Origin of the sequence: Massiliimicrobium timonense (assembly GCF_002160865.1) — a bacterium.
Taxonomy (GTDB): Bacteria; Bacillota_I; Bacilli_A; order Erysipelotrichales; family Coprobacillaceae; genus Allocoprobacillus.
On the sequence record NZ_NFLJ01000026.1, the window covers coordinates 1 to 43,565 of the forward strand.

42 protein-coding genes are annotated in these 43,565 nt (G+C 31.8%); 38 read left to right on the plus strand and 4 right to left on the minus strand.

The window, feature by feature from the left end; all coding sequences use genetic code 11:
* From B5E75_RS09180 to B5E75_RS09255, 15 genes are all read left to right on the plus strand, one after another.
* A partial coding sequence (locus B5E75_RS09180; protein ID WP_087358589.1) for a DUF4351 domain-containing protein occupies positions 1 to 417 on the plus strand: 417 nt, incomplete at its 5' end.
* 611 nt (positions 418 to 1,028) lie between these two features.
* Positions 1,029 to 2,231 carry a threonine ammonia-lyase gene (gene ilvA, locus B5E75_RS09185; protein ID WP_087358591.1) on the plus strand — a complete coding sequence of 401 codons (1,203 nt, stop codon included), beginning with the start codon at positions 1,029 to 1,031 and terminating at the stop codon, positions 2,229 to 2,231.
* A gap of 230 nt (positions 2,232 to 2,461) precedes the next feature.
* Positions 2,462 to 5,680, plus strand: a complete 3,219-nt coding sequence (gene carB / locus B5E75_RS09190) for a carbamoyl-phosphate synthase large subunit (RefSeq protein WP_087358593.1) — start codon at positions 2,462 to 2,464, stop codon at positions 5,678 to 5,680.
* A 146-nt stretch (positions 5,681 to 5,826) separates the two neighbouring features.
* A complete protein-coding gene (locus B5E75_RS09195; RefSeq protein WP_087358595.1) occupies positions 5,827 to 6,105 on the plus strand; it encodes a hypothetical protein in 279 nt (92 codons plus the stop codon).
* A gap of 397 nt (positions 6,106 to 6,502) precedes the next feature.
* Positions 6,503 to 6,715 carry a nucleic acid-binding protein gene (locus tag B5E75_RS09205; RefSeq protein WP_087358599.1) on the plus strand — a complete coding sequence of 71 codons (213 nt, stop codon included), beginning with the start codon at positions 6,503 to 6,505 and terminating at the stop codon, positions 6,713 to 6,715.
* Between the two features lie 51 nt (positions 6,716 to 6,766).
* Entirely contained in the window at positions 6,767 to 7,246 is a 480-nt protein-coding gene (locus tag B5E75_RS09210; protein WP_162607669.1) for a hypothetical protein, read from the plus strand.
* Between the two features lie 156 nt (positions 7,247 to 7,402).
* Positions 7,403 to 8,020 carry a nucleotidyltransferase family protein gene (locus B5E75_RS09215; RefSeq protein ID WP_087358601.1) on the plus strand — a complete coding sequence of 206 codons (618 nt, stop codon included), beginning with the start codon at positions 7,403 to 7,405 and terminating at the stop codon, positions 8,018 to 8,020.
* Positions 7,992 to 8,213 carry a DUF6718 family protein gene (locus B5E75_RS09220; RefSeq protein ID WP_087358603.1) on the plus strand — a complete coding sequence of 74 codons (222 nt, stop codon included), beginning with the start codon at positions 7,992 to 7,994 and terminating at the stop codon, positions 8,211 to 8,213. The genes B5E75_RS09215 and B5E75_RS09220 overlap by 29 nt, the downstream gene beginning before the upstream one ends.
* A 161-nt stretch (positions 8,214 to 8,374) precedes the next feature.
* Positions 8,375 to 8,566, plus strand: coding sequence for a hypothetical protein (locus B5E75_RS09225; RefSeq protein ID WP_087297377.1), 192 nt, complete (start codon positions 8,375 to 8,377; stop codon positions 8,564 to 8,566).
* Positions 8,567 to 8,607: 41 nt separating this feature from the next.
* Complete coding sequence (locus tag B5E75_RS09230) at positions 8,608 to 9,423, plus strand: AAA family ATPase (protein WP_087358605.1); 816 nt, start codon at positions 8,608 to 8,610, stop codon at positions 9,421 to 9,423.
* A 65-nt stretch (positions 9,424 to 9,488) separates the two neighbouring features.
* Positions 9,489 to 9,971 carry a GNAT family N-acetyltransferase gene (locus B5E75_RS09235; RefSeq protein ID WP_087297378.1) on the plus strand — a complete coding sequence of 161 codons (483 nt, stop codon included), beginning with the start codon at positions 9,489 to 9,491 and terminating at the stop codon, positions 9,969 to 9,971.
* A gap of 190 nt (positions 9,972 to 10,161) precedes the next feature.
* Positions 10,162 to 10,773: a hypothetical protein gene (locus B5E75_RS09240; protein ID WP_087297379.1), complete on the plus strand. Its 612-nt coding sequence runs from the start codon at positions 10,162 to 10,164 to the stop codon at positions 10,771 to 10,773.
* A 465-nt stretch (positions 10,774 to 11,238) separates the two neighbouring features.
* Positions 11,239 to 12,492: an ATP-binding protein gene (locus B5E75_RS09245; RefSeq protein ID WP_087358607.1), complete on the plus strand. Its 1,254-nt coding sequence runs from the start codon at positions 11,239 to 11,241 to the stop codon at positions 12,490 to 12,492.
* 90 nt (positions 12,493 to 12,582) lie between these two features.
* A complete protein-coding gene (locus tag B5E75_RS09250) occupies positions 12,583 to 12,957 on the plus strand; it encodes a hypothetical protein (protein WP_087358609.1) in 375 nt (124 codons plus the stop codon).
* A gap of 50 nt (positions 12,958 to 13,007) precedes the next feature.
* Positions 13,008 to 13,592 (plus strand): hypothetical protein, encoded by a 585-nt coding sequence (locus tag B5E75_RS09255; RefSeq protein ID WP_087358611.1) that lies wholly within the window; start codon positions 13,008 to 13,010, stop codon positions 13,590 to 13,592.
* A gap of 26 nt (positions 13,593 to 13,618) precedes the next feature.
* Here the strand turns inward: B5E75_RS09255 and purF are convergent, their stop codons facing one another.
* Entirely contained in the window at positions 13,619 to 15,019 is a 1,401-nt protein-coding gene (gene purF, locus B5E75_RS09260) for an amidophosphoribosyltransferase (RefSeq protein WP_087358613.1), read from the minus strand.
* A gap of 255 nt (positions 15,020 to 15,274) precedes the next feature.
* Here purF and B5E75_RS09265 point away from each other — a divergent pair, with 255 nt between their 5' ends.
* From B5E75_RS09265 to B5E75_RS14615, 10 genes are all read left to right on the plus strand, one after another.
* Positions 15,275 to 17,368: a glutamine synthetase III family protein gene (locus tag B5E75_RS09265; RefSeq protein ID WP_087358615.1), complete on the plus strand. Its 2,094-nt coding sequence runs from the start codon at positions 15,275 to 15,277 to the stop codon at positions 17,366 to 17,368.
* A gap of 26 nt (positions 17,369 to 17,394) precedes the next feature.
* On the plus strand, positions 17,395 to 18,975 hold the full coding sequence (gene asnB / locus B5E75_RS09270) for an asparagine synthase B (protein ID WP_087358617.1): 1,581 nt from the start codon (positions 17,395 to 17,397) through the stop codon (positions 18,973 to 18,975).
* A 13-nt stretch (positions 18,976 to 18,988) separates the two neighbouring features.
* Positions 18,989 to 23,470, plus strand: coding sequence for a glutamate synthase large subunit (gene gltB / locus B5E75_RS09275; RefSeq protein WP_206413975.1), 4,482 nt, complete (start codon positions 18,989 to 18,991; stop codon positions 23,468 to 23,470).
* A gap of 11 nt (positions 23,471 to 23,481) precedes the next feature.
* Complete coding sequence (locus B5E75_RS09280) at positions 23,482 to 24,936, plus strand: glutamate synthase subunit beta (protein ID WP_087358621.1); 1,455 nt, start codon at positions 23,482 to 23,484, stop codon at positions 24,934 to 24,936.
* A gap of 18 nt (positions 24,937 to 24,954) precedes the next feature.
* On the plus strand, positions 24,955 to 26,193 hold the full coding sequence (locus B5E75_RS09285) for an ammonium transporter (protein WP_087358623.1): 1,239 nt from the start codon (positions 24,955 to 24,957) through the stop codon (positions 26,191 to 26,193).
* 13 nt (positions 26,194 to 26,206) lie between these two features.
* Positions 26,207 to 26,554, plus strand: a complete 348-nt coding sequence (locus tag B5E75_RS09290) for a P-II family nitrogen regulator (RefSeq protein ID WP_206413976.1) — start codon at positions 26,207 to 26,209, stop codon at positions 26,552 to 26,554.
* 225 nt (positions 26,555 to 26,779) lie between these two features.
* Positions 26,780 to 27,859 carry a carbamoyl phosphate synthase small subunit gene (locus B5E75_RS09295; protein WP_087358627.1) on the plus strand — a complete coding sequence of 360 codons (1,080 nt, stop codon included), beginning with the start codon at positions 26,780 to 26,782 and terminating at the stop codon, positions 27,857 to 27,859.
* On the plus strand, positions 27,852 to 31,046 hold the full coding sequence (gene carB, locus B5E75_RS09300; RefSeq protein WP_087358629.1) for a carbamoyl-phosphate synthase large subunit: 3,195 nt from the start codon (positions 27,852 to 27,854) through the stop codon (positions 31,044 to 31,046). Before B5E75_RS09295 ends, carB (B5E75_RS09300) begins: the two co-directional genes overlap by 8 nt.
* A 127-nt stretch (positions 31,047 to 31,173) precedes the next feature.
* The gene (locus B5E75_RS09305; RefSeq protein WP_087358631.1) at positions 31,174 to 32,274 is read left to right on the plus strand and encodes a hypothetical protein; all 1,101 of its coding nucleotides are present in this window, start codon (positions 31,174 to 31,176) and stop codon (positions 32,272 to 32,274) included.
* A gap of 336 nt (positions 32,275 to 32,610) precedes the next feature.
* Positions 32,611 to 32,757: a hypothetical protein gene (locus B5E75_RS14615; protein WP_162607670.1), complete on the plus strand. Its 147-nt coding sequence runs from the start codon at positions 32,611 to 32,613 to the stop codon at positions 32,755 to 32,757.
* Positions 32,758 to 32,784: 27 nt separating this feature from the next.
* On the opposite strand, the gene B5E75_RS09315 is transcribed toward B5E75_RS14615, so the two are convergent.
* The 3 genes from B5E75_RS09315 to bilS form a co-directional block, all read right to left on the minus strand.
* Positions 32,785 to 34,020 carry an MFS transporter gene (locus B5E75_RS09315; protein WP_087358635.1) on the minus strand — a complete coding sequence of 412 codons (1,236 nt, stop codon included), beginning with the start codon at positions 34,018 to 34,020 and terminating at the stop codon, positions 32,785 to 32,787.
* Positions 34,010 to 34,864, minus strand: a complete 855-nt coding sequence (locus tag B5E75_RS09320; protein WP_087358637.1) for a hypothetical protein — start codon at positions 34,862 to 34,864, stop codon at positions 34,010 to 34,012. Before B5E75_RS09320 ends, B5E75_RS09315 begins: the two co-directional genes overlap by 11 nt.
* A 105-nt stretch (positions 34,865 to 34,969) precedes the next feature.
* A complete protein-coding gene (gene bilS, locus B5E75_RS09325) occupies positions 34,970 to 35,461 on the minus strand; it encodes a flavodoxin family protein BilS (protein ID WP_087358639.1) in 492 nt (163 codons plus the stop codon).
* 167 nt (positions 35,462 to 35,628) lie between these two features.
* Here bilS and B5E75_RS09330 point away from each other — a divergent pair, with 167 nt between their 5' ends.
* The 13 genes from B5E75_RS09330 to B5E75_RS09385 form a co-directional block, all read left to right on the plus strand.
* On the plus strand, positions 35,629 to 36,522 hold the full coding sequence (locus tag B5E75_RS09330) for a D-alanyl-D-alanine carboxypeptidase family protein (RefSeq protein ID WP_087358640.1): 894 nt from the start codon (positions 35,629 to 35,631) through the stop codon (positions 36,520 to 36,522).
* An 11-nt stretch (positions 36,523 to 36,533) separates the two neighbouring features.
* Complete coding sequence (locus B5E75_RS09335) at positions 36,534 to 37,043, plus strand: dUTP diphosphatase (protein WP_087358642.1); 510 nt, start codon at positions 36,534 to 36,536, stop codon at positions 37,041 to 37,043.
* Positions 37,044 to 37,856: a CapA family protein gene (locus tag B5E75_RS09340; RefSeq protein ID WP_241146653.1), complete on the plus strand. Its 813-nt coding sequence runs from the start codon at positions 37,044 to 37,046 to the stop codon at positions 37,854 to 37,856.
* Positions 37,807 to 38,169, plus strand: coding sequence for a hypothetical protein (locus B5E75_RS14835; protein ID WP_241146654.1), 363 nt, complete (start codon positions 37,807 to 37,809; stop codon positions 38,167 to 38,169). Before B5E75_RS09340 ends, B5E75_RS14835 begins: the two co-directional genes overlap by 50 nt.
* Before the next feature lie 99 nt (positions 38,170 to 38,268).
* The gene (locus B5E75_RS09345; RefSeq protein ID WP_087358644.1) at positions 38,269 to 38,853 is read left to right on the plus strand and encodes a hypothetical protein; all 585 of its coding nucleotides are present in this window, start codon (positions 38,269 to 38,271) and stop codon (positions 38,851 to 38,853) included.
* A 13-nt stretch (positions 38,854 to 38,866) separates the two neighbouring features.
* Entirely contained in the window at positions 38,867 to 39,058 is a 192-nt protein-coding gene (locus B5E75_RS09350) for a hypothetical protein (protein ID WP_087358646.1), read from the plus strand.
* A gap of 308 nt (positions 39,059 to 39,366) precedes the next feature.
* The gene (locus B5E75_RS09355) at positions 39,367 to 39,876 is read left to right on the plus strand and encodes a GNAT family N-acetyltransferase (protein ID WP_087358648.1); all 510 of its coding nucleotides are present in this window, start codon (positions 39,367 to 39,369) and stop codon (positions 39,874 to 39,876) included.
* A gap of 58 nt (positions 39,877 to 39,934) precedes the next feature.
* On the plus strand, positions 39,935 to 40,759 hold the full coding sequence (locus B5E75_RS09360) for a DUF2262 domain-containing protein (protein WP_162607671.1): 825 nt from the start codon (positions 39,935 to 39,937) through the stop codon (positions 40,757 to 40,759).
* 33 nt (positions 40,760 to 40,792) lie between these two features.
* On the plus strand, positions 40,793 to 41,254 hold the full coding sequence (locus B5E75_RS09365) for an NUDIX hydrolase (protein WP_087358652.1): 462 nt from the start codon (positions 40,793 to 40,795) through the stop codon (positions 41,252 to 41,254).
* A gap of 17 nt (positions 41,255 to 41,271) precedes the next feature.
* Positions 41,272 to 41,532, plus strand: coding sequence for a DUF3781 domain-containing protein (locus B5E75_RS09370; RefSeq protein WP_087358654.1), 261 nt, complete (start codon positions 41,272 to 41,274; stop codon positions 41,530 to 41,532).
* 28 nt (positions 41,533 to 41,560) lie between these two features.
* Positions 41,561 to 42,106 carry a DUF7010 family protein gene (locus B5E75_RS09375; RefSeq protein ID WP_022356404.1) on the plus strand — a complete coding sequence of 182 codons (546 nt, stop codon included), beginning with the start codon at positions 41,561 to 41,563 and terminating at the stop codon, positions 42,104 to 42,106.
* A 23-nt stretch (positions 42,107 to 42,129) separates the two neighbouring features.
* Positions 42,130 to 42,612, plus strand: coding sequence for an ABC transporter permease (locus B5E75_RS09380; RefSeq protein WP_087297376.1), 483 nt, complete (start codon positions 42,130 to 42,132; stop codon positions 42,610 to 42,612).
* Between the two features lie 42 nt (positions 42,613 to 42,654).
* A partial coding sequence (locus tag B5E75_RS09385; protein WP_087358656.1) for an alpha/beta hydrolase occupies positions 42,655 to 43,565 on the plus strand: 911 nt, incomplete at its 3' end.

Below are 43,565 nucleotides of genomic sequence, written 5' to 3' on the forward strand. Positions count from 1 at the left end.
ATGAAGGAGATGGATGAAAACCTGCTGAAAAATGAAGACAATAAAAAGGTCATCAGTGGATTAAAGACAATATGGAGAAAAGATGAAGAAGGATTAAAGAAGATGATCATTACAAAAGCTGTAGCAAGAGTATTGGCAACATTGACAGGGAGAGAAGATATACTGGAAAAAATGAAAGGAGTTGAAGGAATAGTGGAGATGTATTCATTCTGGAAAGATGCAGAAAAGTCAGGTATAGAAAAAGGAAAACAACAAGGAAAGTTAAGTGTTGTTTTGAAGCTTTTAGAAAAACTATTAGGAAAATTGAAACCAGATTTAGAGATGAAGATAGTTAATAGTAAAGAAGAAACACTTGATAGTATTATTATCCATATATTTGAAATACATAACGAAGAAGATGTATTAAAATGGTTATAAAAAGAAAAAATCATAAGAATGATATAAAGATGTAGTTAAAAATGGCAATGATTATTATTTATGATATTCATTGTCATTTTTGATATCAAAATGCTTTACGCTTATATTGTAGTCCCTTTCCAAATGTTGATGATATGAATGGAACATTGATTCAATATTGGAATCAACTTATGAAAAAAGACTTTATTTATATTTTAGAAAATCTCACCATGAAATGATATTTGGATAAAACTAATCAAACGATTTTTTAGTTATGTGGAATAAAATATGATGAATATTTATTTGAGGAAATATGTGATTATAAAGAATTGAAATATCTTTTTGAATGTCATCATTATTTGAAAAGATCTATTCATTGACATGGACATCAATTTAATGATAAGAGTTATCATTTTAAAATAAGAGAAGAAGGCATTTATAGATATGATGTTGGTGTGGATGCTCATAAATACAGATGAGTAAATGTTGATGAGATTATTGATTTTTTAAACAAATAAATTTGTATTTAACCAAAACATATCCATTGTATTTATGAATAGGAAAAAAATAAGTTCAAATAAATAATGGGTTGTGTTATAATGATGAAAATGTAAAAAGAAGGGAGATTTGATATGTTAGATTTAAAGCATTTTCAAGAAGCTAAAAAGAGAGTTGATGAAGTGATTATTCCTACTCCCTTAATATATAGTGAAGCTTTTTCAAAAGAATGTAAGAATCAAGTTTATATTAAGCCAGAAAATTTGCAGAGAACTGGTGCTTTTAAAATTAGAGGGGCATACAATAAGATTATGAAAATGGATGATGAATCTAAGTCAAAAGGTTTAATAGCATCTTCAGCAGGAAATCATGCACAAGGTGTTGCGTATGCAGCTTCCAAGCTAGGTGTTAAAGCTGTGATTGTGATGCCTAAACATACACCACTTATTAAAGTAGAAGCAACCGAAGCACATGGCGCTGAAGTTGTTTTGGCAGGAGAAGTTTATGATGAAGCTTATCAAAAAGCATGTGATTTACAAAAAGAGTATGGTTATACATTCGTTCATCCTTTTAATGATGAAGATGTCATTGAAGGACAAGGAACTATAGCGTTAGAAATATTGGATGAGTTACCAGATACTGACATTATTTTAGTACCAATTGGTGGTGGTGGATTGATTTCAGGTATTGCCTGTGCAGCGAAACAGATTAAACCAACGATTAAAATTATAGGTGTTGAACCAGAAGGAGCAGCAAGTGCTTTAGCGGCTATTAATGAAGATCAGGTTGTGGCTTTAAAAGAAGCCAATACAATTGCTGATGGGACAGCTGTTAAAGAAATTGGCGATATGACTTTTGATTATATTAAAGAATATGTTGATGGTATCATTACTGTTTCAGATTATGAATTGATGGATGCGTTCTTATTGCTTGTTGAAAAGCATAAACTGGTAGCTGAAAATTCAGGTATTTTATCATTAGCTGCTTTAAAGAAATTGAATGAAAAAAATAAAAAAGTGGTATCATTAATTAGTGGTGGAAATATTGATGTTTTAACAATTTCGTCTATGATTAATAAAGGGTTAATCGCAAGAGGACGTATTTTTACATTTACTGTTCAATTATTAGATAAACCTGGTGAATTGGAATATGTTTCTCATGTATTGTCACAGTGTAATGCAAATGTTATAGGAGTGGAACATAATCAGTTTAAAAACTTTGCTCGTTTCTCTGAAGTAGAATTGCGTGTGACTTGTGAAACGAATGGAGAAAAGCATATACAAAGAATTATAGATACTTTTGCAAAAGAGGGATATGAAATCACAAGAATTAATTGATAATATATTATTTTGTTGAATATTATTTATCATTTTCTTGAATGTAGAAATACAAAAATATATACTTATTAAAGATAAGGAAAGGAATGAGAAAAATGAGAGATTTTGGTTTCAAAACAACGAATCAAATAGCTGTTTCTCCAAAGTCTTGTTTTTCTTATTTTTTATATTTATTATAGGACATATCATTTGATTTGATATGTCTTTTTTATGGATAAGGAGGAAAAGATATGCCAAAAAGAGAAGATGTAAACACAGTATTAGTTATTGGTTCAGGACCTATTATTATTGGTCAGGCTTGTGAATTTGATTATTCAGGAACACAGGCTTGTAAAGCATTAAGAAATTTAGGATACAAGATTGTCTTAGTCAATTCTAATCCAGCGACAATCATGACAGATCCAGAAACTGCTGATGTGACTTATATTGAACCATTGAATTTAAAAAGATTAACACAAATCATTGAAAAAGAAAGACCAGATGCCTTATTGCCTAACTTAGGTGGACAATCAGCATTAAATTTATGTGCTGAATTACATAATGCTGGTGTCTTAAATAAATACAATGTTAAAGTTTTAGGTGTTCAAGTAGATGCCATTGAACGTGGGGAAGATCGTTTAGAGTTTAAAAAAGCCATGAATGAGCTTGGTATTGATATGGCAAGAAGTGAAATTGCGAATACAGTTGATGAAGCTCTCGCAATTGCAGACAAATTAGGATACCCTGTTGTTGTAAGACCTGCTTATACAATGGGTGGTGCCGGAGGAGGACTTGTTTATAATGTTGAAGAATTAAAAACAGTCGTTTCTCGTGGTTTACAGGCCAGTCTTGTTCATGAATGCTTGATTGAAGAATCTATTCTTGGATGGGAAGAATTAGAAGTAGAAGTTGTCAGAGATGCTAAAAACAATATGATTACTGTATGTTTCATTGAAAACATTGATCCATTAGGTGTTCATACTGGAGATTCTTTCTGTAGTGCGCCAATGTTGACAATTTCTCAAGATGTTCAAGATCGTTTAAAAGATCAGGCTTTTAGAATTGTTGAATCTATTGGTGTTATTGGGGGAACAAATGTACAGTTTGCTCACGATCCTGAAACTGATAGAATTGTTGTTATTGAAATTAACCCAAGAACATCACGTTCTAGTGCATTAGCTTCAAAAGCAACAGGTTTCCCTATTGCCCTTGTTTCAGCTATGTTAGCTGCTGGTTTAACTTTAGATGAAATTCCATGTGGAAAATATGGAACTTTAGATAAATATGTACCAGATGGTGACTATGTTGTTATTAAATTTGCAAGATGGGCTTTTGAAAAATTCAAAGGTGCACAGGATAAATTAGGAACACAGATGAAAGCTGTTGGAGAAGTGATGAGTATTGGTAAGAATTATAAAGAAGCTTTCCAAAAAGCCATTCGTTCTCTTGAAATTGGTCAATATGGTTTAGGATATGCTAAAAATTTCAATGAATTAACAAAAGAACAGTTATTAGAAAAATTAACAGTTCCTACAAGTCAAAGACAATTCATCATGTATGAAGCTTTAAGAAAAGGAGCAACTGTTGAAGAATTATATGAATTAACAAGTATTAAACATTATTTTATTGAACAGATGAAAGAATTAGTTGATGAAGAAGAAATGTTAAAATCATATGCAGGGAAAGAGTTGCCAGTAGATGTTTTAAGACAAGCAAAACAAGATGGTTTCTCAGATAAATATTTAAGTCAGATTTTAAATGTTTCTGAAGATAGTATCAGAAATGAAAGAATTGAAAATGGTATTACTCAAGCTTGGGAACCAGTTCATGTCAGTGGTACAAAAGATAGTGCCTATTACTATTCTACATATAATGCTCAAGATCATAGTGATATTCATCATGATAAGAAAAAGATTATGATTTTAGGTGGAGGACCAAACAGAATCGGTCAAGGTATTGAATTTGATTATTGCTGTGTTCATGCTTCATTGGCTTTAAAGAAATTGGGATTTGAAACAATTATTGTCAACTGTAATCCAGAAACAGTCTCTACTGATTATGATACTTCTGATAAACTTTATTTTGAACCATTAACATTAGAAGATGTTTTAAGTATTCATGATAAAGAAAAACCAGTGGGTGTGATTGCTCAATTTGGAGGACAAACACCATTGAACTTAGCTTCTCAGTTAAAAGCCAATGGTGTACATATCTTAGGAACAACACCTGAAACAATTGATATGGCAGAAGATAGAGATTTATTCAATGAAATGATGGAAAAATTAAATATTCCTATGCCAGAATCAGGAATGGCTGTCAATGTTGAAGAAGCTTTAGAAATCGCTAAAAGAATTGGTTATCCATTAATGGTAAGACCTTCTTATGTCTTAGGTGGACGTGGAATGGAAGTTGTTTATGATGATGACAGCTTAAAACAATATATGGCTGCGGCTGTTGGTGTGACACCAGATCGTCCAATCTTAATTGACAGATTCTTAAATAATGCAATGGAATGTGAAGCAGATGCTATTAGTGATGGAACAAATGTTTTCGTTCCAGCTGTTATGGAACATATCGAATTAGCTGGTATTCACTCTGGAGATTCAGCATGTATCTTACCTTCTAAACATATTCCAATGAGACATTTAGAAACAATCAAAGAATATACAAAGAAAATCGCGAAAGAAATGAATGTTCGTGGACTTATGAACATGCAATATGCGATTGCTGATGATAAAGTTTATGTTCTTGAGGCCAACCCAAGAGCTTCACGTACAGTACCTTTAGTATCAAAAGTATGTAATGTTAATATGGTGAAGATTGCAACTGATATTGTGACAATGGAATTAACTGGTAGAGAATCACCAGTACCAAAATTAACTGAAAAGAAAATTCCACATGTTGGTGTTAAACAAGCTGTATTCCCATTCAATATGTTCCCAGAAGTTGACCCAATCTTAGGACCAGAAATGAGATCAACAGGAGAAGTGTTAGGATTAGGAAGTTCATTTGGAGCAGCTATCTATAAAGCTGAAGAAGCGACACAAACAATCTTACCAACTGAAGGAAAAATATTGATCAGTGTTAACGATATGGACAAACCACAAGTTGTTGAACTTGCTAAAGGATACTATGATGCAGGATTTACAATTGTAGCGACTGGAAATACATATGCTTTAATTCAAGAAGCAGGTGTACCAGTTGAAAAAATTAAGAAATTAAATGAAGGACGTCCAAACATTACAGATGCCCTTACAAATGGTGAACTTGCTATGGTGATCAATACACCTCATGGTAAGCAAAGTGCTCATGATGATAGTTATATCAGAAAAACAGCAATTAAGATGAGAATTCCATATATGACAAACATTGCTGCAGCGAAAGCTGCACTAGAAGGAATTATGGAAATGAAGATTCATGGTAGTCATGCAGTGAAATCCTTACAAGAATATCATAGTGAAATTCAATAAAATCAATAAGAGAATGGAGTCAATCTATTCTCTTTTTTTTGGTTAAAAATAGTTGAATAGAAGGATATCGTTGTTGTGGATAATAGTTACTGGTATAATAAATATACAGGAAGTAAGAAAATTGGAATTTGGAAGGAGCGTTGAATATGGATTTCCCTTTTTATGATGCACCTAATACAGCCACGATAATCTGTTGCCATATTATAGATGATGGCAAACCTATTTTATATGTATCTCATGATGAAGATGACGGAATGTGGCAATTTTTGTGTGGTTCAACACATGATACAGACGAAGCAAGACTGGTATCTCTAAAAGAAGCGTTCGATTTAGACAATTCTGTTGGTGTTCTTAAAGATATGCCATGTGGTTACTACGCGGAAAGAAAAACGCAAAATGATAATTGGCTTGTGAAGAAACGATAAATCCTAGTTTGATAATTTAGGAGGGAAAGCATGAAAAAAGCATTATGATAATAGGAATCTCAACACTCGTGGTATATAACGCAATTCCAATTATAAATTTGATTTTTCCGGAAAGTATAACATATACATTTTTAACAGATTTATGGATAGTTAATAATTTATGGGCTCTTATTGTTCCGATTTTCTTTTGTATGAAATATGGATTTAAAATATATATTCCTTTCTTTGTAGCAGGATTATTTTTTCTTACAATGTATATGTTTTATAATGACTCAGTCATGATATACATCATTAGTTATTTTATATTATCGTTCTTTGGTAGTCTTATAGGTGGTCATATAAACAAAAGAAAGAATATAAATCCTAGTTTATAATATTGAAATTTGGAGGTATAGGCATGAGAGAGTGTATAAGATGTAACATAGAAATGGTTGAAGACTTGGATGTTAAGGTTGAAGGAGGAGCATATGGAGTTAAGGTTACACAACAAGGAATTTTCAAAGAAAACTTAGGTAAACTTAAATGTGCAGTTTGTCCAGAGTGTGGTTATACTGAAACTTATGTCCAAGACACTTCTAAAATAAAAAAATTAGTTTTGAATAATAAATAAAAGTAATTTAAATTAGAATTTGAAAGCGAGTTGATTTTAATGTTAATTCTAATGTTACTAATGGAAGGTATAGTATTATGTTTTATACTTTTAATGTTTTGTGTTATTGGTATAGCAAATGGTCCTGAAAAATTTACTGTATTTTACGAAAAGAATGTTCAAGAAAAAGCGATAAAATTAGGATATACTACTCAAAAAGAAATAAAGAAACAAACCATTATATCAATTATAGTTTTATACTTACCTTGTTTTATTCTAGTGCCATTAATGGTTTGCTATATAAATGATGCAAAAGAGTTTGGAAATATTTTTATTCAAAGTTTATTTATAATGTATATAATGGGGCTATTTGATAGATTTTTTGTTGACTGGTATTGGGTAGAACATACAAAAGCGTGGGATATACCCAATACAGAAGAATTAAAACCTTATATTCCTACAAAAATGAAAATAGTCAAATGGCTGGGAACCATAGTTGGATTTGCAATAATTGCTTTAATTATTGCTTTAATAATGAGTAAGATGGTTTGAAAATTGGAATTTGTTTACATATTTATAATTCAATATTAAGTCATTTTATTCTCGAATAGAAGAAATAATAGTTTTATAACATTTATACCAATTTGATGAAAAAGACGTTAAAGTATGAGAAAAGGAAATATACTAAATAATAGAGGTGATGTTTCAATGTATATCTTAGATAAGGTTGGATTAAATATAAGCATCTTGGATTCATTATCCTACAAATCCAGTTTAACAGTTAGTATGAAGCGAACACTACGACATTTTGACAAAAGAGATGTTTTAGAAGATATTCGAAATGCTAGACAATGGTATAATAAGCAAAGTATATTATATAAATTACCTATTGACTTACGTATAAAAAGTATGGGATCAGCTTCTATTAAATTTGATAGGCATCCTGACTCAACATTTTCTAGTGTATTTAATGATATTTTAGGATTTAGATCAATTTGTTCAAATTATGAAGAAGTTCTTTCGCTTGAAACAGAAGATAAAATAAGAGTTGTTGATATGTCTAAGGGTAAAACTCGTGATGATGGGTATAGAGGAGTCCATGTTTATTATCAAAAAGACAATTTTCATTACCCCATAGAGATACAGTTCAACACCTACTATGATAGACAATTTAATGACTGGATGCATGATAAATTTTATAAAAGAGGATATTCTGATCAAGTAGGTATTATCTTGCGAAAACTATACGAAGGTGGTAAAATAAAATCACTAAAAGAATTTGAGGAGGTGTTAGCAAATGTGTTATCTCATTGCGAAGAGATTTAAGAAATCAGGATGTGTAGCATTACAAACTGAAGCAGGAGAAGAAATGGCTCAATTTGCTGATGCTTTACAAGAAAAATTAGGATATGATATTCAAATAATAACTATTAGTAGACCAACTGCATATGGAGAATATGAACCATATCATTTTGTTAATAGTTATGATGAATTCAGTAAACAAGCAAGTCAATTGTAGAAAATTGAACATTATTATTTTAAGGTTTTTCTTTGTAATAACAACAAGGAATGCCTTTTTTATTCTTTTTAGAAGTTATAATAATCCTTGAGAATTATCTTATATAGAAGTAGAATCTAATAAAGATACTGTTAAATCCTAATTTATGGAGGTGTTTCATTATGGATAAACGTAAAAAAATAAAAGTAATTACAACAATAATTTGCCTGTTATTAAGTATATTTGCTTTATATACTTTTATTTTTATTGCAGAAGTTTCTAAAGGATGGAGAATTGTCTTAATTATAATAGCGATATTTTGGATAATTTCAGGAATATCTAACTTATTAGAATATTTTGGAAAACAAAAATGATAAAAAACCTAATTTAGAAAAGAAAGGGTGATTCTTTATTCATGATATATTTAAGAAGTTTTCAATTGAGTGATTCACAAATATCTAATCCTCATATCTATCCTTATAATGTTTTTAGAGATAAAGATATAGAGCCTTTTGTATTTTCTCCAATAACAGTCTTTTATGGCAATAATGGTTCTGGAAAATCAACATTACTTAATATTATTGCTAATAAATTAAGTATGAGAGGTCAAGAAAATGCTACGAGTAATTTATATGGTACAAAAAATTACTACGATGCATTCTGTTTTGAATGTTCTTATTGTCTAGGTGAAGATGAACTTGGTCATAAGATTAAATGTCTGCCAGTGAATAGTCGCTATATCAAAAGCGAAGATATTTTATATGAGGTGAAGAAAATTCAACAGAAACAAGTGTTATCAGATGGAATGTTGTATGATTATGTAAAAAAGGGAATGACAAAGGAAGAAGCAAGACAATATTTGGAATCAAAAGAAGGTTCTAGACAGATGGAATATATCATGTTTGCTCAAGAAAAATATTCTAATGGTGAAACATCTATGCAGTACTTCGATGACTTTTTGCAACCGGATGCATTATATTTATTAGATGAACCAGAAGTATCTCTTTCTCCTGCTAATCAAGTCACATTAGCAAAAGAAATTAATAATATGGCAAGATGGTTTCAGTGTCAATTTATTATCGCAACACATTCACCTTTTATGTTAGGAACTCTGGATGCGAAAATATATAATCTTGATTCAAAAGAATATGCCATTATGAAATGGAGTGATTTAGAAAATGTGAGATATTTTTACAATTTTTTTAAAGAACATGAAAAAGAATTTGAATAAATCTTTTTCTATACGAAATATTGATTTCTAAGTTGATAAATAGTAATTTAAGGAGAAGTGATATTGTGATTAGAATTGAAAAAATAAATGCGAAAAATATATGGGATATACTAAAGCTACATGTGAGTAAGGAACAAGAATCGTTTGTTGCACCTAATGATTTGAGTATCATAGAAGCATATATATCGATAACAGGAAATGGACACGCTTTTCCATTTGGTATTTTTGAAGATGAAATTCCTGTTGGTTTCTTGATGATAGGTTATGATGTAGATGAATCTTTTGATAATCCACCACAGATAGCTTATGGTAACTATAGTATCTGGCGATTGATGATTGATGAAAAATATCAAGGCAATGGATATGGAAAAGAAGCCATTCGTTTAGCTTTAGAGTTTATTAGGACATTTCCGTGTGGTAAGGCAGAATATTGCTATTTATCTTATGAACCTGAAAATATAAATGCAAAAAGACTTTATTCAAAATTTGACTTTATAGAGAATGGTGAAATGGATGGCGAAGAAATAGTTGCAGTTTTAAAATTATGATAATAAGTAAGACTTGAGAATGAGGTACATGATTGATTTCAATTCTGGTTTTAAATGGTTTATTAGCATTTCAAATCCTAAGTTTTTCATGAAATAGTATTTCGCATTAATATTTTCATAAGATTTGTTTATTTTGAATGTTATTATCAACATTGGTATAATGATAATAGATAAAGAAAGGATGAGTCTTATGAAAAAAGTTCTATTATTTGTTGTATGTGTTTTTGTGTTGATTGGGTGTACAAGTTCAAAGAAATCAAACAATAATAATGCTGAAAATGAATCTACAACATCAGGTGTAATCAATTATATTTCTGAAACAGCTTTAACTCAAAGTGTTGTTGGTGATACAGAAGATGATTATCCTGTCTATGAATATGAATTAAGTCAGCCTTTGAAATCTGCAAGTATTTGTGTATATGAAAAAGAAAATGAATGGGAAAAACAGATAATATCTTACGAAGATGATATATATTCTCATGGACAAATAGCTATTGTTTTAGGTGATGAAACATACGATATTTATTTGATCCATTCAGAAACTGAAAATAATATAATCAAATATAATTTTTCTCAACATTATTTAGAATCATTAAATAGCAATAAAGTCATGTTTGCAAATACATTAGATAATAAAAAAATCGAAGCAAATGAAGAAATTGTCCTTTTTACAGTACTTGGAAAAAAAGATAATCCAATTGATCCACCTAACCCTGAAAATTTTACTAAAGAAAATTGTGATTATGGTATTGAAGTAACTATTACTTTTCATGACACAAAACAAGCACCAAGAAGTGAATAATAATCAATAAAAAGTATATATAATTTTTAAAGGTTATTTCAGATAACACTTTAAGAGAAAAACTTATTGAAGAACTTATAGGAGTTCTTCTTTGTTATAATATAACTACAGATTCTGTTGTTATTATTTCATTTTTTAGCCTTACCTAATGAAAAGATAAACATAAGCATGAAAATATAAATTTAATCTTTATATAAGTAACATGTATTAATGGTTCTATCTCAATAAAGAGATAGTATTGTTTTGAAAGATATTATTGATGGCGTAGAAAAAAGGATTTAAGGAAAAGAATTATTGAAAGAGTTTAATAATGAATGTTATGGTCATACTTTTTAATAGTTATTTTTATCGTTGCATATGATTTGGAACGATTTTTTCTTTCGTTGCGATAAAAATGCAACGATAATATTTTTCGTTGCAAAACGAATGGAACGATAATATAATATATTCAAGGAGGAGACCGTTATGAAAGAATCTAAAAATTTAGAGTGTAAAGAAACAATACAATCCAACACATTTCTCAAGACAGTCAGTGCTTTCGCAAACTATGGAACAGGAAGAATTGTTTTTGGAATTGATGATGATGGTCAAGTCAAAGGAATAAAAAATACAATAGATGATTGTTTAAGTATTGAAAACAAGATGAATGATAATATGAATCCTGTGCCAGTATATGATTTGAATATTAATGATGATTCAACAATTACTCTTACTGTTTATGAAAGTGACTTCAAACCTTATTTATATAAAGGAAAAGCATATAAAAGACACGATACATCAACTATTGAAGTAGATAGACTAGAATTGAACAGACTGATATTAGAAGGAAATCATCAATCATATGAAGAACTTGTTGCTCGAAAACAGGATTTAACGTTTCAATGTTTAGAAAAAGCTTTGAAAGATAAATTGGCTATACAAAAAGTCAATGATGATATTTTGAAAACATTAGATTTATATACAAAAAATCATCAATATAATAATGCAGCAGCATTACTTGCTGATCAAAATGATTATAAAGGTGTCGATATGATAAGGTTTGGTCAAGATATTGATGAAATTATGGATAGAGTCACTTTAGAAAATAAGTCTATCTTGTTGTTATTGGAAGAAAGCGTTGAAATGTATAAAAAATATTATCAATATGAAAAAATTGACGGAACTTCTAGAAAGATTGTCACACGTATTCCAGAAAATGCCTTTCGTGAAGCTATAGCCAACGCTATTATTCATCGCTTCTGGGATATTGATGCATTTATAATGGTTAGTATGTTTGATGATAGAATTGAGATAAGATCTCCAGGAGGACTCCCTTCAGGAATGAGTGAATCAGAATATCTTGATGGACAGATTTCAATGCTTAGAAATCCAATTATAGGTAATGTTTTCTATAGACTGAGATATATAGAAATGTTTGGTACAGGAATCAAAAGAATCAATAAATCCTATAACAATTCTTTAACGAAACCACAATTCAAAGTCTATGAGAACTCTATAACAATCATATTACCAACTGTATTAGATGTTACTAATTTAACAAGTGAAGAACAACAGATTATACAGATTTTTCATGGGAATTTAAAACTATCAAGAGCAGAAATAGAAAAACAAAGTCATTATAATAAGGCAAAGCTTATTAGAATACTGAATTCATTATCTGATAAAAATATTATTTATAAGTCGGGGAAAGGGAGAGCTGTTAAATATCATTTACGTTAGAACAATGGATACACAGGAATTTTATAACTTTATGTTACATTTACAATAAGAAAGATGTGTTTATCTTTCTTATTGATAGGAGGAATAACGATGTTTGTTTTGACGTCAACAGATATATGGTTTCTAATGGCATGTTCATTTCTTATGCTTAAAAGAGTTTTTTCACAAAGTTATCAAAAATATAGCCGTTGGCATATGTTAAAATATTCTAAAGGCTTATACATTATGCTAACTCTATTCATTCCAGCAGTTTTATTTTATTCATATTATTCATTTTCAAAATCGGAAATTAATGATTGGAAATTAATTCTTATATATCTATTGTTTGTAGGAATAGATGTCTATGAATTCTATCATCAGCAATTCATAACGGAACGTTTTTCATGGTTATCAATCAAACAAGAAAATGTTAAATTAAAAATCTTAGGTGTTTTACTTGTAATAAGTATTTTGGCGTTTTTATAGCGATACAAATTGTCTTATAAAATAGATTATTATATAAGGGGATGATAAGAATGACAAAAATAGTGAAAATGATAGGTATTTTGCTGATTATAGGTTTAGGTATCTATGTTATTGTTTATTTGATCATTCAATCACTCTTTATTGATGTCAACAAGATACATAATTTCCAAAATATAAAAGATTTTGAGAAATATTCTCATTTGTCATTTTATGACCTTTATGATTTTGATGCTTTTATCAATACAGGTGAATATAAGCTTTTAAGTGTACATGAAAATTATTTTATTCATTTTGAAGATTATGAACCTTATGAGTATATTTTTACATTAGATTCCAAAACTACAGAATATACTATTCATCAACAAACGAGTTATCCACAGTCTATTATTGGAAAAGAAGAAATGATTGTTGTTGATGATGCTCAAGTGATTGTGAATATGAATACTGATACAAATGAATGTTATTTTACAGTTTATTTGGATGATTGTTATTATCGTATAAGATATACAATGCTCAATCATATCTCACAGGATGAAATCATATCGAAAATAAAAGATTATGTTCATTTTAATAATGAATTGCATAAAGAGAAGCTTGGTGAAGCTTCTCTTTTGAAACATTATAAAATAGTATGACTTTAAATAGTTATTAAAAAGATGTTTTAATCATCTTGAAAATCATTATCATAAAGAGGTGTGACATATTGCTTATTAAAACATGCCATACATAAATCACAGGTATGTTCTTTTTTAAAATGAATAGATTTTTTCAGTCCTTCTTCACTGATAAAGGCTAGTGAATCTGCACCGATGTATTCGCAAAGCTCCTGAGTTGTCATCTTGTGAGAAATCAGTTCATCAAGAGTAGACGTGTCTACACCATAGAAACAAGGATATTTGATTGCAGGTGAAGCAATTCTGACATGAACTTCAATAGCTCCTGCTTCTTTAAGTAATTTAATAATACGTCTAGAAGTTGTACCTCGTACAATAGAGTCGTCAATCATGATGACTCTTTTTTGATTGACAATAGAAGAAACCGCAGAAAGTTTCATGCGTACACCTTGATCTCTTAATTCTTGCGTAGGCTGAATGAATGTTCTTCCAACATATTTGTTTTTAGTCAGTCCCATTTCATAAGGGATGTGCGAAGCTTCTGAATATCCAATGGCAGCGGAAATAGAAGAATCAGGCACCCCAATCACGATATCAGCATCTACTGGACTTTCTAAATAAAGTTGTTTTCCAGCATTTTTACGTGTTGTATGAACATTGATACCATCAAGGATACTGTCGGGACGAGAAAAATATACATATTCCATAGCACAGATCTTATCATGTATAGGCTGTTTTGTATAAAGACGAGATAACAATTGATTGCCTTTGACTCTGACTATTTCTCCTGGCTCGACATCTCTTAAGAATTTAGCACCTACAATATCTAATGCACATGTTTCTGATGCAAAGACATATGCTCCATTAGGGAGCTGTCCAATAGCTAGTGGTCTTAATCCATAACGATCTCTGACAGCATACAGACGATCTTCTAGAAGAATGAGAAAAGCAAAAGCTCCATCCAACTGTTCTAATGCCATACAAATACGATCAATCATATGACCTTTGGCACGTTTAATAAGATGTCCTAAGATTTCTGTATCTGATGAAGATGAGAAGATACTCCCTTGTTCTTCCAGTTTTTCTTTGAGTACATTCGCATTCACAATATTTCCATTATGACAAATTCCCATGTCACCAGCCATGGTTCTAAAAAGCAATGGCTGTACATTCATAATACCGCCACCACCAGCAGTTGAATAACGCACATGACCAATAGCGTGAATACCATTCATCTGATTAATTTTTTCACTGTTAAAAACTTCTGTGACCAATCCTTCTCCTTTATGAATAGAAAGTTTATGATCATTTGCAACTAAAATACCAGCACCTTCCTGTCCACGATGTTGCAGAGCATGTAAACCATAATAACAAAGTTTGGCAGCACTTGGGTGTTGAAAAACACCAAATACACCACATTCTTCATGTAATTCTTTTAAATCATCCATTTATATTCTCCTTATTCATAAAAGAATAGGAGATATATATTGAGATTTGTTGTATAAGATGTTACACAAAAATATGTACTTTGGGATTCAATATCTCCTATTCGTGAATATTATAGCGAAAGAATTGTGTTTTTTCAATAGAATATAATAATAATTTATTAAAATGATAAAAAATCATTGACAAAAATGATTCGCTGTATCATAATGCAAGATAAGTAAACGAGAAATAAGCGTTTATAAGAAGGAGTGATAGATATGGAGAAAAAGATAACTGATATTTTTGGAACATTAGTATTTGATGAAGATGTTATGGAAGAAAGACTAGCGAAAGATACTTTCAGAGAACTTCAAAAAACAATGAAAGAGGGGAAATCTTTAAATATCAAGATTGCAAATGCTGTCGCTAATGCGATGAAAGATTGGGCAGTAGAACATGGAGCTACTCATTATACACACTGGTTTCAGCCAATGACAGGGGTCACTGCTGAAAAGCATGATGGTTTTATTGGAACAAATCAAAATGGAAAAGTCATTTTAGAGTTTTCTGGTAAGGAATTAATTAAAGGAGAACCGGATGCATCATCTTTTCCTAATGGAGGATTACGTGCCACATTTGAAGCACGTGGTTATACAGCATGGGATCCAACATCTTATGCATTTATTAAAAATGGTGTATTGTGTATTCCAACAGCTTTCTGTTCTTATTCTGGACATGCATTAGATAAAAAGACACCATTATTAAGAAGTATGCAGGCTATCAACAAACAGGCATTACGTATCTTAAAATTATTTGGTAACGAAAATGTTAAGAATGTCAAAACAACAGTGGGACCTGAACAGGAATATTTCTTAGTTGATAAAAAATATTATGAACAAAGAAAAGACTTGATTTATACAGGACGTACTTTATTTGGTGCACCATCTCCAAAAGGACAGGAAATGGAAGATCATTATTTTGGAACGATCAAGAGTAGAGTTCAAGAATTTATGAATGATTTAAATGAAGAATTATGGAAATTAGGTGTCTTAGTGAAAACTGAACACAATGAAGTTGCACCAGCTCAACATGAGTTAGCACCTATTTTCTCTACTACCAATATTGCGACTGATCATAACCAATTAACAATGGAATTGATTCAAAGAATTGCGAAAAAACATGGTTTGGTAGCTTTATTACATGAAAAGCCATTTGATGGTATCAATGGAAGTGGAAAGCATAATAACTGGTCATTATCAACAGATACAGGTGTGAATTTATTAGAACCTGGAGATACACCACATGAAAATGCTCAATTCTTATTATTCTTATGCGCTGTGATTAAAGCGGCTGATGAACATCAGGATTTGTTGAGATTATCTGTTGCGACTGCAGGTAACGATCATCGTTTGGGAGCTAACGAAGCACCGCCAGCTATTATTTCTGTTTTCTTAGGTGATGAATTAGCTGAAATCTTAAAAGCTATTGAAGAAGATCGACCATATGATTCTAAGGAAAAAGAAGTCATGAAGATTGGGGCTCATGTCTTACCTAAATTTCCTAAAGATACAACAGATCGTAACCGTACTTCACCATTTGCTTTTACAGGTAATAAATTTGAATTCCGTATGCCAGGATCAAGTTCATCTATTGCAGGATGTAATATTGTTTTAAATACAGTGATTGCAGATGAATTAAAAGAATTTGCGGATATTCTAGAAAAAGCACCAGATTTTTCTTCAGCATTACATGCATTGATTCAAGGAACAATCAAAGAACATAAACGTATTATTTTCAATGGGAATGGTTATGATGATTCATGGGTAGAGGAAGCCAAGAAACGTGGACTATTAAACTTACGTACAACACCTGATGCTTTACCATATTTTATTAAAGATGAAAATATTGATTTATTTAAGAGACATAAAGTCTTTGATGAAGAAGAAGTGCATTCTCGTTATGAAATTATGATGGAAGAATATGTCAAGATTTTGCATATTGAAGCTTTAACAATGGTCAATATGGCTCAAAAAGAAATCTTACCAGCTGTTAGTCAATATTCATATGACTTAGCACAAACTTGTGCAATGAAAACAGAAGTTGCCAAGTTAGAAAATGTTTATGAAAAAGAAACTTTAAAAGATGTTTCAGCATTATTAGATAAAGCTTTCAAAGCAACAAAACATTTAGACAAAGTCTTAAAAGAAGCTGAAGCGATTGAAGACTTTGAAAAGGCAGCTTTCTATTATCGAGATGAAGTCATTCCAGCTATGAGTGCTTTACGTACACCATGTGATGAATTGGAAACATTAACTGCCGAAAATGTATGGCCATTCCCAACATATGGCAAACTGTTATTTGGTATTTTATAAAATTATATAAGAGAGGGGTTATGACAATGTGTTCGATTATGGCGTATTGCGACAGCAATGTAGAAAAAGAGATTTTTTTAAAAGGTTTTGAAAGAACACATACCAGGGGACCTGATGCTATGCGTATTATTGATACAGGTAAAGGGCTATTGGGATTTCAACGTTTATCCATCATGGGATTAAATGAGTATGGTATGCAACCATTTCAAAGAGGGAAGCATTATGTTGTCTGTAACGGTGAAATCTATGGTTTTAGACCAATGAAAGAAGAATTGATGAAGCAGGGCTTTGACTTTCAAGGGGAGAGTGATTGTGAAATCCTGCTTCCTCTTTATCAAAAAATGGGTGTAGACATGTTTAAAGAATTAGATGGAGAATTTGCATTGATTCTTTTTGATGGTGATACAAAAGAATTTATTGCTGCTAGAGATCCGATTGGGATTCGCCCATTATTTTATGGTTATGACCAAAATCAGCACATTGTCTTTGCTTCAGAAGCCAAAAATTTAGTTGGCATCTGTGATAAGATTGTACCTTTTCCACCAGGACATTATTATCAAAATGGGGAGTTTGTTTGTTATAGAGATATGAGTCTGGTGGAAAACTATCATCATGATCATCTTGAAACAATTTATACAAAAATTCATGATTTATTAGTCAAAGGTATTGAAAAAAGACTGGATGCTGATGCTCCATTAGGTTTCCTGCTAAGTGGAGGTTTAGATTCTTCACTTGTATGTGCTGTATCATCACGCTTATTAAAGAAGCCGATTCGTACTTTTGCGATTGGCATGGAAAGTGATGCGATTGATTTAAAATACGCTAAAGAAGTGGCTGATTTTATTGGCAGTGAACATACTGAAGTGATTATCACCAAAGATGATGTGCTTCATGCGATAGAACCCGTTATTGCAGCATTAGGAACGTATGATATTACAACGATTCGTGCATCGATTGGAATGTATCTTGTCTGTCAGTATATTCATCAACATACAGATATTAGAGTTTTATTAACAGGTGAGATTTCAGATGAATTATTTGGTTACAAATATACTGATTTTGCACCGAATGCTAAAGAATTTCAAAAGGAAGCTGAAAAACGTATTCGAGAAATTTATATGTATGATGTCTTACGTGCTGATCGCTGTATCAGTGTCCATTCATTAGAGGCACGTGTGCCTTTTGGTGATTTGGCTTTTGTGGATTATGTCATGCATATTGATCCAAAATTAAAAATGAATACATATGGAAAAGGAAAGTATTTATTGCGTAAAGCATTTGATAAAGGATATTTACCTCAAGATATTTTGATGCGTGAAAAAGCTGCTTTTTCAGATGCTGTAGGACATTCATTAAGTGATGAAATCAAAGCCTATGCTAATGATTATTATAGTGATCAGGAATTTGAAGAAAAAAGAAAGCATTATGATTTTGCGACACCTTTTACAAAAGAATCATTATTATATCGTGAAATCTTTGAAAAATATTATCCACATCAGGCACATATGATTAAAGGATTCTGGATGCCTAATCCTCATTGGGAAGGCTGTCAGGTTGATGATCCATCGGCCAGATTCTTAAAAAATTATGGGGATAGTGGAAAGTAGAGAGGATGATTGGATGAAAGAATATAATCAGGGATTACATAATGTCAAAGAACATGATGCCTGTGGTATTGGAGCTGTTGTGCATATTGATGGAAGACAGGATTACCAGGTTGTCGATCAGGCATTAACTATTGTAGAAAAACTGGAACATCGTGCTGGAAAAGATGCCAGTGGAAAGGTAGGAGATGGTGTGGGAATCTTATTACAGATTTCACATCGTTTCTTTAGTAAAATTGCCAGACAGCTTCACATAGCTTTACCTCAACCTTATGATTATGCGGTGGGAATGTTTTTTTTACCCCAAGATACACTGACAAGACAAAAAGCTATGAAAACGTTAGAGCGTATTGTCTTGAAACATCAGGCGACATTTTTGGGATGGCGTCAAGTTCCATGTCATGAAGATATTTTAGGACAAAAAGCCAAAGATTGTATGCCTTATATCATGCAATGCTTTATTGAAAAGCCTAAAACTTGTCAACAAAGAATGGACTTTGAAAGAGTTTTATATGTGATACGACGTGAATTTGAAAAATCTTCACCACAGACATATGTTGTTTCTTTATCTTCATCAACCATTGTTTACAAAGGTATGTTTCTTGTTCATCAGTTAAGACAGTTCTATGATGACTTGCAGGATCATGATTATCATAGTGCCATTGCTTTAGTACATTCACGTTTCTCTACGAATACCAATCCAAGTTGGCAAAGGGCTCATCCTAATCGTATGATTGCCCATAATGGAGAAATTAATACGATTCGTGGCAATGCGAATCGTATGTTGGCTAGAGAAGAAACACTCCATTCTCCTTATTTTCAAAAAGATATGGCCAAAATCTATCCGATTGTAGATGTTCGAGGTTCAGATTCAGCGATGTTAGATAATACTTTAGAATTCTTATATATGAATGGTATGCCATTAGCTAAAGCTATGATGCTATTGATTCCAGAACCATGGAAACATACAGCTATGTCACAAGAGAAAAAGGATTTTTATCATTATTATGCGACAATGATGGAGCCATGGGATGGACCAGCAGCGATTTTATTTTCTGATGGTATTTTCATGGGTGCAACCTTAGATAGAAATGGGTTAAGGCCATCACGTTATTATATTTTAGATGATCAGACATTGATTTTATCATCAGAAGTTGGTGTTTTGGATATTGATGAAAGTCATATTGTCAAAAAATCACGTCTTCAGCCAGGAAAGATGTTATTGGTTGATACACAAAAACAACAATTAATTGAAGATGATATCTGTAAAATGAGTTATGCGAAAGAACATCCTTATGGAGAATGGCTAGATTATTATTTATTACATTTAAAAGACTTACCAGCACCAGATAAGAAATCACATATTCATAGTCAAAGTGATCGTGATATCTTATATAAGATTTTTAGTTATACATATGAAGATGTCAAAGATATGATTTTACCTATGGCTAAAAATGGAATTGAACCAACTGCATCAATGGGAACTGATATTCCTCTTGCAATGTTGAGTCAAAAACATCCCACATTATTCCATTATTTTAAACAACAGTTTGCTCAAGTGACCAATCCACCTATTGATTCTTTAAGAGAAGAAGTCGTTGTAGATACAACGGTATATTTAGGATCTAATGGAAACTTATTACAGGATCAATCTGATAATTGTCAGGTCTTAGAAATCAATAATCCAATCTTAGATAGTCGTGATATGGATAAACTGAAACAGTTAAATCGTAATGGTTTCCATAGTCAGGTTATTTCTTTATTGTATTATAAAGGTATTTCCTTAACAGAGGCTTTGAATCAATTATTCCTTGATTGTGATAAGGCTTATCGTCAAGGAGTCAATATCTTAATTCTTTCTGATAAAGGTGTAGATGATAACCATCTGGTTATTCCTTCATTGTTAGCTGTATCAGCTGTCGAAAGTCATCTGGTTAAAACAAAAAAGAAAACAGCCATGTCCATTGTTTTAGAAAGTGGGGAACCACGAGATGTTCATCAGTTTGCCTGTCTGTTAGGTTTTGGAGCGACAGCTATTTATCCTTATTTAGCTCATGAATGCATTATCGAAATGATACAGCTGAATATGTTAGATAAGGAAGAAAATAAAGCCATTGAAGATTATAATCATGCGGTTTTAAAAGGAATTGTGAAGATTGCAGCGAAAATGGGTATTTCTACATTGCAATCTTATCAGTCTGCACAAATCTTTGAAGTCGTTGGTTTAAAAGAAGATGTTATGGACAGTTATTTCCCAAACACTGTTTATCGTGTGGGTGAAAAAGGTTTAACTGATATCGAAGATGATATCCATTATTATCATGATCATGCTTTTGATCCATTAGGATTAAAGACAGATACATCATTAAAAAGCTTAGGTTTTCATAAATTCAGACGTGGACCACAAAGTGAAGTGCATATGTACAGTCCTGAAACCATTGTTTTACTTCAAAGAGCCACACAAACAAATGATTATCAGTTATTTAAAGAATATTCTCATCAGTTAGAAAGTCAGCCATTTGCTGTACGTCATTTATTAGAATTTGATATGACACAACGACAAGCTATACCTCTTGAAGAAGTTGAAAGTGTTGATAATATTGTCAAACGTTTTAAAACGGGAGCGATGTCTTATGGTTCTATTTCTAAGGAAGCACATGAATGCTTAGCGATTGCGATGAATCGTTTAGGAGGAAAATCAAATTCTGGAGAAGGTGGAGAAAATCCAGAAAGATTATACACAGAAGCCAATAGTGCCATTAAACAGGTGGCGAGTGGTCGTTTTGGTGTCACAAGTGAATATCTGGTGAGTGCTAAAGAAATTCAAATTAAAATGGCTCAAGGTGCCAAGCCAGGTGAAGGAGGACATTTACCAGGACAGAAAGTTTATCCTTGGATTGCTAAAACACGTTATTCAACACCGGGAGTCACTTTGATTTCACCACCACCACATCATGATATTTACTCTATTGAAGATTTAGCACAATTAATTTATGACTTAAAAAATGCGAATCGTGATGCCCGTATTTCTGTGAAACTTGTTTCAGAATCAGGCGTTGGAACGATTGCTTCAGGTGTTGCGAAAGCGGGAGCACAAGTTATTTTGATTTCAGGTTATGATGGAGGAACAGGTGCAGCCCCACAAAGTTCCATTCATTATGCCGGATTACCTTGGGAATTAGGACTTGCAGAAGCCCATCAGAGTCTGATTGAAAATGATTTAAGAACTCGTGTTGTTTTAGAAACAGATGGAAAATTAATGACGGGTAGAGATGTTGCTGTAGCTGCATTATTAGGGGCAGAAGAATTTGGCTTTGCAACAGCACCATTAGTGACAATGGGTTGTGTGATGATGCGTGTCTGCAATCTTGATACTTGTCCAGCAGGTATTGCAACCCAAAATAAGGAGCTAAGAAAACGTTTTGCAGGAAAACCAGAATATGTTATGAATTTTATGAAATTTATTGCTCAAGAATTGCGTGAAATTATGGCACAGCTAGGCTTCCATAGTGTTGATGAAATGGTAGGACATATGGAAGTATTGAAAGTGAAACCAGAATATCAGAAATTAAAATCATTCTTTGACAAAAAGAATCTTCATGTTCATTTTCAAAAAGAAGATACTTTCGATTTCCATTTGGAAGACAGTCAGGATTTGAAAGTCTTGTTGCCAAAATTTTTATCTGATCTAGATAGTCATCAACCTCATCAGGAAACAATACATATATCTAGTTTAGATCGTAGTTTAGGAACATTGCTGGGAAGTGAAATCACCAAACGTTTTCAAAATCATCTGCAAGATGATACTTATCAAATCCATTGTCTTGGTGGGGCAGGACAATCATTTGGAGCCTTTATACCAAAAGGTTTAACAATGCGTGTTGAAGGTGATGCCAATGATTATTTTGGAAAAGGTTTATCAGGTGGAAAACTGATTATTCATCCTTCTTCAAATGCTCAGTTTGTGGCTCAAGATAATGTGATTATCGGTAATGTAGCTCTCTATGGCGCAACATCAGGAGAAGCTTATATTGCTGGACGTGCAGGTGAACGTTTCGCTGTGCGTAATTCAGGAGCAATTGCTGTAGTTGAAGGCTGTGGGGATCATGGACTAGAATATATGACAGGTGGAAAAGTTGTTGTCTTAGGCAAAACAGGAAAGAACTTTGCGGCAGGAATGAGCGGAGGGATCGCTTATGTCTTAGATAAAAATCATGATTTATATTTACGCTTAAATAAAGAATTAGTGACAATGCAGGAAGTGAAACAACATAAAGATATTGAAGAATTAAAAACATTACTGCAAAAACATGTGGATTATACAGGTTCACTACTGGCTAAAGATATATTAGAAAACTATGAAGCATGGCTACCTCATTTTAAAAAGATTGTGCCTGTCAATTATGCACATATGTTAGAAAATATAGAAAAATTTGAAAAACAAGGCTATGCACATGATGAAGCTACACTCAAGGCTTTTAAGGAAGTTCATCAATAGGAGGGTTATATATGGGAAAAGCAACAGGATTTTTAGAGTTTGATAGAGAAGATAATTTCACTCAATCACCAGAAACAAGAATTGCTGGTTTTCAGGAATTTCATATTCCTCTTGTGGATGAAAAACGTCGTCAGCAGGGAGCACGTTGTATGAATTGTGGTGTCCCATTTTGTCAATCAGCCATTGAAATCAATCATATGGTCACAGGTTGTCCTTTACATAATCTGATTCCAGAATGGAACGATGAAATCTATCATCATAATGATGAACGTGCCCTTTCACGTCTGTTAAAAACCAATCCTTTTCCAGAATTTACCGGACGTGTCTGTCCTGCGTTATGTGAAAAAGCGTGTGTATGTGGTATTCATGATGATCCAGTCACAATCAAAGATAATGAATTGTTTATTATTGAAAAAGCTTATCAGAATCAATCCATGAAAGCTGAAAAATCATCTGTATGTTCATTTAAAAAAGTTGCGATTGTAGGAAGTGGTCCAGCAGGATTGACGGTGGCTTATAAGTTGAATCAACGTGGACACCAAGTGAGTGTTTTTGAAAAAGATGATCGTTTAGGAGGATTATTGATGTATGGTATTCCTCAAATGAAACTGGAAAAACAAATTATTGAACGTCGTATTCAATTGATGAAAGAAGAAGGTATCCAGTTCTATACAAATGTTCATGTTGGAAAAGATTTGACAAAAGAAGATTTGTTGCAGGATTATGATGCGATTGTGTTATGTTGTGGAGCTAAAAAAGCTCGTGATTTAAATGTATCAGGTAGAGAAGCCAAAGGCATTTATTTTGCAGTAGATTTTTTGAAAAGTGTAACACAGGATTTATTAAATCAAAGTCCTTCACGCATTGATGCAAAAGGAAAACATGTGGTTGTTGTAGGGGGTGGAGATACTGGCAATGACTGTGTAGGTACATGCATTCGTCAAGGATGTGCATCAGTGACACAACTGGAAATGCTGCCTTGTCCACCTCGTGAAAACACACGTCCATGGCCAATGTGGCCAAATGGCTTAAAAACTGACTATGGACAAGAAGAAAGTCTGGCTGTCTTTCAACAGGATCCACGTGTTTATGAAACGACTATTAAAGAATGTATTGAAGAAGATGGTCAACTCAAAGCTGTCAAAACGATTCAGGGGAGAATGGTTGATGGGCAATGGGTTGAAAAAGAAGATAGTGAAAAAATCATACAGGCAGATTTATTGTTGATTGCAACAGGATTTGTAGGGATTGAAGATGATATTAAAGAACAGTTTGACTTATCTGTTAATCAACGTCAAGTCGTTATGACCATGCCAAAGAGTTATGCGACAAAAGAAGAAAAGATTTTCGTTGCGGGGGATATGCATCGAGGTCAATCTCTCATTGTCTGGGCCATTGCTGAAGGTAATGAATGTGCCAAAGAAGTGGATCAATACTTAATGGGATATAGTTATATGAATGAATAGAGTTAGGGGGTCTATAATATGAATTCAGGGGATATTGGTTTTATGTTGATATGCAGTGCTCTGGTGTTGCTGATGACACCAGGACTTGCTTTCTTTTATGGGGGACTTGTTCGCCGTAAAAATGTTGTTAATACAATGATGACATCTGTTTTTGTCATTGGTATTGCAGCTATTATGTGGGCATTATTTGGATACTCACTGGCTTTTGGAAATGATCATTTTGGAATTATTGGAGATTTTAGCTGGTTAGGTTTACAGGGCATTGAAGGAAGTACAACAGATTATGTTTCTACAATTCCTCATTTAGAATTTTCAATTTTTCAAATGATGTTTGCAATCATTACACCGGCTTTAATAACGGGGGCAGTTGCTGGTCGTATGAAATTTAAAGCTTTGTTTTTGTTTATTATTCTTTGGTCAGTCATTGTTTATTATCCAATGGCTCACATGGTCTGGGGACTTGGTGGCTTTCTGGCTAAAATTGGTTCGGTAGACTTTGCTGGTGGAAATGTTGTCCATATCAGTTCTGGTGTCAGTGCATTAGTTTTATGTATTGTACTAGGAAAACGCAAAGACTATTTACGCGTACAATATCATGTTCATAACATTCCATTTGTTGTCTTGGGAGCCAGTTTACTGTTGTTTGGATGGTTTGGTTTTAATGCTGGCAGTGCCTTACAGGCTAATGAATTAGCAGTTCATGCCTTTATAACAACAGGTTTATCAGCAGCAGCTGGAATGCTGTCATGGATGGGTATGGATGTATGGATGAGTGGAAAACCAACACTGGTAGGAAGTGTAACAGGTATGGTTGTGGGTCTTGTTGCCATTACCCCGGGAGCAGGATATGTTCCTATTTGGGCATCAATCATTATTGGGCTTGTTGGAAGTCCTATCTGTTATCTGATGATTTCTAAAGTAAAACAGAAATTAGGCTATGATGATGCTTTGGATGCTTTTGGATGTCATGGTATTGGCGGTATCTGGGGTGGTATTGCGACAGGATTGTTTACACAAACGTCTATTAACGATGTTGCCAGATGGAATGGTTTGTTCTTTGGAGATACACAATTATTCATAGCACAAATCATCAGTATCGTTGTTACGATTGCTGTGGCTATTATTGGAACGCTTATTTGTATAGCCATTGTCAGATGTTTCACAACACTTCGTGTTTCTAAACAGGAAGAACAAAAAGGATTGGATATTTCTGAACATCAGGAAAATGCATATCCATCTTTTAATGGATTGGATTAGGAGGACAGTGAATATGATCAAAATTGAAGCGATTGTGAGAGAAGAAAAATATGAAGAAGTCAAAGAAGCACTTGCTCGTATTCATGTGAATGGTATGACAGTTTCTCAGGTAATGGGATGTGGCACACAGCATGGGTATACAGAATATGTTCGTGGACAGGAAGTCGAAGTGAACATGTTACCGAAAATTAAATTTGAGATTGTTGTCAGCAATGAAGATTGGGCGAATAAAACAATTGAAGCGATTTGTCAGGCGGCTTATACTGGAGAAGTAGGAGATGGTAAGATTTTTACTTATAAGCTTGATAATGCTATGAAAATTCGTACACGTGAAACGGGCGAAAAAGCAATTAATGAGTAATGATTAATAATTTAAAATTATGATAATAAAAAATTATGAAAAAATATCTTGATAATTATGTTAAATTTGACTATACTATACAAGAATAAATAGAAAGGAATGAGAATTATGGTGGGAAAACAAGTTATGGATACAACGATTGTTAGAACATCTTTTTCTCATTTTTTATATTTCTAAAAACATATCTTTTATGGATATGTTTTTTTATGATATAAGGAGGTAACAATGAAAGCATATTTGATATTAGAAGATGGACATGTCTTTGAAGGTGAACATTTTGGTGGTCATAAGGAAGTCATTAGTGAGTTTGTCTTTAATACATCTATGACAGGATATCTGGAAGTCTTAACAGATCCTTCATATGCTGGACAAAGTGTTGTGATGACTTATCCATTGATTGGAAATTACGGTGTTTGTTTGGAAGATCAAGAATCAAGACAACCATATGTAGAAGGTTTTGTTGTGAATGAACTGGCAAGATTAGGCAGTCATTTTAGAAAGAATATGGATTTAGAAGAATATTTAAAACAGCATGATATTGTAGGTATTCAAGGTGTTGATACACGTTATATTACAAAGTTAATCAGAAATAAAGGTTGTATGAATGGTTTGATTACAACACATCACTATGATGATTTAAGTGATGTTTTAAAACGAATTCATGAGTATAAAGTTTCTGGTGTTGTGAAACAAACAACATGCTGTGAACCTTATGTTTTAGGAAAGGGTGCATATAAAGTCGCTTTATATGATTTTGGAGCAAAGCAAAATATTGCCAGAGAACTAGTCAAAAGAAATTGTGAAGTGACAGTTTTCCCAGCTGATACACCAGCAAAGACCATTTTAGAAGGACACTTTGATGGAATTATGCTTTCAAATGGTCCTGGTGATCCTGAAGAATGTGTAGATATTATTGAAAATATGAAGATTTTAAGTCAAAGTGGTTTGCCTATTTTTGCTATCTGTTTAGGACATCAGTTAATGGCTTTAGCACATGGTTTTCAAACAGAAAAGATGGTTTACGGTCATCATGGTGCCAACCACCCTGTTAAGGATTTGAAAACAAATCGTGTTTATATTTCAACACAAAATCATAATTATGTTGTCAAAGAAGAATCATTGGATAGCCAAGTGGCAAAAATATGGTTCCAGAACGTCAATGATGGAACATTGGAAGGCATTGAATATTTACAGGAACCTATTAAAACAGTGCAGTTCCATCCAGAAGCATGTGCTGGACCATTAGATACATCATATTTATTTGACGAATTTATCAAAATGATGGGAGGAAATCAAAATGCCTAGAAATCATGATATTCAAAAAGTATTAGTGATTGGATCTGGACCAATTATCATTGGGCAGGCAGCAGAGTTTGACTATGCTGGAACACAGGCTTGTAGAGCCTTGAAAGAAGAAGGAATAGAAGTTGTCCTTATTAATTCTAACCCAGCCACAATCATGACAGATAAAGATATTGCTGATAAGGTTTATATAGAACCATTAACTGTACCAGTTGTGAAACATTTAATTGAAGTTGAAAAACCAGATAGCATTTTACCGACACTTGGGGGACAAAATGCTTTAAATATTGCGATGGCTTTAGCTGATGAAGGATTTTTAGACAAACATCATGTGCGTACTATTGGAACTTCAACAGATACAATCAAACTGGCTGAAGATCGCTTAGAGTTTAAAACATTAATGGAAAAGATTGGAGAACCATGTGCAGCATCAATTGTTGTAAATCATGTAGATGAAGCCATTGAGTTTGCAAATAAAATTGGTTATCCAGTTGTTGTTAGACCAGCATATACATTAGGAGGAACAGGTGGCGGAATTGCCAATAATGAAGAAGAACTTCATCATATCTGTTCTAATGGATTACGTTTATCACGTGTGAGTCAGTGCCTCATTGAAAAAAGTATTGCCGGATGGAAAGAAATTGAATATGAAGTGATGCGTGATGGACATGGCAACTGTATTACAGTATGTAATATGGAAAATTTAGATCCAGTTGGTGTACATACGGGAGATAGTATTGTTGTGGCACCAAGTCAAACTTTATCTGATAAAGAATATCAGATGTTAAGAAGTTCGGCTTTAAATATTATTACAGCCTTAAATATTCAAGGTGGATGTAATGTGCAGTATGCTTTAAATCCAGATAGTTTTGAATATTGTGTCATTGAAGTTAATCCACGTGTTTCGCGTTCTTCAGCTTTAGCTTCAAAAGCAACAGGTTATCCAATCGCCAAACTGGCAGCGAAAATTGCTTTAGGTTATACATTGGATGAAATTAAAAATGCAGTTACTGGAAAAACATATGCTTCTTATGAACCGACGTTAGATTATATTGTTTGTAAGATTCCAAAATGGCCATTCGATAAATTTGTTGGGGCATCTAGAAAACTAGGAACACAAATGAAAGCAACAGGAGAAGTCATGAGTATTGCTCATAATTTTGAAGGGGCTTTTATGAAAGCTTTACGTTCCTTAGAACAAAATGTTTATGATTTACATATTCCTGAAGTTGATGGTTTATCATTAGATGAATTAAGAGTGAAATTAAAAGATGTTGATGATCATCGTATCTTTGTAGTGGCAGAAGCTTTAAGACAGGGAATGAGTGAACAGGAAATTCATGATATAACACGTATTGATTGCTGGTTTATTGATAAAATCAAACATTTAACAGAAGTCGAACAACAATTAAAAACAGAACCACTGACTGTTGAATTATTAAAACTTGCGAAAAGATTAGAATTCCCTGATCAAATTATTGCTAAGTATACAAATCATACAACGCAAGATATTCATCAAATGAGATTAGATCATCATATTGAAGCTGTTTATAAAACAGTAGATACATGTGCAGCTGAATTTGATGCAACAACACCTTATTATTATTCTGTATATGGAGAACATAATGAAGTTGATCCTCGTGATGATAAAAAGAAAATCATGGTTTTAGGTTCAGGACCAATCCGTATTGGACAAGGGATAGAGTTTGATTACTGTTCTGTTCATTGTGTCTGGGCTTTAAAAGAAGCAGGATATGATACAATCATCGTCAACAACAACCCAGAAACAGTGTCTACAGACTTTGATATTGCTGATCGTTTATACTTTGAACCATTAACACCTGAAGATGTCGAAAGTATTGTACGTTTAGAAAAACCAGACGGAGCCATTGTACAATTTGGTGGACAAACAGCCATCAAGCTTACAAAAGCCTTAATGGAAATGGGAGTTCCTATTTTAGGAACATCAGCTGATAATGTCGATGCTGCTGAAGATCGTGAAAGATTTGATGAAATCTTACAGCGTTGTGATATAGATCGTCCAAGAGGTTCAACAGTTTTTACAACAGAAGAAGCTTTAGAGGTTGCTAATCGTTTAGGATATCCAGTGCTTGTCAGACCTTCTTATGTATTAGGTGGAGCTGGAATGGAAATTGCTTTAAATGATGGTGATATCAAGAAATTCATGGAAATCATTAATCGTCAATATCAGGAACATCCTATCTTGATTGATAAATATTTATCTGGTAAAGAAGTTGAAGTCGATGCTATCTGTGATGAACATGGTGTATTGATTCCAGGTATCATGGAACACGTAGAACGTGCAGGAGTGCATAGTGGAGATAGTATCTCAGTATATCCACCACAAAAGATTAAACAGGAAATTAAAGATGTGATTGTGGATTATACACAAAGACTAGCAAAAGCGCTACATGTCATTGGTTTAATTAATATTCAATTTATTGTTTATGAAGATCAGGTATATGTCATTGAAGTGAATCCACGTTCTTCACGTACTATTCCTTATATTTCAAAAGTGACTGATATTCCAGTAGTAGATGTGGCTACACATGTCATTATGGGAAAAACAATCAAGGAACAAGGTTATGAATATGGATTGGCTAAGGAAAAAGAAACAGTGGCAATTAAAATGCCAGTCTTCTCTTTTGAAAAGATTACTGGTGCTGAAATTAGCTTAGGACCAGAAATGAAATCTACAGGTGAAGTTTTAGGTGTGTCTAAAGACTTTGATGAAGCGATATATAAAGCATTCATTGCGACAGGTATTGATTTACCTAAGAAAAAGAATATTATCTGTACTATTAAAGATAGTGCTAAAGATGAATTCTTACCAATTGCAAAACAATATCATAAGTTTGGTTATGATATCTATGCAACAATTGGAACATTCACATATTTAATCGAACATGGTGTTCCAGCACATTTGGTGAATTACATTGCAGATAAGAAAAATACAATCTTTGATTTAATGTTGACAGATACAGTTGATTTAATTATTGATATACCAACAAGAAACAATAATTTAAAAGATGGATTTATGATTCGTCGTTTTGCAGTAGAAGCTGGTATTCCTATTTATACATCATTAGATACAGCACAGGCATTAATCAATTGTCTTGAAAAAAGACATCAAGGAAATACATCACTTATTGATATTACAAAAATTTAATAAAAGAAAAGAAGGATGCTATAGTTATGGCATCCTGTTTAATTATCTTGATAATATGAAATAAAAAATATACTATATAAGTAGGAAAAGTTTAAAATTGGAGTGATATGTTAAGGAGGAATTTTAAATGAAATCACGTTTTTTAAAAGTCCTTATTTCATTATTGGTCATAATTGTATGTATTATGGTGATTGAGCATCAATCTTATAATCGTACTCATCAAGAAGTGTCTTCTCAAACAGGGAAATTAGTATTTATTTCTTATCAAAAATTAGATTTTGATGATATTTATTCTGTTAATCAAAAATATAAAAATTTTGAAATAAAGATACTAAATCCCTCTGATTTAAATTCATATCATTTCGATAATCAAGATATCGTTGCTGTTGATAACAAGTTGATTTCCAATATGGAAGTTAAAAAGTTCATTCAAGATTATATTAAGGAACATTTTATTCTTTTTGTTGGACCAAGTTCTATAGAAAAAATTTCTAATGAATTAGATGTATCTTTTCAAAATGACATGCCTATATACGCAATGGATGACGGAAGCATAATATCAAAGAACCTTGTTGACATGCATGGTGAATTTTCTGTCTTGAAATATACAGAAAATAAGAGTTTAAAAGAAAATGTTCAAATAGTTCATATTCAAGGGAAGGCATTACCAATAGAAAACTATCTTATTCCATGTTTAGATTTCATAAGTGAAACAGCACCAGTACAGACAAATTATGTATATCAGCCTCGTTTGTATAAATATTATTTTCTTGATTCATCAAATCATTTAACAGGTACATATATTTATACGGGTTATGGATTATATAAAGATACCAATGAAACAGACTTATATAAAGATTATTATACTTTGAAGACAAGCGTATGTTTTTCTAATGATGGACATTATTTGACATTACAACATGATGGATTTTCTCAATATCAAGCAACAGTCTTAGATAAAGAAACATTGAATGATGGAGAATCGTTATCTCAATCTAAAGCAGAAATTTCCTTGAAAAGTATAAATGATTTATCAAGTGTATGGACTGTACGAAAGAAAATAGATTTAAATCATAATTATTTTCATATGGATGATGTATTTGAATTTGCATCGGAATATTCTGTCGAGGAAGGGAGTAACCCAGAGTTTGCATATAGTTTATATGCTTTAGATAAATATGCAAATCGTATAAATAGGGCAACAGTTCATATTGATACAAAGTCATAATTATAAACATTTGATTTATTGAGGATTATATCCTCTTTTTAATATGAGTTAGTTTATTTTAATGATCATTGTATAAAAAAATATATAATCCACTAACGGCTAAAAAGCATCCCATTAATTTTTTAATAGAAAAGAAGTTGAAAAAAAGACTATCTAATATAAATCCTAAGATATTTTGCGATAAACAAGGAATAAAGTAATCTTTGTTAGAGAAAGGTATTTACTAACAGTATTTGTAAGATATATATTGAAAATGCCGATGATACTTCCAAGTAATAAGCAAAGCATTTGTTATCATAAAAAATGTTAAATGAAAATATGATAGATGTGGCTGAAATGATAGGAAGTAGTTATCGTCAATTACAAAGAGTATTAAGATATTTTATAAAACAGGAATATATGAAAAAAATAGATAAGGGAAAATATATGATTTTGGATTTTAAATCTTTACAAGAATTAGGGAAAGATTTATATCATATATAAAAAAGACTCCTATAAAGAGTCTAAAAATTAAAGGTGAAGTTTTTCTGTTTTTTTGAAGAATACAAAACCAATGAAAAACATAATCGCTAATGAACCAACACCAATATTCATCATACCTGTGACTTGAGAAATAAAGGAAACGAGAGTTGTTCCCATAAAAGATGCACCTTTACCACAAATATCATACAAACCAAAATATTCACCAGAACGATTGGCAGGAATAATTTTTGCATAGTAAGAACGTGATAGTGATTGGATGGCCCCTTGAAAAATTCCTACACCAACAGCTAAAATCCAGAACTGATATTGTTGTTGGAGAGTGATTCCATATAATGCGATAAGGAAATAAGCAAAGATACATATTTTGATAAGTTTTGTATTTTCAATAGAAGAACTTAATTTCCCAAAGATTAAAGCGGCTGGAAAAGCAACAATTTGTGTTAACAACAAAGCAAGTAATAAACCTGTTGTATCCAAACCTAAAGCTGTTCCATAAGCTGTTGCCATATCAATGATTGTATAAACACCATCTATGTAGAAAAAGAAAGCAATCAAAAAGAACAAGACTTTTGGGTTCTTTTTTAAATCTACAAAGATATTTTTTAAACGTAGAAAACTAGCTTTAACATAATGGTTTTCTTTTTCTAAATAATATGTTTGATGATATCCAAGAATTAAAGGAACTGACAATAATAACCACCATAAGGCAATCAAAAGAAAACAAAGACTCATAGCTGTTTCCATTGTGAGATGGAATTGTTCATAAAATAACACAAGAATTAAACTGCCTACAAAAGGAATACAACTTCCAATATATCCCCACGCATATCCTTTGGCAGATACATTATCCATGCGTTCAGGTGCTGTAATATCAGTCAACATAGAATCATAAAAAACAAGACTCAATGAATAAGCTGATTTTGCAATAACAAATAAACATAAAAACCATAACCATGAAGATGTAAAACCAAGTAAAATACAACCTAAAGCCCCAATCAATAAGGCTATCATAAAGAGTTTCTTTTTCCATCCTTTAAAATCAGAAGCTGTTCCTAAAATAGGACCGAGAATCGCTGTAATAATTGTAGCCAGTGATGTCGCATAACCCCAGAAAGCTAAATAATTTGTTTCAGAGATATGAGCATTGTCAGCTAAAAAATTAAAATAAATCGGCATAATTGTAGACACAAGTAATGTAAAAGCAGAGTTGCCTACATCATATAAAATCCATTTCTTTTCTAATGATGTTGTTTTAGATGTCATAATCTTGCTCCTTTTCATATGGTAAAATGAGAATATCCTGCCATCCTTCATGTGCACTATAATTGTGCAGGAAGTCACGATGTAAAGCTTCGTTCTTTGTTAAAAAAGCATAATAGTTTTCACTGAGCATAGCACAATGAGGAATAGCTTTTTTCATGAGTTTTTCTAAACGTAAGTTACTATCATGACAAACAGGATGATCTTTTTGATCCATTAATAATCCACGATAACCTTTATATTTTCCAGAAATAAATAGGAAAGTTTTAACCAAAGCTCTTATCAATGGCTGATGACTTGCTAGAAAACGATTATATGTTTTCATAGACTGAAGTGTAGATAAGATTTGTTGATTTGTAAATTGTGGAAAAAATGATTGAATGACTTTAGCATTTTCCATTGTAGGATTTAAATGTTTTGTTAAATCTGTGTAGAGTGGTTTTTGATGGTTCTTGATTAATAAGTATTTATCCATTTCACATTCAATGAGTGAATGTGAAACATGAGATACGTCTATCTTTTTTTCAATATAACTATGACATGCATCATCTAAAGCAAAATGAGCAATAAATCCTAGCATATAAGCTATTTTGGCTTCCTTATGACTTTTTTCTAAAATTACATGACGTGAACTTTCAAAGAAATCGTAAGCTTTCATTTGATGCATGGTACTTCCCCAACGGTTCATCTCGTTATGATGATAAATCTGATAATAGAAAAAAATATCCGGACCATGCAAACCTATTTCATAAAGATCAAGATGTTCTTGAATAATTTTTTGTAGATGGGGAGGATAGACTTTTTTCATTTCTTCCCCAAAACAGTAATGTGTATATATGGCTGGCATATATTCCCCCTCCTAACGTGTATATCTTACCACAAAAATAGCAAAAGAATGTAAAAAATACATAAAATATTTGTTATGAAAAACATCATAGAGGACTATGATGTTTTATGAAATCATATCTAGTTGTTGAATGAGTGATTGTAAATCTTGTTCATTGGGGTGTGATAAAGCTTTATCAAAATTGTCAATCATAGGTAAAAATCTGTCTGGTTGTTTTTGAGCCATTTGCTCATAACGTTGTCTGACACTCATAGGCATTTTTCCTTGACACATAAATTGCCCAACAATTTGATTATCATCAGCAATGTTTGTTTGTACACGTTTCAAAATACTATCAAAATATTCTTGACTACCACCAAAACCAGCAGTTCCAAATAAAAAGATTTTTTGATGATGAAGTTGTTTCAAATAATCTTGAATCGATTCATCACATGTTCCTTTATCCGTCCAGAATCCAACAAAGATATAATCTGCAGTTAAAGGAGCTTGAGCAGCTTTCCCATAATAACAACATTCACCATCTAAATGATTTTGAATAGCTTGAGCTAACATTTCTGTATTTCCCGTAGGACTTGAAAAAACAATACTATATTGCATAAGTTCATCTCCTCGTCTTTATCATAAAGATATTATAGGAATTTGTGTAAATAATGTCAAATTGAATTATTTTATAAAATATTAAGGACATTTTTGTAAGATTGGTTTATAATGATAGCCAAATGAGGGTATAGTGACATTATGAGAGATATTTCATGGAGGTTGTTATGAGAAAAATAATTGGATTTATCACTGTTTTTTTGATTTTGACTGGTTGTCAAGAAAAAGATCAGGAAGCACCAGTATTATTACTTAATAAATCTAGAGTACAGATTGCTTTGAATACATCTTTTGATTATTTGCAGTATGTTGAAAAGGCTTATGATCGTCAAGATGGGGATGTGACAGACCACATCAGTTATAACGAAATTGATACATCTAGCGTTGGAAAGAAGACTGTTCATTATAAAGTCACTGATCAGGCTGGAAATCAAAGTCAGAAAGATTTGATTGTCGATGTTGTAGAATATGTGGGAGATTTGATTAATCCTATTACTGCTCAGGCAGATATCGTAGAAAATCCAGATGATGTAACTGTTCTTGTCAACAAATTACATGAAATACCAAAAGGCTGGAAACCAGATGACTTAGAAGATGTCATTGATTGTCATCAACAGCTACGTCATGAAGCTAACGAGGCTTATACCAAATTTTATCAGGCAGCTAAAGCTAAAGGGATAGCCATTTATACGATTTCTGGTTATCGTGAACCTGAAACACAACAGCTTTACTGGGATAATTCAGTGAAAGTTTTTGGCGAAGAACATGCGATTCAGTATAATGCCTATCCTCGTCGCAGTGAACATGAATTGGGACTTTGTGTAGATATATCTTATACAACCGAAGGTGATCGTTTAAGTGAAAAGGTTGCTGATAGTGCATTAGGAAAGTTTATCGAAAGCGATGCCTATAAATATGGTTTTATATTACGTTATCCTCAAGATAAAGTGCGTATCACGGGTTATAGTTATGAACCGTGGCATATTCGTTATGTCGGCGTTGATTTAGCAACCAAGTTGCATAATGAAAATATAACACTAGAAGAATATTATGAAGGTTAAGGAGAATACATATGACAACAGCAAAATTTTATAAAGTATCTTATCAACAATTTGAGGAAGCTTATTTGGATTATGATCCAAATGCTTCTAGGGAACAGATTCAAAACATCTATGAATCTATTCAGCTACCAAAACGTGCGACAAAAGGCTCAGCTGGATATGATTTTTATACACCAGTAGATATTTGTTTGAAACCTCAAGAAACAATCAAGATTCCTACGGGAATTCGTTGTGAAATGAATGAAAGATGGGTTTTAATGATTTATCCAAGAAGTGGACTAGGATTTAAGTATCGTTTACAATTAAATAATACAGTGGGTGTCATTGATAGTGATTATTTTTATTCTGATAATGAAGGACATATCTTTATTAAGATGACAAATGATACAAATGAAAACAAAACAGTAGAAGTTTTAGCTGGACAGGGTGTTGCTCAAGGAATCTTTATGCAGTATGGGATTGTGGAAGATGATGATGCCAGTGAAATACGTAATGGTGGATTTGGGAGTACTACAAAATAAATGAAAAAGATTCTTGTTTTTGTTGTAATGGCTATGATTATATATGGCTGTCAAAAGTCTGTACCAGAAAAGAAAACGAAAACTGAAGTGAAAGAAGATATTGTTTCATTTGTTGCAGTTGGTGATAATTTAATGCATCAAAGATTGTTGGATGAAGCGAAAACAGAAAATGGATATGATTTTTCACCTTACTATACAAATATCAAACCCTATATTGAAAAGGCTGATATTGCTTTTGTGAATCAGGAAACAATCTTAGGTGGTGGAACACCTTCGGGTTATCCTTATTTTAATACACCTGATGAAATGGCAAAGAATTTACATGATGTGGGTTTTGATGTTGTGAATGGTTCTACAAATCATGCTTTAGATATGGGATATAAAGGAGTTCAACATTCTATTCAAGTTTTTCAGCAATATCAGGACATGACTTATATTGGTTTATATCAATCAAAAGATGAACGTATTCAAGTTGTGAAAAAGAATGGATTGCGTATTGCTTTTTTAACTTATAATCAGATGTTAAATACAACAGAAGATTATCCAGATTATTGTATTCATGATTTTAATGAAGAACAAATGAAAAAAGATGTAGAAAACGCCAGAGAAATCAGTGACATCATTATTGTTTCTTGTCATTGGGGTATAGAAAATGATACAGAACCTCAACCTTTTCAAAAGAAAAATGCAAAATTATTAGCTGATTTAGGTGTGGATATTGTGTTAGGAACACATACACATACTTTAGAACCGGTAGAGTGGATTGAAGGAAAAAGATGGACATCAAACACTTGTTGCTTACAGTTTAGGTAATTTTATTAGTGGTATGTTAGAAGAAGAAACACAATTAGGTGGCATGTTATCTTGTGATTTTCGTAAAGATGGAAGTGCATGGAAGATTGAAAATGTCTGTTTGACACCTTTAATGAATCATTATGAAGCTTCTGATCCTCAAAATGTGGAAGATACCAGAGAAAGATTTACTGTTTATAGATTAAAAGATTACACAAATGATTTAGCTAAAAAACATGCTTTGCAAGGATATAATGGTATAACAATTTCAAAAGAACGTATGCAAGAAAAGGTAAAAGAAAGAGTAGGAAGTCATATTCAAATTGATATGTAGGGAACAGAAATGTTCCCTTTTTTGATATGGTACTCATGTTTCAATTCCATTGAATAGCTGATCTTCTGTTGATATAATATGAGATATAGGAGTAAAAATATGGCTAGAAAGAAAATACCTTCAATTGATGAATTAAGAGATTATCAAGAAAAGCAAAAGGCTTATCTTCAAGATTGTATTAAAAATCATAAAACATTTGTTATAAGTGGTCCAAAGTTTCAAGGAGAAAATATTTGGGTAGCTAAAAGTACTTTGCCTTTAATGGAAGCAGCCAAAGAAGTTGGAGCATCTCCAGAAGAAATATGGCAGTTATGTAGTAAACTATCAACCCTGACACATGCTCCCATAACAAAAAAAGAATATGAGAGAATGATTCCTTTTTCTAAAAAACCCCACACAGTTGATACAGTTCTTCAGTTTTTAGAAAACAATATTCCTCAATATAATCAAAAAAGACATTGTTTAGATTTTGATATTGTTGCTTATTTTTATTGTTATGCATTGATTTCACTTTCAGATTATAGACAAGAAGATTGTCAAAAAAAATTATGGTGTGCTGTGAATGACTTTGTTGAAAAAGATCAAAGTATGGCTATGGTCTTACTAAGAAACATGAAAGTTTTAGAACCGACACGTCCTTTTTTGACACCAATGAAAGAAAAGTTAGAAAAAGCAATAGAATGAAAAGAGGTCAATTATGAAAAATAAAGATGAAATAAAAACATATATGTTAGAGGGAATGTCAATAGGAATGTGTATTGGTGTATCATTAGGAGTCAATATAGGGATGTTTATTAACAATATTCCTATATGTATATGTTTTGGAATAAGTATAGGATCAGGGCTTGGCTTACTTATAGGAGTTTTAATCAAAAAAGATAAATCTTAGTTGTGATGGATTAATAAAAATGATTTAGAATTTATTTGAGAGCAGTTATCTAAGTGAAATGAGATTATATATCAAACTAGGAGTTACTGCTCAAAAAAGAAATAAACAATGTCTAAGATATTGAAGTGAAAAGCAATGAATAACCTGCAAGTTTGTTTTATATACTTGTATCTTTGTTTTGGATAATGGATTAGGTAGAAAATTGCCTTCATTATTATTGGTCTAGGTTGGCTTATATCTGCTATATCTGGATTTATAGAAAATTTTAAAAAGTAGAATGTTGTTTATTTGAGGAGATAGAATAAAGCATGATATTAGAAACAGAGCGTCTATATTTAAGAGAGATGAATCAAAGTGATTTTGAAGATTTAGCTGAAATTTTACAGAACCCTAGAGTGATGTATGCTTATGAGCATGATTTTTCAGATAATGATGTACAGGAATGGCTTGATAGGCAAATAACAAGATATGAAAAATATGGTTTTGGATTATGGGCAGTTATATTAAAGAATACAGATGAAATGATAGGACAGGCTGGTTTGACTATGCAGCCTTATAAAGATACTGAAGTGTTAGAAATTGGTTATTTATTAAAAGAAAGGTTTTGGCATTATGGATATGCAAGTGAAGCAGCCAATGGATGTAAAAAGTATGCTTTTGAACAATTAAACAGGGATAAAGTTTATTCTATTATAAAATCAGATAATTATGCTTCTATGAAAGTCGCCAAAAGTATGGGAATGAAAAAAGAAGATGAATTTATGACACAATATTATAATGGTAAGATGCTTCATTATCTCTATTCTGTTTACAAATAAATCAAAATGAAATAGGAATATTGGTTTTGTAAACAATCAAGAAAAGGTGGAATGAATGATGTCAGTACAAACAAATTTTGAAAAAGACTTTGAAACAGAAGAATATGAAATGCTTATTTTAGTTCGATCATCTTGTAAAGGAGCAGCAAATATAGAAGATATGTTGAAACCATTTGTTGATTTTCTTGCGTCCATAGATTTGCGTACAGGTCAGTTCTCTCATGAGAAAGGTCGTCTTGAATGGCTTATCAAAAATGACAATAATCGTCAAGGATGGGGATATGAATTTAAACAATTGGGCATTTATCGTATTACTGTTAGAAAATGTATACCACAAGATCAGACACCATATATGAACAATAGATATATGCTTATCAATATGCTTGAAGAAAATGCATCAAATAAAAAATTAGAAGCTTTGAAAGCATATTATGCTAAGCCAGTTTCTATAGAAAATGAATTAGGTTCTTTTGCCTTAGATAGAGAATTTTCATGGTTTGAAGGAATTGTCAATTGGAATGGAGTAGAAGCCAATGTCTATTTAGAAACCGATGAGGAGGATGGAGATACAGCCAAACAGGCAATGAAGGTATTAAAAAGAGTTGTAGATAATATTGTGGAAAATGATGCAAGGTATCGTGAATATGCCGCAGAAGAACTTACAGAACTGGCAAATGACTGGATGGAAGCATCGGATGAAATTGATACAGAAGAAATCACAAAAGAAATATTTATGAAACGTATGGAAATGAGCGAAATAATGGTGAGCTCAAATGGAAGTTTATCTTTGTTTTACAATGATGATGATATGTTCTGGGGACATGTTATTGAAATAGATGTTGATTCAAGTGGAGAGATTATAAATGCTCATATAGCTGGGTAAGAGTAAAAAAGAATTTAAGGAGAGGAGAATCATATGACTGGATATATGAAAGAAATGCGAAAATTTGTTGGACATAGGACAATCATTCAATGTGCAGCCAGTATAATATGTGTAGATGATAATGGAAAAATATTACTTGGAAGAAGAAATGACAATCATATGCTTGGTTATTCCGGCGGTTCGGTTGAAATTGATGAATATGTTGAGGATTGTGCAAAAAGAGAACTATTTGAAGAAATGGGTATCATAGCCAAAGAATTGGAATTTTTCTGTGTAAACTCTGGACCTGAAGCTCATTATATTTATCCTAATGGTGACGAAGTATCTAATTTTGAAATAGTATATCTGTGTAGAAAGTGGACGGGAAATCCAAATTCAAATGATGGAGAGATGGATGAATTACGTTTTTATGATCCAAAAGAAATTGATATCAATCAAATATCTCCACCAATTAAAAAAGTTGTAGCAGATTATATCAATAAGTTTGGTAAATAATTTAAGGAGAAGAAAGAATGGAAGATAAAAAGATATTAAAAAAGATATTACTTGATAATATTGATAAAATTCATATAACTGAAATGGGAGTTTATAGAATCAAAAGAAATCTAAAGATAGATACAGATGATGTTGTTGAGTATTGTAAAGATAAGGTGTTGGATAAAAAGTGTAACATATACAAACAAGGTAAAAATTGGTATTGTGAAGTTGGAAATATCAAAATCACTATCAATTCATATAGTTATACAATTATTACAGCACATATTGTTAAGTAAATTTGAATTTATTGAGGAGAGCTAAAAAATGAACTTGAAAGATTTGAAAAAAGATTGTGCCCAAAAGCAAAAGAAAGGTATTCATTTTATCATTGCATCAGTAGTAATATGGATTATGGTTTTAATCGTACAATTAACAGATTTACCTATATTAACAAAAAATCTATTGACATTTTGTTGCACTGCACCATTATTACCTATAGCTTTTTTAATTTCTAAAATATTAAAAATACAATTTCAAGATAAAAGTAATCCATTAAACTACTTAGGAATACTATTTTCTGCAAATCAAATGATATATCTTTTAATAGCAATGTGGATTTATCCTACATTGCCGGATAAAATGCTAATGGTTATTGCTATGATATTCGGAGCACATTTATTGCCATACAGTTGGTTATATAATTCAAAAACATATATGGTATTGTCAATAATTATTCCAATATTATCTTTGATAGTTGGTTTAAATTTTGCTAATTATACTCTTGCAATAATGATGATACTGATAGAAATAATATTTAGTGTCCTGTTATCATTTGAAAATAAGAGAATAGTAAATGATTATGTCCAATAAATTAGAATTTGGAGTGAAACAGAATGATTATAATAATCGAAACCGTAATTTTATGTATCGCGTTTTTTCTAATATGTTTTTGGGGAACAGGTACAGATAACAAAAATTTAAAAAGCTATTCATCTTATCCAGATGAAGTGCAAAATCGAATAAAGAGTATTGCAGAATATCAAGGAAAATTTAAGGAAAGCAATAAAGTGGTTACATTTATATCCAATTTTCTGTTATTTCTGTTCGTACTATTTATATTAGGGTTGTTTATCAAAGAAAATGGCTTCACACATAATTTTCTTTGTTTATGTATTATAGGACAGGGATTGAATATCTTTGACTTATTTATTGTAGACCTTTTATGGTGGCGGAATACAAAGCGTGTTCGTTTAAGAAAAATACCAGAAAAGGAATTGTATCAAAATCCGAAAAAGCATATAGAAGCGTTTATCAGAGCCTTTATTATGTATCTGCTAATTGCTCTGATAGACGGATATATATTGACACTTTTATAGGAATAAATATAAGTAAATCCTAATTTGAAAGTGAGATAATCTATGAATAAATTTTTAAAAATTAGTATAATTATAATTGAAGTTATTATTTTCCTTATAGTATTGTTGATGATAATAAGTTTCGTTAATCATAAAATAAAATTAAAAAAAGAAGATAAATTTTTTAAAACAACTGGTAAAATTGTTGAAGTTAATAATCATAATATAAATGTTTATGTAAGTGGAAATTCCAATAGTGATACAACATTAGTATTTATGTCTGGAGGAGGAACTTGTTCACCTACACTTGATTTTAAAACACTATATTCATTATTTGAAAATGATTATCAAATAGCAGTAGTAGAAAAAGCAGGTTATGGTTTTAGTGATATAAGTGATATTGATAGAGATATAGATACAATTTTATTTGAAACAAGAGAATCATTGAATAAAGCAGGTATAAAAAACAATAGATATATTTTATTTCCTCATTCTATGTCTGGAATTGAAGCATTATATTGGGCAAATAAATATCCAGATGAAATAAAAGGAATAGTGGGATTAGATCCATCAGTTCCTAAAGCATACGAGAATATGAAAATAAATAATATGCTCCTTTCTTTAGCTAAATTTGGAGCAGATATAGGACTTACTAGATTTATACCATCTATTGTTAATTCTTCTTCTGCAATTAAAGATGGAAATTTAACAGATGAAGAAAAAAAGTTGTATAGAATTGTTTTTTATAGAAGAACAGCAACAACTTCAATGCTAAATGAAACAAAACAGATAAAAGAAAATGCTAAAAAAATAGAAAGTATTGATATTACTAATGTACCTATGTTATTTTTTATATCTAATGGAGATGGGACAGGATATGCAAAAGAACAATGGAGAAACTTTATTATTGATTATATAAATAGTAAGCAAAATGGAGAATATAAAATTTTGGAATGTTCTCATTATGTTCATAA

Excerpts from the sequence above, each read along its gene's own strand:
- gltB (WP_206413975.1), top strand. The coding sequence starts at position 18,989 with ATGAAAGAATATAATCAGGGATTACATAATGTCAAAGAACATGATGCC.
- B5E75_RS09265 (WP_087358615.1), top strand. The coding sequence starts at position 15,275 with ATGGAGAAAAAGATAACTGATATTTTTGGAACATTAGTATTTGATGAA.
- B5E75_RS09340 (WP_241146653.1), top strand. The coding sequence starts at position 37,044 with ATGAAAAAGATTCTTGTTTTTGTTGTAATGGCTATGATTATATATGGC.
- ilvA (WP_087358591.1), top strand. The coding sequence starts at position 1,029 with ATGTTAGATTTAAAGCATTTTCAAGAAGCTAAAAAGAGAGTTGATGAA.
- purF (WP_087358613.1), bottom strand. The coding sequence starts at position 15,019 with ATGGATGATTTAAAAGAATTACATGAAGAATGTGGTGTATTTGGTGTT.
- B5E75_RS09350 (WP_087358646.1), top strand. The coding sequence starts at position 38,867 with ATGAAAAATAAAGATGAAATAAAAACATATATGTTAGAGGGAATGTCA.
- B5E75_RS14615 (WP_162607670.1), top strand. The coding sequence starts at position 32,611 with ATGATAGGAAGTAGTTATCGTCAATTACAAAGAGTATTAAGATATTTT.
- B5E75_RS09360 (WP_162607671.1), top strand. The coding sequence starts at position 39,935 with ATGTCAGTACAAACAAATTTTGAAAAAGACTTTGAAACAGAAGAATAT.
- B5E75_RS09195 (WP_087358595.1), top strand. The coding sequence starts at position 5,827 with ATGGATTTCCCTTTTTATGATGCACCTAATACAGCCACGATAATCTGT.
- B5E75_RS09335 (WP_087358642.1), top strand. The coding sequence starts at position 36,534 with ATGACAACAGCAAAATTTTATAAAGTATCTTATCAACAATTTGAGGAA.
- B5E75_RS09290 (WP_206413976.1), top strand. The coding sequence starts at position 26,207 with ATGATCAAAATTGAAGCGATTGTGAGAGAAGAAAAATATGAAGAAGTC.
- B5E75_RS09305 (WP_087358631.1), top strand. The coding sequence starts at position 31,174 with ATGAAATCACGTTTTTTAAAAGTCCTTATTTCATTATTGGTCATAATT.
- B5E75_RS09220 (WP_087358603.1), top strand. The coding sequence starts at position 7,992 with ATGTGTTATCTCATTGCGAAGAGATTTAAGAAATCAGGATGTGTAGCA.
- B5E75_RS09255 (WP_087358611.1), top strand. The coding sequence starts at position 13,008 with ATGACAAAAATAGTGAAAATGATAGGTATTTTGCTGATTATAGGTTTA.
- B5E75_RS09355 (WP_087358648.1), top strand. The coding sequence starts at position 39,367 with ATGATATTAGAAACAGAGCGTCTATATTTAAGAGAGATGAATCAAAGT.
- B5E75_RS09215 (WP_087358601.1), top strand. The coding sequence starts at position 7,403 with ATGTATATCTTAGATAAGGTTGGATTAAATATAAGCATCTTGGATTCA.
- B5E75_RS09365 (WP_087358652.1), top strand. The coding sequence starts at position 40,793 with ATGACTGGATATATGAAAGAAATGCGAAAATTTGTTGGACATAGGACA.
- carB (WP_087358629.1), top strand. The coding sequence starts at position 27,852 with ATGCCTAGAAATCATGATATTCAAAAAGTATTAGTGATTGGATCTGGA.
- B5E75_RS09345 (WP_087358644.1), top strand. The coding sequence starts at position 38,269 with ATGGCTAGAAAGAAAATACCTTCAATTGATGAATTAAGAGATTATCAA.
- B5E75_RS09240 (WP_087297379.1), top strand. The coding sequence starts at position 10,162 with ATGAAAAAAGTTCTATTATTTGTTGTATGTGTTTTTGTGTTGATTGGG.
- B5E75_RS09250 (WP_087358609.1), top strand. The coding sequence starts at position 12,583 with ATGTTTGTTTTGACGTCAACAGATATATGGTTTCTAATGGCATGTTCA.
- B5E75_RS09320 (WP_087358637.1), bottom strand. The coding sequence starts at position 34,864 with ATGCCAGCCATATATACACATTACTGTTTTGGGGAAGAAATGAAAAAA.
- B5E75_RS09295 (WP_087358627.1), top strand. The coding sequence starts at position 26,780 with ATGAAAGCATATTTGATATTAGAAGATGGACATGTCTTTGAAGGTGAA.
- B5E75_RS09230 (WP_087358605.1), top strand. The coding sequence starts at position 8,608 with ATGATATATTTAAGAAGTTTTCAATTGAGTGATTCACAAATATCTAAT.
- B5E75_RS09375 (WP_022356404.1), top strand. The coding sequence starts at position 41,561 with ATGAACTTGAAAGATTTGAAAAAAGATTGTGCCCAAAAGCAAAAGAAA.
- asnB (WP_087358617.1), top strand. The coding sequence starts at position 17,395 with ATGTGTTCGATTATGGCGTATTGCGACAGCAATGTAGAAAAAGAGATT.
- B5E75_RS09315 (WP_087358635.1), bottom strand. The coding sequence starts at position 34,020 with ATGACATCTAAAACAACATCATTAGAAAAGAAATGGATTTTATATGAT.
- B5E75_RS09210 (WP_162607669.1), top strand. The coding sequence starts at position 6,767 with ATGTTACTAATGGAAGGTATAGTATTATGTTTTATACTTTTAATGTTT.
- B5E75_RS09330 (WP_087358640.1), top strand. The coding sequence starts at position 35,629 with ATGAGAAAAATAATTGGATTTATCACTGTTTTTTTGATTTTGACTGGT.
- B5E75_RS09280 (WP_087358621.1), top strand. The coding sequence starts at position 23,482 with ATGGGAAAAGCAACAGGATTTTTAGAGTTTGATAGAGAAGATAATTTC.
- B5E75_RS09225 (WP_087297377.1), top strand. The coding sequence starts at position 8,375 with ATGGATAAACGTAAAAAAATAAAAGTAATTACAACAATAATTTGCCTG.
- B5E75_RS09245 (WP_087358607.1), top strand. The coding sequence starts at position 11,239 with ATGAAAGAATCTAAAAATTTAGAGTGTAAAGAAACAATACAATCCAAC.
- B5E75_RS09205 (WP_087358599.1), top strand. The coding sequence starts at position 6,503 with ATGAGAGAGTGTATAAGATGTAACATAGAAATGGTTGAAGACTTGGAT.
- carB (WP_087358593.1), top strand. The coding sequence starts at position 2,462 with ATGCCAAAAAGAGAAGATGTAAACACAGTATTAGTTATTGGTTCAGGA.
- B5E75_RS09370 (WP_087358654.1), top strand. The coding sequence starts at position 41,272 with ATGGAAGATAAAAAGATATTAAAAAAGATATTACTTGATAATATTGAT.
- B5E75_RS09285 (WP_087358623.1), top strand. The coding sequence starts at position 24,955 with ATGAATTCAGGGGATATTGGTTTTATGTTGATATGCAGTGCTCTGGTG.
- B5E75_RS09380 (WP_087297376.1), top strand. The coding sequence starts at position 42,130 with ATGATTATAATAATCGAAACCGTAATTTTATGTATCGCGTTTTTTCTA.
- bilS (WP_087358639.1), bottom strand. The coding sequence starts at position 35,461 with ATGCAATATAGTATTGTTTTTTCAAGTCCTACGGGAAATACAGAAATG.